47 protein-coding genes (2 of these 47 cut by a window edge) are annotated in these 57,671 nt (G+C 49.6%); 22 read left to right on the top strand and 25 right to left on the bottom strand.

The genetic code is table 11. From position 1 onward, the window contains the following. Positions 1 to 642 carry the 3' portion of a nuclease-related domain-containing protein gene (locus CRO03_RS17640; RefSeq protein WP_170949049.1) on the top strand. It extends 558 nt beyond the left edge of the window, so only the last 642 of its 1,200 coding nucleotides appear in the window; the start codon falls outside the window, past its left edge; its stop codon occupies positions 640 to 642. Here the strand turns inward: CRO03_RS17640 and CRO03_RS17635 are convergent. Both CRO03_RS17635 and CRO03_RS17630 read right to left on the bottom strand, forming a co-directional pair. Further along, positions 639 to 1,142 carry a M48 metallopeptidase family protein gene (locus tag CRO03_RS17635; protein WP_097112990.1) on the bottom strand — a complete coding sequence of 168 codons (504 nt, stop codon included), beginning with the start codon at positions 1,140 to 1,142 and terminating at the stop codon, positions 639 to 641. The genes CRO03_RS17640 and CRO03_RS17635 overlap by 4 nt on opposite strands. Before the next feature lie 87 nt (positions 1,143 to 1,229). After that, complete coding sequence (locus tag CRO03_RS17630) at positions 1,230 to 2,123, bottom strand: hypothetical protein (protein WP_097112989.1); 894 nt, start codon at positions 2,121 to 2,123, stop codon at positions 1,230 to 1,232. Between the two features lie 228 nt (positions 2,124 to 2,351). Here CRO03_RS17630 and glsB point away from each other — a divergent pair, with 228 nt between their 5' ends. Next, positions 2,352 to 3,290: a glutaminase B gene (gene glsB, locus CRO03_RS17625; RefSeq protein WP_097112988.1), complete on the top strand. Its 939-nt coding sequence runs from the start codon at positions 2,352 to 2,354 to the stop codon at positions 3,288 to 3,290. Positions 3,291 to 3,305: 15 nt separating this feature from the next. Here the strand turns inward: glsB and CRO03_RS17620 are convergent, their stop codons facing one another. From CRO03_RS17620 to CRO03_RS17610, 3 genes are read right to left on the bottom strand one after another with little or no spacing between them, the layout of a single operon-like run. Further along, positions 3,306 to 3,560, bottom strand: a complete 255-nt coding sequence (locus tag CRO03_RS17620) for a TIGR03643 family protein (protein WP_097112987.1) — start codon at positions 3,558 to 3,560, stop codon at positions 3,306 to 3,308. Next, on the bottom strand, positions 3,557 to 4,264 hold the full coding sequence (locus CRO03_RS17615; RefSeq protein WP_097112986.1) for a cupin domain-containing protein: 708 nt from the start codon (positions 4,262 to 4,264) through the stop codon (positions 3,557 to 3,559). Before CRO03_RS17615 ends, CRO03_RS17620 begins: the two co-directional genes overlap by 4 nt. A 13-nt stretch (positions 4,265 to 4,277) precedes the next feature. Further along, complete coding sequence (locus tag CRO03_RS17610) at positions 4,278 to 4,649, bottom strand: VOC family protein (protein ID WP_097112985.1); 372 nt, start codon at positions 4,647 to 4,649, stop codon at positions 4,278 to 4,280. A gap of 292 nt (positions 4,650 to 4,941) precedes the next feature. Between CRO03_RS17610 and CRO03_RS17605 the strand changes: the two genes are divergently transcribed. Then, positions 4,942 to 7,377, top strand: coding sequence for a sensor domain-containing protein (locus tag CRO03_RS17605; RefSeq protein WP_097112984.1), 2,436 nt, complete (start codon positions 4,942 to 4,944; stop codon positions 7,375 to 7,377). Here the strand turns inward: CRO03_RS17605 and CRO03_RS17600 are convergent. Beyond that, positions 7,374 to 8,252 (bottom strand): universal stress protein, encoded by an 879-nt coding sequence (locus tag CRO03_RS17600; protein WP_097112983.1) that lies wholly within the window; start codon positions 8,250 to 8,252, stop codon positions 7,374 to 7,376. The genes CRO03_RS17605 and CRO03_RS17600 overlap by 4 nt on opposite strands. Positions 8,253 to 8,408: 156 nt before the next feature. After that, a complete protein-coding gene (locus CRO03_RS17595) occupies positions 8,409 to 8,966 on the bottom strand; it encodes an ECF-type sigma factor (protein WP_097112982.1) in 558 nt (185 codons plus the stop codon). 83 nt (positions 8,967 to 9,049) lie between these two features. Between CRO03_RS17595 and CRO03_RS17590 the strand changes: the two genes are divergently transcribed. Further along, entirely contained in the window at positions 9,050 to 11,527 is a 2,478-nt protein-coding gene (locus CRO03_RS17590; protein WP_097112981.1) for a serine/threonine-protein kinase, read from the top strand. 24 nt (positions 11,528 to 11,551) lie between these two features. Here the strand turns inward: CRO03_RS17590 and CRO03_RS17585 are convergent, their stop codons facing one another. The 8 genes from CRO03_RS17585 to CRO03_RS17550 form a co-directional block, all read right to left on the bottom strand. Then, complete coding sequence (locus CRO03_RS17585; RefSeq protein ID WP_097112980.1) at positions 11,552 to 12,106, bottom strand: cytochrome b; 555 nt, start codon at positions 12,104 to 12,106, stop codon at positions 11,552 to 11,554. A gap of 60 nt (positions 12,107 to 12,166) precedes the next feature. Further along, on the bottom strand, positions 12,167 to 13,564 hold the full coding sequence (locus CRO03_RS17580) for a sensor histidine kinase (RefSeq protein ID WP_097112979.1): 1,398 nt from the start codon (positions 13,562 to 13,564) through the stop codon (positions 12,167 to 12,169). Continuing rightward, the gene (locus CRO03_RS17575; protein ID WP_097112978.1) at positions 13,554 to 14,222 is read right to left on the bottom strand and encodes a winged helix-turn-helix domain-containing protein; all 669 of its coding nucleotides are present in this window, start codon (positions 14,220 to 14,222) and stop codon (positions 13,554 to 13,556) included. Before CRO03_RS17575 ends, CRO03_RS17580 begins: the two co-directional genes overlap by 11 nt. A 25-nt stretch (positions 14,223 to 14,247) precedes the next feature. Continuing rightward, complete coding sequence (locus CRO03_RS17570) at positions 14,248 to 14,604, bottom strand: diacylglycerol kinase (RefSeq protein WP_097112977.1); 357 nt, start codon at positions 14,602 to 14,604, stop codon at positions 14,248 to 14,250. A gap of 78 nt (positions 14,605 to 14,682) precedes the next feature. Next, positions 14,683 to 14,997, bottom strand: coding sequence for a DUF3240 family protein (locus tag CRO03_RS17565; RefSeq protein ID WP_097112976.1), 315 nt, complete (start codon positions 14,995 to 14,997; stop codon positions 14,683 to 14,685). Next, positions 14,984 to 18,049 (bottom strand): efflux RND transporter permease subunit, encoded by a 3,066-nt coding sequence (locus CRO03_RS17560; protein ID WP_097112975.1) that lies wholly within the window; start codon positions 18,047 to 18,049, stop codon positions 14,984 to 14,986. The genes CRO03_RS17565 and CRO03_RS17560 overlap by 14 nt, the downstream gene beginning before the upstream one ends. Positions 18,050 to 18,051: 2 nt before the next feature. Then, positions 18,052 to 19,089 (bottom strand): hypothetical protein, encoded by a 1,038-nt coding sequence (locus tag CRO03_RS17555; RefSeq protein ID WP_097112974.1) that lies wholly within the window; start codon positions 19,087 to 19,089, stop codon positions 18,052 to 18,054. After that, on the bottom strand, positions 19,086 to 20,297 hold the full coding sequence (locus tag CRO03_RS17550) for a TolC family protein (RefSeq protein WP_141397768.1): 1,212 nt from the start codon (positions 20,295 to 20,297) through the stop codon (positions 19,086 to 19,088). Before CRO03_RS17550 ends, CRO03_RS17555 begins: the two co-directional genes overlap by 4 nt. A 143-nt stretch (positions 20,298 to 20,440) precedes the next feature. Here CRO03_RS17550 and CRO03_RS17545 point away from each other — a divergent pair, with 143 nt between their 5' ends. From CRO03_RS17545 to CRO03_RS17520, 6 genes are all read left to right on the top strand, one after another. Next, positions 20,441 to 21,130 carry a VIT1/CCC1 transporter family protein gene (locus tag CRO03_RS17545; protein WP_097112972.1) on the top strand — a complete coding sequence of 230 codons (690 nt, stop codon included), beginning with the start codon at positions 20,441 to 20,443 and terminating at the stop codon, positions 21,128 to 21,130. 92 nt (positions 21,131 to 21,222) lie between these two features. Then, complete coding sequence (locus CRO03_RS17540; protein ID WP_245861729.1) at positions 21,223 to 23,184, top strand: LTA synthase family protein; 1,962 nt, start codon at positions 21,223 to 21,225, stop codon at positions 23,182 to 23,184. A gap of 62 nt (positions 23,185 to 23,246) precedes the next feature. After that, on the top strand, positions 23,247 to 23,729 hold the full coding sequence (locus tag CRO03_RS17535) for a TlpA family protein disulfide reductase (protein ID WP_097112970.1): 483 nt from the start codon (positions 23,247 to 23,249) through the stop codon (positions 23,727 to 23,729). Between the two features lie 5 nt (positions 23,730 to 23,734). Next, positions 23,735 to 23,965 carry a DUF4266 domain-containing protein gene (locus tag CRO03_RS17530; protein WP_097112969.1) on the top strand — a complete coding sequence of 77 codons (231 nt, stop codon included), beginning with the start codon at positions 23,735 to 23,737 and terminating at the stop codon, positions 23,963 to 23,965. Beyond that, positions 23,956 to 25,245: a DUF3570 domain-containing protein gene (locus CRO03_RS17525; protein ID WP_097112968.1), complete on the top strand. Its 1,290-nt coding sequence runs from the start codon at positions 23,956 to 23,958 to the stop codon at positions 25,243 to 25,245. The genes CRO03_RS17530 and CRO03_RS17525 overlap by 10 nt, the downstream gene beginning before the upstream one ends. A 44-nt stretch (positions 25,246 to 25,289) precedes the next feature. After that, the gene (locus tag CRO03_RS17520) at positions 25,290 to 26,204 is read left to right on the top strand and encodes an FAD:protein FMN transferase (protein WP_245861728.1); all 915 of its coding nucleotides are present in this window, start codon (positions 25,290 to 25,292) and stop codon (positions 26,202 to 26,204) included. 20 nt (positions 26,205 to 26,224) lie between these two features. Here CRO03_RS17520 and CRO03_RS17515 read toward each other — a convergent pair whose 3' ends face one another. The 3 genes from CRO03_RS17515 to CRO03_RS17505 are packed head-to-tail and all read right to left on the bottom strand — an operon-like array spanning position 26,225 to position 29,159. After that, positions 26,225 to 27,178 carry a metallophosphoesterase family protein gene (locus CRO03_RS17515; RefSeq protein WP_097112967.1) on the bottom strand — a complete coding sequence of 318 codons (954 nt, stop codon included), beginning with the start codon at positions 27,176 to 27,178 and terminating at the stop codon, positions 26,225 to 26,227. A gap of 23 nt (positions 27,179 to 27,201) precedes the next feature. Continuing rightward, positions 27,202 to 28,263, bottom strand: a complete 1,062-nt coding sequence (locus CRO03_RS17510; protein WP_097112966.1) for a helix-turn-helix transcriptional regulator — start codon at positions 28,261 to 28,263, stop codon at positions 27,202 to 27,204. Next, positions 28,263 to 29,159, bottom strand: a complete 897-nt coding sequence (locus CRO03_RS17505; RefSeq protein WP_097112965.1) for a GGDEF domain-containing protein — start codon at positions 29,157 to 29,159, stop codon at positions 28,263 to 28,265. The genes CRO03_RS17510 and CRO03_RS17505 overlap by 1 nt, the downstream gene beginning before the upstream one ends. A 201-nt stretch (positions 29,160 to 29,360) precedes the next feature. Here CRO03_RS17505 and CRO03_RS17500 point away from each other — a divergent pair, with 201 nt between their 5' ends. The 5 genes from CRO03_RS17500 to CRO03_RS17480 all read left to right on the top strand — a co-directional run bounded on the left by CRO03_RS17500 (position 29,361) and on the right by CRO03_RS17480 (position 36,292). Then, positions 29,361 to 31,880 carry a TonB-dependent receptor gene (locus CRO03_RS17500; RefSeq protein WP_097112964.1) on the top strand — a complete coding sequence of 840 codons (2,520 nt, stop codon included), beginning with the start codon at positions 29,361 to 29,363 and terminating at the stop codon, positions 31,878 to 31,880. A 13-nt stretch (positions 31,881 to 31,893) separates the two neighbouring features. Continuing rightward, positions 31,894 to 33,849 carry a phytase gene (locus CRO03_RS17495; protein ID WP_097112963.1) on the top strand — a complete coding sequence of 652 codons (1,956 nt, stop codon included), beginning with the start codon at positions 31,894 to 31,896 and terminating at the stop codon, positions 33,847 to 33,849. A 192-nt stretch (positions 33,850 to 34,041) separates the two neighbouring features. Beyond that, on the top strand, positions 34,042 to 34,407 hold the full coding sequence (locus tag CRO03_RS17490; protein WP_097112962.1) for a response regulator: 366 nt from the start codon (positions 34,042 to 34,044) through the stop codon (positions 34,405 to 34,407). Continuing rightward, positions 34,404 to 34,979 (top strand): chemotaxis protein CheC, encoded by a 576-nt coding sequence (locus CRO03_RS17485; protein ID WP_097112961.1) that lies wholly within the window; start codon positions 34,404 to 34,406, stop codon positions 34,977 to 34,979. The genes CRO03_RS17490 and CRO03_RS17485 overlap by 4 nt, the downstream gene beginning before the upstream one ends. Positions 34,980 to 34,981: 2 nt before the next feature. Continuing rightward, positions 34,982 to 36,292: a sensor histidine kinase gene (locus CRO03_RS17480; RefSeq protein WP_097112960.1), complete on the top strand. Its 1,311-nt coding sequence runs from the start codon at positions 34,982 to 34,984 to the stop codon at positions 36,290 to 36,292. A gap of 3 nt (positions 36,293 to 36,295) precedes the next feature. Here the strand turns inward: CRO03_RS17480 and CRO03_RS17475 are convergent, their stop codons facing one another. From CRO03_RS17475 to nosR, 4 genes are read right to left on the bottom strand one after another with little or no spacing between them, the layout of a single operon-like run. Beyond that, entirely contained in the window at positions 36,296 to 39,382 is a 3,087-nt protein-coding gene (locus CRO03_RS17475) for an ATP-binding protein (RefSeq protein ID WP_097112959.1), read from the bottom strand. Next, positions 39,327 to 40,712 carry a sensor histidine kinase gene (locus tag CRO03_RS17470; protein ID WP_097112958.1) on the bottom strand — a complete coding sequence of 462 codons (1,386 nt, stop codon included), beginning with the start codon at positions 40,710 to 40,712 and terminating at the stop codon, positions 39,327 to 39,329. Before CRO03_RS17470 ends, CRO03_RS17475 begins: the two co-directional genes overlap by 56 nt. After that, the gene (locus CRO03_RS17465; RefSeq protein ID WP_097112957.1) at positions 40,699 to 41,889 is read right to left on the bottom strand and encodes an FIST signal transduction protein; all 1,191 of its coding nucleotides are present in this window, start codon (positions 41,887 to 41,889) and stop codon (positions 40,699 to 40,701) included. Before CRO03_RS17465 ends, CRO03_RS17470 begins: the two co-directional genes overlap by 14 nt. Before the next feature lie 3 nt (positions 41,890 to 41,892). Beyond that, positions 41,893 to 43,227, bottom strand: coding sequence for a response regulator c-di-GMP phosphodiesterase, NosR family (nosR, locus tag CRO03_RS17460; RefSeq protein WP_097112956.1), 1,335 nt, complete (start codon positions 43,225 to 43,227; stop codon positions 41,893 to 41,895). Between the two features lie 92 nt (positions 43,228 to 43,319). On the opposite strand from nosR, the gene CRO03_RS17455 reads away from it, so the two are divergent. The 3 genes from CRO03_RS17455 to CRO03_RS17445 are packed head-to-tail and all read left to right on the top strand — an operon-like array spanning position 43,320 to position 47,009. Beyond that, positions 43,320 to 43,898: a response regulator gene (locus CRO03_RS17455; protein WP_097112955.1), complete on the top strand. Its 579-nt coding sequence runs from the start codon at positions 43,320 to 43,322 to the stop codon at positions 43,896 to 43,898. A gap of 8 nt (positions 43,899 to 43,906) precedes the next feature. Continuing rightward, entirely contained in the window at positions 43,907 to 45,904 is a 1,998-nt protein-coding gene (locus tag CRO03_RS17450) for an EAL domain-containing response regulator (protein ID WP_097112954.1), read from the top strand. After that, positions 45,897 to 47,009 (top strand): HDOD domain-containing protein, encoded by a 1,113-nt coding sequence (locus CRO03_RS17445; RefSeq protein WP_097112953.1) that lies wholly within the window; start codon positions 45,897 to 45,899, stop codon positions 47,007 to 47,009. Before CRO03_RS17450 ends, CRO03_RS17445 begins: the two co-directional genes overlap by 8 nt. A gap of 15 nt (positions 47,010 to 47,024) precedes the next feature. Here the strand turns inward: CRO03_RS17445 and CRO03_RS17440 are convergent, their stop codons facing one another. Together CRO03_RS17440 and CRO03_RS17435 are read right to left on the bottom strand one after the other, a co-directional pair. Next, positions 47,025 to 50,081, bottom strand: coding sequence for an efflux RND transporter permease subunit (locus CRO03_RS17440; protein WP_097112952.1), 3,057 nt, complete (start codon positions 50,079 to 50,081; stop codon positions 47,025 to 47,027). Beyond that, positions 50,078 to 51,154 carry an efflux RND transporter periplasmic adaptor subunit gene (locus tag CRO03_RS17435; RefSeq protein WP_097112951.1) on the bottom strand — a complete coding sequence of 359 codons (1,077 nt, stop codon included), beginning with the start codon at positions 51,152 to 51,154 and terminating at the stop codon, positions 50,078 to 50,080. The genes CRO03_RS17440 and CRO03_RS17435 overlap by 4 nt, the downstream gene beginning before the upstream one ends. A gap of 240 nt (positions 51,155 to 51,394) precedes the next feature. Between CRO03_RS17435 and CRO03_RS17430 the strand changes: the two genes are divergently transcribed. Beyond that, a complete protein-coding gene (locus CRO03_RS17430) occupies positions 51,395 to 52,450 on the top strand; it encodes an alkene reductase (RefSeq protein WP_097112950.1) in 1,056 nt (351 codons plus the stop codon). An 88-nt stretch (positions 52,451 to 52,538) separates the two neighbouring features. Here CRO03_RS17430 and CRO03_RS17425 read toward each other — a convergent pair whose 3' ends face one another. Next, a complete protein-coding gene (locus CRO03_RS17425) occupies positions 52,539 to 53,051 on the bottom strand; it encodes an aldolase/citrate lyase/malate synthase family protein (protein ID WP_141397767.1) in 513 nt (170 codons plus the stop codon). Between the two features lie 265 nt (positions 53,052 to 53,316). Here CRO03_RS17425 and CRO03_RS17420 point away from each other — a divergent pair, with 265 nt between their 5' ends. The 3 genes from CRO03_RS17420 to acnB form a co-directional block, all read left to right on the top strand. After that, entirely contained in the window at positions 53,317 to 54,822 is a 1,506-nt protein-coding gene (locus CRO03_RS17420; protein ID WP_097112949.1) for a DUF3612 domain-containing protein, read from the top strand. Positions 54,823 to 55,002: 180 nt separating this feature from the next. Beyond that, positions 55,003 to 57,072 carry a M13 family metallopeptidase gene (locus tag CRO03_RS17415; protein ID WP_097112948.1) on the top strand — a complete coding sequence of 690 codons (2,070 nt, stop codon included), beginning with the start codon at positions 55,003 to 55,005 and terminating at the stop codon, positions 57,070 to 57,072. A 455-nt stretch (positions 57,073 to 57,527) separates the two neighbouring features. Further along, positions 57,528 to 57,671, top strand: partial view of a bifunctional aconitate hydratase 2/2-methylisocitrate dehydratase gene (acnB, locus tag CRO03_RS17410; RefSeq protein ID WP_097112947.1) — the 5' portion only. 2,454 nt of this gene lie beyond the right edge of the window; the window shows 144 of its 2,598 coding nt (coding positions 1–144); the start codon lies at positions 57,528 to 57,530; its stop codon lies off the right edge, out of view.

Raw genomic sequence — 57,671 nt, 5'->3', positions numbered from 1 at the left:
GTTGGCGACTGGTGGCAGTGGGATAACCTGCTAAATTCCATTTTGACTAACCTGCCGTTGATTATTGCTAATATATTTGCGTTTTTACTGGCGGTATTTTTGCTGACCAACTGGCTTGGTCTTAACCTGCCGGGCTTTAAAGGTGTGTTTGCAGAATACAAATTAAATCGGCTGTTGCGCTGGCGTTTAGCCCGTGGTTATCGTCATTTCCGTAAACTGAAATTACTGACCGCAAAAGAAGAGTTGGTGGTGGTTGATCACCTGGTGCTAAGCCCCTTTGGTATTTTTGTCATTATGGTGAAAGGCTATCGCGGCAATATTTACGGCAATGTGGCAGAGGCTAACTGGATGCGCCAGTACTTTGGCAGCAAAAAACAGTTTATGAACCCGCTACATCAGAATTTTAAACATGTTGAGGCGATAAAGCATCATTTACAGCTGCAGGGGACGGATTTGGCGCAGCATGTGCATTCAGTGGTAGCGTTCAGCCGGGTGGCCCAGTTTAAAACTGACATGCCGGCAAATGTAACCTATGTTGATACCGCGCCGGCTTATCTGAAAAAGTTCGACGAACCCTGCTTTGATGATGAGCAGTTAAACCGTTTTGCGGCTTTGTTACGTCAGGCCAGCACCGCCAACTAAGCAGTAGTGGTGTGTTCCTGCAAGGTAAGATACAGGCGTAAATCCAGCTCTAACTGGTGATAGGCTGGCTCCATATGCAGGCAGAGTTTATAAAAAGCTTTGTTGTGATCTTTTTCTTTTAAGTGCGCCAGTTCATGCACCACTACCATTTGTAATAGCGGCAGCGGCAGTTGCTTTAATAAAGCGGCCACTCTTATCTCGTTTTTGCTTTTCAGCTTGCCGCCCTGCACCCTGCTTATTTGGCTATGCGTACCTAACGCATTATTGATAACATGAATTTTCGGGTCAAACACCACCTTACTTAGCGGGTCGCTGCTTTTCAGCCATTGCCGTTTTAACGCCATAGTTAACTCGTACAAAGCCTTATCGGTTTGCACCGGATGGCTCTGCTCTGGGTAGCGTTGTTGTAAAACGCCAGCCAGCTTATCATCAACCAGCAACTGGCGTACCTGCTGTTGCAGATTATCAGAGTAATGACGAAGGTAGATAAGATCCTGCATGGTTGCGCTCAGCTTTAGCGACACTATGGCAAAGAATCATACCTGATTTTTCCGATCAGGCTGATTCTTTGTGGTGCAGCCAGACGATTATTCAGGCAACCGCTGAAAGGTTGCCTGGGTATTAGACGCCATAAAGTAACTTTGCCATTGCTCCAGTGGTAGCTCGTATTGCACAGTCTGGTCTTTATAACCTATGGTAGTGGTGCCATCTGGTTGCCAGGCTAAATGAATTAATACCGACTCACCGGGTGCAATGTCACTGGCCAGCGCTTTACGAAAGGGTTTATAGCCCGGCATGATGTATTCAATCAGCAGCAACGCCGTATCAGCCTGGTTCGGCTGCAGTAATGATACCCGCAGATAGTCATTATCCGGATCGCCAATTTGCACATGAGCATAAGCGGTTACATTCTTATCCTCTACAGCCAACGGCGTAAGCGACATATTAAAACTGACACTGGCCGGGGCCATTTCCAGCGGTAGCGGGTAAAGGCCGAATTTACCGGGCGGTACATTCAATGCCAGCAAACCCGGTTTCACTTTAGCGGTGTTATCTGCCAGGTGGCTTGGGGCCGGTGTCATGCTGTGGTCGGGTTTGTTACTTATCCGGTAGAAGTGTTTAACCCCGCCATCTTCGGTTTGCACCGTTACCCGGGTATCGTTTTGCTCCAGTACTTTATTACAGATATTCTGATCGTCAGGGGTATAAGGCAACTCGGTAATAATATCAAAAGTTTTATAGGTCAGATTCTGGCAGAACTGGTCGCCATGCCGGCGCCAGTGGCCGGTAGCGATGTAAAACGAATTGTTATCAACGCCATAGCCGTACACTTCGCCATTTTCAAAATAGGAGACATAGCTATTACAGGTTGCACCAGAATCTGCAGACTCACACCACTTGCCGGACTGGGCATTGGTGAACGGGGAAAACAGCACAGCTGTTATTGATAACAACAGGGTACAGTAGAGGGTATACTTCATTATTACCTCATCTATTTTACGTCTACTACGCACCCACAATAAGCAGCTACTGGTTAAAAATCAACCTAAAGCTGGCTTTAATTTGAGCTGTTTTCAACCGCGCTATTAAGTTGTTGTTGCAGCAGCTATTGTTATTTTCTGCCTGAAGTGTTGACTGAAAACCTGCGAAGGTTGGCAAAGTGTTACTTAGCTGAGACAATCTGCCTTTGCTTAGCCAATGAGAGCATTATGGAAGGTACCCCTAAACAACCCTCTAATTTATCTTTGCTATTGCAAAGTTTGCTGGAAGAGGCGCGACAGTTACCGGAGCAGGGCAAGGTGGCGGATTATATTCCGGCACTGGCTGCGGTAGCGCCTGAGCAAATTGGCCTGGCGGTCGCTACCATTGATGGCCAGGTGCACAGTGCTGGTGATGCCGACACCGCCTTTTCTATTCAAAGTGTGTCAAAAATATTTGGCCTGGTGCAAGCGATGAACCGTAAGGGCGATGCGCTGTGGCAACGGGTGCATATGGAACCCTCCGGCCAGCCTTTTAACTCTATTGTCCAGCTGGAGTGGGAGCACGGTATTCCGCGCAATCCCTTTATTAATGCCGGCGCCCTGGTTGTTGCCGATATGCTGGTCAGCCATTATTCGGCCAGTAAAGCGGCTGCCCTTAATTTTATTCGCAGCCTGGCAATGACCGAAGAAATATGGGTTGATAACGCCGTTTACCATTCAGAAAAAGAACATGGTAACCGCAACGCCGCGCTGGCTTACCTGATGAAAAGTTTTGGTAATATTGAAGCCGAAGTCCCGGCTGTGCTGGATCACTACTTTTATCAGTGCTCTGTTGAAATGAGCTGTAAACAACTGGCACTCAGTTTACTGTTTTTAGCCAACCGCGGTGTGCACCCGGTAAATGAGCAAAGTATTTGCAGCCGGCGCGATGCCCACCGAGTCAATGCCATTTTATCAACCAGCGGTATGTATGATCAGTCGGGTGAATTTGCCTTTACCGTGGGGTTACCGGCGAAAAGTGGTGTCGGTGGCGGTATAGCTGCAATAGTGCCAAATTATGGCGTTATTGCCGCCTGGAGCCCGAAACTGAATAATTTTGGCAACTCCTGCCGGGGGATGCATATGATTACCCAGCTGGCAGGACAGCTGGGGTTATCGGTTTACTGAGTCAGCTGAGTTGGCTTAGCGTTTATATTGGGTTGGGCAGTAGGCACGGCTGATAGCTGGGTTGCGTAGCTTCAGGTGCTTGGTATTGCGGCCGCTGACCCGGGCCCGCCAGAGCCGGAACGAGCCGGCTTTAAGTTCGCGGCGCATTAGTTTAATCAGCGCCGGTTCGCTTAAACCATATAACTGCTCAATCGCTTCAAATGGCGTGCGATCTTCCCAGGCCATCTCAATAATGCGGGATAAATCAGCCGCGCTGAAGTGGTGGCTCATAGTGTTGTATCCTGTTTACCTTGGATAAATTTATCGCCCAGTAAGCCTGCGCCTAAATGGCCAACTTTAACGTAAATCAGGGCTCCTTCAGCTTGAGTAAAAGGGGTGTGCTGGCTGTAGCGGGGGCTGCGTATCCAGCTACCTGCAGGGTATTGGCCATATTCGTCGCAGAACAGCCCTTCAAGCACCAGAATTTCCTCGCCGCCGACATGAATATGCTGGTTAAATTGGGTCTCCGGTGCCCAGCGTACCAGTGCCGTACTGACCCCATCGTGTTCATGTAATGGCAGTACCGACAAGCCTGGCACCAGACCGGGCCGCCAGTGTTGCTGATGAGTATTGATTGCCAGCTGTTCAGTGTCAGTTGCCGCAAATTGCCATAGTTTAACCAGTAGAGTACAGCCGTTTTCAGAAAAGGGCTGATGTGAGCTGCCGGGAGGGTTACGCAAATAAGTACCGGCCGGATAATCACCATGTTCATCACTGAACACACCTTCCAGCACCAGAATTTCCTCACCGCCGTCATGGGTATGGCTACTATAGCCACTGCCCGCCTCGTAGCGGACAATACTGGTAGCACGGGCCACTTCATTCCCTGCCCGGTCCAGCATCATCCGGCTGACACCGGCCAGCGGCGAAGCAATAAATTTATAGTCAGCGGGCAGGATTACTGCCCGCTGACTGAAATTACTGTTGAGTTGCATCACTGACTAACCTTTAACCAAAGTGGCAGAAACACAGTTTATTACCATCAGTATCTTTTATATAAGCACCATAAAAAGTGTTAGCAATGCGTTGGCCCGGGGCACCATCACAACTCGCACCCAACGCTATGGCTTTGTGGTACAGCGCATCGACTTTCTCCTTAGAACCCGGTTGAAACGACACCATGTTGCCATTGCCCGGCGTTGCAGGCTGTTGGTTGAACGGTTCGCATATGGCCAGCATCGGCTGGGCCATACTTTTACCAAAGAAGGCGATACGGCCCATATCAAGTAGTGATTTGCCACCTAATTCTGCCAGTAATTCACCGTAAAATGCCTTAGCAGCAGTTAAATTATTCACACCCAGGGTTACGTAGCTGATCATCTGAAATTCTCCGGTTAGTTAAAATGTATTAGTTTATTTATGCTGGCAGCAGTATACGCAAGTCGCCAGCAAACAGAGCAGTGGCAAAGCAGGTTATTTATGTCCTGTGCTAAGTAGCAGTCAAAGATTATTTAACTATTTCTCCCCAACTGACATCCTTTCAGACCTGTTTTGGGTTTAATTGTTGGCAATAAATAAGCATAGCTTCTACAGTTGTCCTAATTGTCAATAAACCACTAATTTTGTATTTAAATTTGTTATGTGGCTTACCAGCTAAAGAGTAATACTAAGTATGGAGACGTTTCAGTTAAGCCAGCTGCAGGATGCGATTGTCCACTCGGCCGTTGATGCCATTATTGTGATTGATCAACAAGGACTAATCTGTTTCTTCTCACCTTCCGCAGAAAAACTATTTGGTTACAGTGCTGCAGAATGTGTCGGACAGAATGTACGCTTGCTTATGCCTGAACCCTTTCACGGCGAGCACGACAGCTATCTGAAGAACTATATCAAGGATAAAAAGCCGGCAAAAATTATTGGCATTGGTCGTGATGTGCAAGGTAAACGCAAGGATGGGTCAATATTTCCGATGCATTTGTCTGTTGGCGAGTCAAAAACCAATGGTAAACGCTATTTTGTTGGTATTTGCCATGACCTGACCGCCTATCAGGCCAGTGTCAAAGCGCATTTAAAGGTATTGTCGGTGCAGGATGCGCTGCTGGAGGCTGCCGTTGATGGCATTATTTCAATTGATGAGTTTGGCATAGTGCAAAGCTTTAACCGCGGCGCAGAACAGCTGTTTGGTTATAAAAAACAGGAAGTGATTGGCCAGAATGTCAGCATGCTGATGACCCAGCAACACGCAGGCCAGCACGATAGTTTTATTGATAATTACAAAGTCAGTGGTAAAGCAAAAATTATCGGTATTGGCCGTGATGTCCAGGCGCAGCATAAAGATGGCTCGGTTTTTCCAATGCATTTATCAGTGGGCGAGTCGATTACCGAACAAGGCCGGATTTTTGTTGGCGTATGCCATGACTTGTCAGAATTTAAAGCAGTATTGCAGCGACTTATTTCTGCCGAACAACGTTACCGCGATATTGTGCAGAACCAGAAAGAATTTATTTGCCGGCTAAGTAAAAACTCCCGGCTGACATTTGTTAATAATGCCTTTAGCCGGCAACTGAACCAGCAGTTATATCAGATGCTGGGTATATCTATTTTTGAATTTATTCATGCCGATGAGCGGCACAGCGTCGAGGCGTTGCTGACCCAATTACGACAAGGCGGCGAGGCGCAGACTATCTCATTGTCGGTGCGGATGCTGGGGGCCGACAATGCCATACATTGGGTTGACTGGACCTTCAGCAGCCTGGCGGGTAAAGCCGACTCAACGGATGAAATACAAGGCGTGGGTATTGATATTACTGAGCAGGTTAAAGCCAAAAATCACGCAAAGTTTCTTACCAGCTTTGACAGTTTAACCGGTTTGCTAAATAAAGAGGGGTTGATGGAGCAGTTTGGCCGGCGCTCTGATGCTGACGCCGTTTACGCTGTGCTGTTTATTGACTGTCATCGCTTCCGGTTGATTAATGAAAAGTACGGCTACGAGTTTGGTGATTTAATGCTGATTGAAGCGGCGCACCGGCTGCAAAGTTTATTGCCGGGTGGCGCGCTGGTTTGCCGGCCCGGTGCTGATGATTTTATTGTCTTGCTACCGTTGGCTGAGCGCAGTGAATTACTGCCCTTTGTTTATCAGTTAATTGAGCAATGCACCGAGCCTTACTGGCTGGCCCAGGAGAAAATAGCCCCGTCTATCTGTATCGGTATCAGCATGTTCCCGGATGACTCGAGCCAGTTTACCGAACTTATTCAGCAGGCAGAGTCAGCCATGTTCGACGCCAAACATCAGGGCCTGCCGTTACGACTGTACCATGAAGATATTCACAGCGCCCTGACCCGAAGGTTGGAGCTTGAGCAGGGCTTGCGGCGTGCGCTGGAGCACAATTTACTGACTGTAGTACTGCAGCCGAAGTACCGGTTATTAACTGAACAACTTATTGGCTATGAAGCGCTGGTGCGCTGGCATGATGCAGCGCTGGGTACGGTGGCACCGGATGTCTTTGTCGCGGTTGCTGAGGCTGTAAATCTGGGCAAGAAACTGGATTGCTGGGTAATAAATGCGGTACTGCAACAACTCAGCGAGTGGCAGCAGGCAGGTTTAACCCCCCAGGCTGTGGCAGTAAATATTACCAGTAAGCATTTTTCTGACCCGGCGCTGTATCAGTTTATTATGGACAAACTGCAGCAATTGCAGCTGGCTCCGGACTGCCTGCAACTGGAAATTACCGAGGGGGTGGCCATGGATAAATCGCCGACGACGTTGGCGAACCTGAATGCCTTTCGTCGTGCCGGTATTAAAATTGCTATTGATGATTTTGGCACCGGCTATTCGTCGTTATCCTACCTGACCTCGTTACCTATCGACTTTATTAAAATTGACAAAACCTTTGTACAGGCACTCGACAATGGTCATAACCTCAGTTTGGTAAAAGCCATGCTGGCAATGGCCAGCGCTATTGAAGTTGAGGTAATTGCCGAGGGCATTGAAACCCCGTCCCAGCAACAACTGCTGGCGACGCTGGGCTGTCAGTTTGGCCAGGGTTATTTATATGCCAAACCCACAGCACTGGCCGATATTGAGCAGCAGCTTATCGCAGCCGGCTAAGCCAACTGTTTAACAATTAGCACATCACAGGGAGTATGCCGGCTTAAATAGTGGGCGGTGTCGCCGAACAGCACTGAACTGAAGTTATGCGGATGGCTGTTGCCAATAATCGCCAGCTGGCAGTGATAATTCTGCACGGCTTTAGGAATTTCATCATCGGGCAGCCCCTCACTCAGGTGCACCGTTTCTGCCGTTAGCTGATGCTCTGCAATATAGGGTGTGAGTTTATCATTATGTTGCTGCTGAACATCCGGCAGTGGCGCAAAGCCATGGTTGCTGTCGTAGGGCAGGCTCATGCTGTAATCGTCCGTCTGGTAGCAATTCAGTATGTGTAATTGTTTACTATCTTGTTGTACTAACTGTTCGCCAATCGACAAGATTGCATCGTTTAATTGATATTGCTGTTGTGCACTGCCGTCGACATCCAGGCAGGCAAGAATGCTCAGCTCACTGCTTGCTGTGCGCTGCTTAACCAGCCAAACCGGCAAATCACAGCTGTTGATCAGATAATGTTCCACATCGGGTACCAGCCAGGACAATATACTGCGTTTAGCTTGCTGCTGTTTAATAATCAGGCTGATGTCGTGTTGTTGCAACAGCTGGTCTATGGCTCGTTGCGCCGGTTGTTGCCAGTCAATGCTGATATCGGCAATTGCTACAGGTATTCCCGCCTGGCTGATTTGCTGTAACAGCTGCTGCCGGTAGTGTTCCGCCTGCTCATTAATGTCGGCTAGCTGGCGCTTTTTATACCATGAGCAAAACAATGTCAGTTTGCTGTGGTGTTGTCTGGCCAGATTTATGGCTCTGGCTAATACTTGCTCGTCATCGGCCTGGTTCTGCAGCACAATCAGTAAATGTTTGAATACCTGTTTCATAGCGTTACCCGGTTTATCTGTACGTTTTTGTCACAATGACAACTCGTCAGCCATACCGCTTAACTGGGCTGTTATAGTAGTAAGCGGATTTAGCCGGATAAAAAGACAACAAAATGAAAAAAAACTTAAAATGACGGGAAATCAGGGTAATAAAGGCTACATGGCCTGGCTAAGCCAGGCTCTTGCCAGCTTGGAACTGCGCTCTATGGTTTTGCCGGAAACGCCATATAAGTCACCAATCTGTGCCGGGCTTAAACCGGCAAAGAACTGTAAATCGAGGATCTCGGCTTTTTGCTGGTCAAACTCAGCCAACGCTGTCATGGCATTGTGCAAGCCAATAATACTGCTGCTATCATCGCCCTGCAGTACATCATCGGTCAGAGTAACCTGTAATAAACCATCTCCCCGTTTGGCGGCATTTCGCGCCCTGGCATGGTCTACCAGAATACGGCGCATAATACTGCCGGCCAGCCTGAAAAAATGTAACCTGTCCTGGTAATCTACTTCTGCCTGCATCAGACCAATAAAGGCTTCATTGACCAGCGCGGTGGCCTGCAGAGTATGGTTTGGCCGCTCCTGGCGCATATATTTTGCCGCCAGCTGATGCAACTTATCCTGCACCAGGATGCTTAATTGCTGCTCTGCCTGCAGGTCGCCATCACGCCATTTGCCCAGCAGGGCAGTAACATCATTGTGTTCCTTAACAATAGACATAAAGCTATTTTCAACTAGGCTGTTATGGGACTAACAGTATAGACACATTTTAGCTAATTTAGGAAAGGCGGGGCAACGCATTAATGGATAAGCAGATGTGGCTTAGAATAGAGCAAATTTATTATCAGGCAACAGAGTTGCCCGCTGCTGAGCGCAATAGCTTTATTAAACAGCAAAGTAGTGGCGATACTGAACTTTATCGGGCGTTGCAGCAGCTGCTTGCCAGTGACGGCCAGACCATACAGCTACAGGATATGCTTTCTGCAGAAGCGACCAGCCTGCTGAGAAGCCAGCAGGATTTAACCGGAATGACCCTGGGCCAGTATAAGTTAGTGCACCAGCTTGGCCGTGGCGGTATGGGTACTGTTTATCTGGCAGAGCGGGCAGATAAGCAATTTGAAAAGCAGGTCGCAGTTAAGGTTATTGGTACCACTTTGTTTAATCCGGTATTACTGCATGCGTTTAAAACTGAGCGGCAAATTTTAGCGGATCTGGAGCATGCGGCTATTTCCAGGTTACTTGATGGCGGCACTACCCGTGACGGTATGCCTTATCTGGTTATGGAGTATGTTAAAGGTGAGCCGATTGACAAGTACTGTGCTGCGCGCTTGCTGTCGCTGACGGCGCGGTTACAATTGTTTGTCAAAGTGATGGCCGCGGTAGCGTTTGCCCATCAGAAAATGGTGGTGCATTGTGATCTTAAACCGTCCAATATTTTAATTGACCAGCATGGCGAGCCAAAATTACTGGATTTTGGTATTGCCCGCTTGCTGAACCGTGCCACCAGCACCGACGCAACCACAGCTACTGAGCAACTTGGTTTAACCTTAAACTTTGCCAGTCCGGAGCAAAAGCAGGGCAAAGCACTTTCTGCCCTGAGCGATGTGTACGCTTTAGGATTGGTATTGCAGTTACTGGTGGCAAAAAGTGCCAGCAGCGACGTGCATTGGATTATCCGGCGTGCCTTGCAGCAAGAGCCCGCCAACCGTTATCAATCGGTCACGGCGTTTGCTGATGATATAAAGCGCTTTCTGGGTAAGCACCCTATCCAGGCCCGGCCCGGCAGCTGGTGGTACCGCTGCCAGACATTTGTCCGGCGTAATACTGCCAGCAGCACTTTGGCAGCGGTTATTCTGTGTGGTATTACAGCGTTTAGTGCGGCATTCTGGCAACAGGCGCAGCAGGTAAAGCAAGAGCGGGATATTGCCCGGCTGCAGCGGGACAAAGCGCTGGCAATAACTGAATTTGTTACCAATATGCTGGGCAGGGCCGACCCGGTTGAGGCGCAGGGCGCCGAACCTAAGGTGCGGGATGTGCTGGATGAGGCCAGTAATCAATTGGCAGAACAAAGCGACCATGCCCTGAGCCAGCAACCTGAAGTGGCGGCAGCAGTGCACCGGATTATTGGCCGTACTTATCATTCGCTTGGTTTGTTAACTGCCGCCCGGCAACATCTGGAACAAGCCAGGCAACTGGCGCTGCAGTATAACTTTACCGAAACGGAGGTGTATTGGCAGATCCTGACCAACTTATCTTATATCTATCAGGACCAGTTTAAGAATGACCAGGTATTGGAGCTGCGTTATCAGGCATTAAAGCTGGCTGAACAGTTGTACGGCAATGATCACAAATTAACCCTGGGCTCCATTGGTAACCTGGCTGCGGCTTATATGGAAGCAGGAGAGTTGGAGAAATCTGAGCAAATGTGGCTCAGGTTATATCAGGATAGGATCCGGGTGCTGGGTGAAGACCACCGGGATAACATTAACTCATTGGCAAATCTTGGTGTGATCAATCACTGGCTGGGTCGGTACCAGCAGGCAGAGCACTACTACAAACGCTGTTTTGATATGGCTGAGCGCCAGTTGGGCAGACGTCATCCCACCACGCTAACCTGTATGAGTACTCTGGGTTCAATTTATGAAAGCTCTGGCCAGTACCAAAAGGCTGAACCAGTAATTACCGGACATATTGAACTGGCGACGGAAGTGTTGGGTGAATTGCACCCTGCTACCCTGCGTTCAAAGCATAACCTGGCGGATAGCTACCGCGGCCTGGGCCGGTATGCAGAAGCAGATGTGCTGTTTCGCCAGGTACTGGCACAGCGCGCTGAGGTGCTTGGCAGCGACAATATTGAAACCCTGCAAAGCCAGATGAAACTGGCGCGATTACTGCGCCTGCAGCAGCAGTTTAGCGAAGCCGAGCAGCTGGTACTTGATGCCTATAATAAACAACAAAAACAATTAGGTGAGGGCCATCCCAGTACTTTGATAACGGCTCAGGTACTGGCCGATACCTATCTGGCGCAGCAGAAAACCGACGCCGCGCTGCAATTGTATCAGCAGATCGTTATGTTGCACGGTGAAAAAAACGCCGACCATCCTGACATTGTCGATACCTGGGCAGGCATTGCCAGAGCTTATTTGTTGCAGGGCAACCCGCAGCAGGCAAGCGCAGCGCTGGAGCGCGCCGATAGGATCATCGCCTTGCATCCGCAGAAAAAAAGCAGCAATGTTCAGCAAGCCAGGCTTGCGTTGCAACAACAAGATACGGCGAACTAGCTGCCAGCTTTATTTGGAGGCTTGTCAACGCTGTCGCTTGCCGGCAAACAGCATTTTTCGCATCGTGTTATCTTTGAGGAGGTAGTGATGAAACAACGCGGCCGCGCTATGCAAGCCTATCAGCAGATAACCGGCGCTGGCGACGATTTCGTGTAGTTCTTCCAACCAGTCGGCGATGCCTGCATCCGGGCTTAGCAGTTGCGGCAGGGTAATACCAAAAATAATGGTGCTGCTATGTTCGGCGTTAACCAGCAACCAGCCCAATAGTGGCTGAACTAACATCAGCAGGTACAGGGCACTATGAGTTGTAATCATCAGATAGCGTTGCCATTCGGGCTGCACATTACTGTGTGGCGGTGCAGGCCATAGTTTTCTGGCCAGAATTCTGAACCAGAAAACAATAAAAATGCTTAAACCAAACGCATAGTGGGCGGTTTTTATTAAATTTCTGGCATCAGTTCCTTTCTCAAATACATCTCTGAACTCCATACTGCAGTAAACCAGCACAAATAACAGCGCGGTAAGCCAGTGCAGAACGATCATAATGCCTGGATAACGGCCCGGATTGGTAGCTTGCATAACTGCACTCCTGTGGTTGAGAGTGCCAGTCTGGATGAAGCGGCTTAAGTGAACCTTAAATTAGCCCTTGGCCGCTGCTTCAGGAAACTGAATAAGAACATCCAGGCCATGCTGGTGATTGGCGGTAAAGGATATGCTGCCATGGTGCAGCTCAACAATATGTTTAACGATAGATAAGCCCAGGCCGACACCTTCTGTTTGCTGGTGCTGCTGATGCCGGTAGAATCTGTCGCCAAGCCGGTTGATATCGGCATTCGTACTGCCGCCGTTGCTGATCCGGACCATGATGTTATGGTTGCTGTCCCGCTGGGTCTGGATACTAACCGTGCCATCCGCCGGAGAATATTTGGCGGCATTGTCTAAGACGTTTCGCAGCACACTTTGCAGCAGGGTGCTGTCACCGTATACCTGACAACTGTCATCCAGTTCCAGCTGCCAGTGTACTTTATCCAGCAATTTGATTGGTAACTGCGACAGGCTCTGATGCAGCAGCGGCGTTAATGGCAGCGCTTCACAATCAATCTGCTGCAGATGTTCGAGTCTTGCTACAGATAACAGCTGATTGACCAGATGTGACATGCGTTTGCTGCTTTCAGTAATCGCATCCACTGCTTCAGCCACCTCCAGCGGATCAGTGGCGCTGCTGAGGTTTTGCGCATGCAGTTGTAAGATACTCAGCGGCGTGCGTAATTCATGCGAGGCGTCAGCAATAAAGCGTTTTTCCTGCTGTAAGTAGCGCCGGATCCGTTGCAGCATACTGTTTATTGCGCTTTGAACTGGCTGCAGCTCTAACGGCAGCACCAGTTTGATTTCGTGCAATTGTTCCGGGGTTTTGTTGGCAACCTGCTGCTGTAATAACTGCAGCGGTCGCAATACCAGTTTAATCACCAGATAAATTAACAGGCTAAGTGGTAGCATCATAAACAAAATAGGCCTGACCTGCGCCTGAGCAATATGTGCACCCAACTCTTTGCGAATATCTTCGCGCTGTGCGGTAAAGATCCACAAATCCTGCTCTGGCACAAAGTAGCTAAAGGTTATCCACAAGGTGCCGTGCTCGGTGATCTCGTGGTAGCCGGCCTGTCGTTTCGGGGTTGGAAATTGCAGGGCATTTTCCGACAACATCACCAGCTTGCCGCCCTGCTGGGCCTGAAAGGCTATTTTGCCCTCATACTTATGGCCATCGAGCAACCGCTCCTGCTGGGCGCTTAGTGTTTCACCCATTTCAGTAATGTGCGGCACTGCGATTACCAGTGGTTCGGCATTGATTTGTCTTAACGGGTTGCTGCTGAGCAACAAACTGATTAACTTAGCGCTGCGAGCCAGTTCGGCATCGTAAATTTCATCCAGTTCGTGCAATGCATCGTGGTAGGCAACCCAGGCATTTAAGCTTAAGGTGCCAAGCATCAGCAGGTTAATACCCAACAGCAAATAAAACTTAATGCTATTAAATGCCATACTGGGTTACCAGCATATAGCCCACGCCACGCACCGTTTTAATCAAATTGGCTGAGAGCTTTTTGCGCAAATTATGAATATGCACCTCTATAGCGTTACTTTCATTGTCACCATCCCAACCGTAGCTTAGCTCTTCCAGTTGCTGACGCGATAAAATCCGATCTGGTTTAAGCATAAATTCTTTCAGCAGCATAAATTCGCGGCGGGTCAGGCTGACATCCTGCTGCTGAAACTGACAATGGTGGTTTTGCAGATTCAGGCTGATGCCTGCCAGATGCAGGTTGTCATCTGTTCGTTGTTGCTGGCGGCGGCACAATACTCTGATCCGCGCCTCCAACTCCAGGACATCTATCGGCTTAACCAGATAATCATCAGCGCCGCTGTTCAGGGCAGTAAGCTTGGTATCCAGTTGGCTTTGGGCGGTAAGCACCAGAATGGGCATGATAACGCCACTGTGGCGCAGCTGGCGGATAATATCCAGCGCAAAGCCATCCGGCAGCCCCAAATCCAGGATCATCAAGCCAAAACCGCTGTCCTCTGCTGCCAGCAGCGCTTGCTTACCCGTTGTGCACAGTTCCGGCTGGTAGCCCATCCGCTTTAAACGGGTAATCATGCCCTTGGCCAACAACTCATCATCTTCTACCAGTAAAATCCGCATGCAAATTGTCCATTGGTACTTTCGTTTACCACAGAATAATCAGCCAGCTGGCCGCAGCACCACACAGTGCTATCAGCACTGCTGCTGAACTCAAGTCTTTGGCTTTACCACTAAGTTCATGATAATCATGACCGATACGGTCAACTGCTGTTTCAACTGCGGTATTAAGCAGTTCTACGATCAACACCAATAATGTACTCAGCAGCAAAATGGCGCGCTCTGCCGGGCTGACATCAAGCCAGCAAATAACCGGCAATATAATGAGCAGCGCTATAATTTCCTGGCGCAAGGCAGGTTCTGTTTTAAAACCTGCTACCAGGCCCCGCCAGGAGTACTTACTGGCAAACCACAGCCGGCTCAGACCCTTTGCTTCAGATTTCATGACTTGCTCCAACTGATTGTTTGCGGGCTAAGTTTAGCTTAAACAGCTTAAGCATTTATTAAGGTGAAATCTAACTGTTTAGAGGTGACCACTGTCCAGTATCGGGGTGACATAGTAACGAATGCCTTTGTCGCCGGGTTTGCAGGAACGGCATTGCCGTAGCTGTGTAATAACCTGCTGGCGCAGGCAGGCATCGACAATCACTTCTAAACGGAACATATGCCGGTATCCGACTACCTGTTCTAATTTATCAAACTGGCTATTCTCGCGACTATGGCCGTCTATCGGAACAATCGAAAAACCGCTTAAGTTATCCAGTTTCAGTAAAGTATCGACCACTGCATCGCGTAGCTCGAGTGGAAAAAAAGCGTGCAGAACTTCAAGATTTTTCATTTCGACCTCGTAAACGCGCGTACATTAATGGCAGCAGGAATAAAGTAGTTAGGGTTGATGTTACCAGACCACCAATCACCACTATCGCTAACGGTCGTTGAATTTCTGCACCCGGACCACTAGCCAGAGCCAGCGGTATAAGCCCTAACATGGCTGTGGTAGCGGTCATCAGGATAGCACGTAGCCGGTCACTCGCCCCCGTTATCACCAGTTCGTCAATGCTGCTGTAACGGTTGTCGATACTTTGGAAATGGGACAGCATCACGACGCCATTTAACACGGCGACACCTAATAAAGCGATAAAACCAACGGAAGCCGGTACCGACAGGTATTCACCGCTGATAAAAAGTGCAATTACTCCGCCCATCAGTGCAAACGGAATATTGGCATATACTAAGCCTGCTATTGCCAGTGAGCGAAAAGTAGTAAACAGGATCAATACGATAATAAGTAACACCACAGGCACAATCATCAGTAAATTACTGGTTGCCCGTGCCTGATTCTCAAATTCACCGCCATATTCTATGGTGTAGCCACTGGGGAGCGGTATGCTGGCGTTAATTTGTTGCTCCAGCTCCTCAACGAAGCCGACGATGTCCCGTTGCTGCACGTTACTGGTAACAACGGCAAAACGGCTGCCATTTTCCCGCTCAATTAAACTTGGACCAAACTGGGTTTCAATGGTGGCAACGCTGGCTAATGGTGCAACTGAGCCATCTGACAGGCTGATCGGCATTTGCGCCAGTTGCTGAATATAGGTAACCCTGGAAAGGCTTTGGCTGCTGCTGAACATTAACGGTGTTTTAATTTTGCCAGCAGTTATCTCACCGACCTGAAGTCCGTCGACAAAGATCCTTAACCGCCGGGACAGCTCGGCTGTGGTAAGTTGATAGCGGGCAGCAACTTCCGGACGCAAGCGAATATTAATAAATTCACCGCCATCGATAAGGGTTGTCTGCACATCAACACTGCCAGTAATTCGGCCGGTAGTGTCAGCAATCTGCTGCGCCAGATCACTGAGTGTCGCAATGTCATCACCAAATACTTTAACTGCAACGTCACCTGAGGTGCCGGTCAGCATTTCTGATACGCGCATCTGAATGGGTTGGGTGAAATTGAAGTTGATGCCCGGATACTGGTGCAAAATTTGCCGGATATTTTCAATCAACTGCTCTTTGTCTGTGACCTGCCAGCTTACTACCGGCTGCAACTGGATAAACATATCGGTTTCATTCAGGCCCATTGCGTCCATGCCAAGTTCATCTGAGCCGATGCGGGCGACGATTTGCTTAATTTCCGGTACGTCGCGCAGTAAACGTTTGCTAATCTGGCCATCCACTGCAAGCGACTCGGCTAAACCGACGCCCGGATGCTTTTCTAACTGGACGATAAGATCGCCCTCGTCCATAACCGGCATAAAGGTTTTACCGACAAAAGTCCCGGTAATACCAGTAGCAATAAGCAGAACAAGTGCCATGACAAGCCATGGCGCTGGCCGCCGGATCAGTTGTTTTAATGCGTTTTGATAGTGTTGCAGCAACCATTGCAAAAATCGGGGCGCCGGTTTAGCTGAGAACTTAATAATGCTGACCGCAAGTACCGGAATAACACATAAAGCAATAAGCAATGATGACAACATCGCAAAAACGATGGTCATGGCGACCGGTGAGAATAATTTGCCTTCGAGGCCGGTAAGAAAAAGCAGTGGTGCGAACACGATAATGACTATTAGGGTGCCGGAGATCACCGGTTTTGCCACTGCCAGAGTGGCGCGATATATCCGGTGCGCGCGCGGCGCGTGGCGTTGTTGCTGGCTTTGGCTCAGAATGTTTTCCACCACTACCACGGCAGCGTCAACCAGCATACCAATAGCGATAACAATACCACCCAGTGACATCAGGTTTGCTGTGAGTCCTGCCAGGTCCATGGCAAGAAAAGTCAGGGCTACCGCCAGCGGGATCGAGATAGCCACAACCAGCGCCGCCCTTACATCCGCCAAAAATACAAACAGCACTAGCAATACTAACAATACGGCGGCAAAGAGTGCCTCTAGAATGGTGTTGACCGCGGTTTCAATAAGGCTGGCCCGGTCATAAAACACATTCAGTTCACTACCTTCTGGTAAGGTCATCTCAATTTGGGCAATTTTTGCTTTGACTGCCTGCACGACATCGCTGGTGTTCGAACCTTTCAGGGCAATAATCATGGCCTGGGCGGTCTCGTCACCATTATGGGTTACGCCACCAAAGCGTGCCAGATGACCGATGTTGACTTCGCCAAGTTGCTCCAGCCGCAACGGTTCGTTGTTCGCGGATTGGATTGTCAGCTGGCCCAGGTCGTATGCATCGTTAAGCTTGCCTTCTGTCCGGATAACCAGGGTACTGGTGCCGCTGTTGATCCGCCCGACACTGCCATTCAGATGATGTTGTTGCAACCAGTCAATAAGTTGTTCCAGGCTGATCCCTGCCTGCTGTAAGCGTTGCAGATCAGGTGCAAATTCGTAGGTTTGAACATAGCCCCCCATAGTTGTTACTTCCGCCACGCCGGGCACCGTGCGCAACAGTGGCCGGATTTGCCAGTCTAAAATGTGGCGGCGCTCAGTCAGCGTTAAATTAGGGTTGTTATAGCTAAACATGAATATCTCACTGAGCGGGGTACTCATAGGTGCAATGCCGCCTTCGACATTGGCAGGCAGACTGCCCCATACCCCGGCAAGACGCTCACTGACTTGCTGGCGGGCCCAGTAGATATCAGTACCCTCTGCGAAGTCGATAGTAATAGAGGTTATCGCGTATTTAGTGGTAGAGCGCAATATGCTTTGATCGGGTATCCCAAGCAATTCGGTTTCTATTGGCTGGGTGATTTGAGCTTCAACTTCGGCAGTCGTCATCCCGGGGGCGCGAATGATCAGTTTTACCTGAGTTGGTGAAATATCCGGAAACGCATCTACAGGCAAGCGTTGCCAGGCTTGCACAGCAAGGGCAACAATCAGGGTGGTCATGGCGAGCACAAAAAGCTTTTGGGTGAGAATAAAGCGTAACAATGCGGCCATGCTTATTCGCCTCCCAGACCCAGATAGTGGCCATAAACCGCGCTGACAGATTGGCTAAGGATTTCAGAAGCGCTGCTAAGGGCGACACTTTGCACCCAAAATGAATCAGCGTCTTTGGCTACGATAGTCACTGGGACCAAGCGTAGGCTTGCTGAAGATTTCAGCCATACATGCTGCTGACTGTTATGCCGGACAATGCTATTTCCGGGCACCCGGAACACTGCCTGAGCATAAAGCGGTACCACACTGAGGTGTTGCTGCCAGTTGGCCTGGCATGCTGGATGTGTCGTCAACGGAGCACTCCACCAGATCCGACTAAAACCCTGACTCACTGCTTCCAACCGGGCGATATCAAGTTGGCAGCTGCCAAAACCAATAGCCGTCAGTTCTGCCTGTTGGTCGGTCAGAGTCCCTTGCAGACGAATTTGTTCTGCTGCAATGACCCGGAATAATGCCGTATCTGCAGAGTCTGCCGCCATTAGCACACCTGCAATGGGCGCGCTCAGGGTAATTTGTAAGTGATCATCACGGATGCTGCTGATACGTTCATAAAAATGATCTAAGTGCTCAAAATCAAGCAAGGCAATTTGATATGCCTGGCTGACCTCTTGCCATGAGCCGGAACTTATTGCCTGGCGGGCAAAAAGCGCGCGATTATCATCGTAGCGTTTTTTAACCAATTGGAAGTGGGCTTTGCGGGTTTGGTACTCGGTCAGAAAATGATGAACTTCAGAGCCCTCCAGTTGCAAAACTGCTTGCCCTTCTGTAACGAGAGTGCCGGGTTGTTCCAGCCATAAAGTCGCCGCATTTTCCACCACCCGGCTAACCGGAACTGCACTGTTTGGATAAGCACTGACCCGGGCACTCAGTTCAGGCCCGCCAAAATGAGTTGCTGCAGTGACTTCTGAGTAGCGAAGCGCCAGGGCGCTTAACTCGTTGATAGCCACTTCGGCTGACTGGGCGGCCGCATTAAGCGGCAGGCTTAGCACCAGCATGATACTTATCGTGCTGGCAAAGCGTAGCACTGAGCAAGGCTTCATAAAATAACTCCGGCAGTCTGATTTAACGTAGCGATGGCCTGTTGCACTTGCACTTCAAGTAACGCGAGCTGGAGCTCAGCCTGCAATAGTTGTTGCAAACGCTGTTGCGCGATATCCGGGCTGATCTCCTGGCGTTCGAGCAGCATAAGCAACGCTGCTTTTGCCTGCTGGCGTAAAGGTTCATTGCCTTTTAATAACGCTAGTCGCGTTTTAACGGTGTTTAGCTCAGTTTGCGCTGTTTGATATTGGTGCTGGATGTCCAATTGGGTGTCGCTGAAGCTGTTTAGCCACTGCTGATAGTCCAATTGGAAATTATTGGAGTCGAGCTGATTTATTTGTCTGCCAAATGTCAGTGGCACATCAAGCTGCGCGCCAATTTGGTTATCATCAAAGCCAGGGGTGCTAACCCGCTTGACCCGGGTGGTTAGTTGCCAGGCTGAATTAGCTGTTGTGCTGGCCTGCAGCTGTAGTTTGAGTTGTTGCTCTTGCATCATCAACAGGTGCAGACGAGGATGTTGTTGTAAATCTGGCTGGCTAAACTCAGCTTCATTCACGTCCGTAGGAGTGCTCCGCTGTCCAGTTAAATATTGCAACTGCTGCCGGGCATTTGTCAGCTGCTTTTCACTTTGCAGACGCTCAAGTTTAAGCTCTGTCGCAGCTTGCTGATACAAATATTGGTGAAAGACATCGGTCCCCCGGCCACTGCTAAGAGCCTTAAGCCTGGTAAGAAAGCGTTGATAAACCGTTAATTGCTCTGCCAGAATAGCGTGTCTGGTTTGCTCGGTTTGAATTGTCCAAACGATATCGCGGACCAGGCCGCTGGCGTGCCAGCGTCGATAACTAAGCAGGCTTGCTCGCAATCGTTGTTCGTTGTTAATTAGCTCATCATCAAGCCGGGCCCGGCCGGGGCTTTTCAACGGCAGGGTTAAAGCAAGTTCAACTTCGTCACTACCGCCATTCGTCTGGCTTTGCAGAAATGCCGCCGACAAGGTCGGTGCATCAGCTAACCAGCTCGATATCCAGGGTGCCGCTTCTATTGTGGCCTGGCGTTGAATGGTTGCCTCAGCCGCATCGGTAAGTTGCAACATATTTTCGGCAATTGTTGGCGCTGGGTCGGCAGAGGCAACGCTACTATGGCCAGACAACACGCACATCAAGAATACAACTACACCGGATTGCGGTTTGACTAAGCCCGCGAACGAGAGCATAAATAAGTCCCCTGGTTAATCATTAATCATGATGTACAGGATGTTATTGTAAAAAGCTTAAGCTTTTCTTAAGGTAACAGTAAAGTTTAGCTGCCAGAGTTAATTCTCGAAGCAATATCAGGCAAACAAAGGGCATGAAGTGTATGAGCCACATTGAAGATCACCGCTCGCATCGGGTTGGCTGGTTGCGTGCGGCAGTGCTGGGCGCTAACGACGGTATCGTCTCTACCGCCAGCTTAATTATTGGCGTGGCCGCTGCCAGTACAACGCATGCCAGCATAATGTTAGCAGGGGTTGCAGGTCTGGTCGCCGGCGCTATGTCTATGGCGGCGGGGGAGTATGTGTCGGTCAGTTCGCAGGCGGATACTGAATATGCTGATCTTGAACTTGAAAGAATTTCACTGTTAGAAAACCCACAATTTGAAAAAAATGAGCTGGCGGAAATTTATGAAAAGAGAGGTGTTGAGCCTGCTCTGGCGCGCACAGTTGCCGAACAGCTGATGGCCCACGATGCACTGGGTGCTCATGCCAGAGACGAGATAGGTATTTCAGCAAATGGCACTGCCCGGCCTGTTCAGGCAGCACTGTCATCTGCGTCCACCTTTACCATTGGTGCTGCTTTGCCACTACTGGTTGCCTGGGCAGTGCCCGGGCAATATCTGATTCACGCTGTTTCTCTGCTATCGCTATGCTTTCTCGCACTACTAGGCGCCCTGGCAGCGCGGGCAGGTGGGGCACCCGTAATAAAGGGCGCTGTAAGGGTCACTTTTTGGGGCGCGCTGGCAATGGCGCTAACTGCAGCGGTAGGCAGTATTTTTGGCGTAGTTGCTTAGGAAGGCGGGCGGCAGAGGCCGTTTTTGTACTTAAGTATTGCTTAAGCTTTAACCACTAGCATCCAATTCAAATAGCTGTTGGATGTTATTGCATGCCATTAAACCGTCGTTTGCTTAGATTTTTCGGGCCCTATCTGCACTATGTGGTGATGCTGCTGGTGATGCTGCTGTTATTGTCAGCCAGTCGGGCAGGGTTATTTATCTGGCAATACGACAGAGTCGTTGCTGCCGGCGATATCGCTACCATGCTGCTGCAGGGAATAAGAGCTGATCTGATCCTGGCCGGCTTATGGTTAAGTCTGCCGTTGTTGCTGGCGCCACTGTTGGCCCATCAAGCCAGTTTTACTCTGTGGCGTTACTTCAGCCATGGCTGGGTATTGCTTGGTCTTTGTCTGGTTATTTTTATTGAAGTATCGACCCCGCAGTTTATTCTGCAATATGACATCCGGCCGAACCGGCTGTACATTGAATATTTAAAGTACCCTAAAGAGGTTTTCAGTACGCTGTGGCAGGGCTATCGGGCGATGTTGCTCGGTGGCATCGCCATCACCTTATTGTTGCTGTGGCTGTTGCACCGTTTATTCAGCAAGGTTACGGCTGTCGTCCAGCCTTATGCAACCAGAACATTCTGGTGCAGCTGGCCTGTTATTTTATTGCTGGTATTTGCCGCTATCCGATCTTCCACCGAACATCGGCCGGCCAATCCGGCGTTGTTTGCGATAACCAGCGATGCATTAGTAAACTCACTGATTATAAGCTCGCCATACTCCGTGTTGTACGCATTATATAGCCTGCGACATGAAGCGCGCTCCAGTGAAATATACGGTACGCTGCCTGATGACGAGATGCTGGCCCTGGCCCTGGATTGGCCCTGGCTGAAACAACTGAGTTTCTTAAATAAAACGCTACCGACCTTAAACTATCGCCAGGCCAGTGTAACCCGCAGTAAACCGCTGAACCTGGTGATTATTTTGCAGGAAAGTCTGGGTGCAACTTTTGTTGAATCGCTGGGCGGGGTGGCGGTAACGCCGGAACTGGAACAGCTAAAAAGCAGTGGCTGGTGGTTTGAGCAAATGTATGCCACCGGCACCCGCTCAGTGCGCGGTATTGAAGCGGTGGTCTCGGGCTTTATGCCAACACCGGCACAAAGCGTGGTTAAGTTGTCTTTAGCGCAGCAGAATTTTTACACCCTGGGCAGCACGCTGGCGCAGCGCGGCTATCACACCAGCTTTATTTATGGCGGTGAAGCGCACTTTGACAATATGCGCAGTTTTTTTACCGGCAATGGCATCAAGCAGGTGATTGATCTGGCACAAATGCCTGCCCCGGTATTTGTTGGCAGCTGGGGTGCCAGTGATGAAGACTTATTTACTGCTACAGCCCGTCATCTGGCTGATATGCACCAGCAGCAGCTGCCCTTTTTCAGTCTGGTATTTACTTCGTCAAACCATACGCCTTTTGAGTTTCCGGATGGCCGTATCAGCCTGCATGAACAGCCGAAACAAACAGTAAATAACGCCGTTAAATACGCCGATTATGCGCTGGGTCAGTTTATCGCCCATGCCAGGCAACAACCTTACTGGCAGGATACCCTGTTTCTGATTGTGGCCGATCACGACAACCGGGTGTATGGCAGCAATCTGGTGCCGGTAGAGAAGTTTCATATCCCCGCACTGATCTTAGGTGCTGATCTGATGCCCAGGCACATTAAGCCGGTCGCCAGCCAGATTGACCTGGCGCCAACCTTGTTATCGTTGATGGGGATCAGTGGCCAGACTCCATTAACCGGACGCGATTTCAGCAAAGATGATAGCAGCCCGGGCCGCGCCTTAATGCAATTTGATCAGTACTTTGCCCTGATGGAGCAGCAACAGCTGACGATTTTGCGACCCGGTCAGCCGGCGGTCAGCGCACGTTATAACCTGCTGCAGAAACAGCTGGTGCTGTCGGAGCAGGCGCCAACCGCTCAGCAGGTCAAACGGACATTGGCCCAGGTACTGTTGCCCTCTTATCTGTACCGCCAGCAACAATATCATTTAGCAGACCAACCCTAAGGGCGCTTAAGGTTTACTTAAGCAATCCCGGTTAGCTTGAACACCACTATATCGGAGGTTTTATGCAGTGTCGGATTATTAGGGTGTTACTGGTCGGGTGTTTGCTGAGTAGTTTGCTGGCTGGCAGGGTTGCTGCAACCGAGCTCAGTGATTTAGAAGGCAGCCCGGTTAGCAGCATGCAGCAGCTCAGAGGTAAAGTGGTACTGGTCGATTTCTGGGCGTCCTGGTGCGTACCCTGTCGCAAGTCTTTTCCCTGGTTAAACACTATGCAGCAACAACACGCCGCTGCTGGCTTGCTGGTGCTGGCGGTAAACGAAGACAGCGAGCGCAATGAAGCAAACCGCTTTTTACAGCAGGTGCCGGCTCAGTTTGCTGTGCTGTATGACCGCGCTGGCGCGATGGCAGAGCAATACCAGTTAAAGGGTATGCCCAGCAGTTTTCTGATCGACAAAAAAGGCCAGATCCGTTATCGCCATATTGGTTTTAAACAAGCCGATATCGCCGACTATGAAGCAAAAATTCGCCAGTTACTGGCTGAGGAGTAAGCAGAATGAAACTGAAAAAAATACTGAGTGCCGGCGTTATCAGCGTGCTGCTTAGCCAGCTGAGCGCCTGCAGCAGCCTGGGGGTTAAGCCATGGGAGCGCGACGTGCTGGCAAAAGACGAGATGGCGCTGAACAGTGCCCCACTGGATAACCGGTTGGACGACCATATTTACTTCAGTAAAGAAGGTAGTAGCGGTGGTCGCAGCTTTGCCGGTGGAGGTTGCGGATGCAATTAAAACAGCTGGCAAACATCAGCGCAGCGCTGGCTGCAGCCAGCTGCGCCTTGCTGGGACAACAGGCTCAGGCCGGTACCGTGTTGGATGACTGGCAGTTTAACAGTGCCATTTTACTGTACAACGAAACTGACCGGGTTAGCGCCGGCGAAGCTATTCTGACGGCACGCGGTGACTTTGGTGATGACAAGTTTCTGAATCTGGGGCTGGTAGTGGATGCACTGACCGGTGCATCGGCCACCGGTGCTGTGGCACAGCCTTACGTGCAAAGTTTTACCCGGCCATCGGGCCGCGGTAGCTATGACGTCGCACCGGGCGTCATACCCCTTGATGACACCTTTCATGATACCCGGGTGCAACTGGATGCGAGCTGGGAGCAATCGCTGGCACCGAACTGGCGGGTTAGCGGCGGTGGCCATTTGTCAAAAGAGTATGACTACTTATCGATGGGACTGAATGGTTCTCTGGCGCGGGATTTTAACCAGAAAAACACCACAGTATCGTTAGGCCTGGGCTACAGTCACGATACCATTTCGCCTGAAGGTGGTATTGCCGCGCCATTTGCACCTATGTTGCTGCGCCCCGATTTTGCTGATGACAACAGCTATCAGGCGGCTTTTGACACGACACGGGATCGGGCCGATGACACCAAAGATACGCTTGATGTTTTGTTTGGGCTGACCCAGGTAATTAACCGTGACTGGTTAATGCAGTTTAACTACTCACTCAGTATGGCCGATGGCTATATGACCGACCCCTTTAAGTTGGTCAGTGTGGTAAATGCCAATGGTGAAGTACAACAAAACCTTTACGAAAACCGGCCGGACCAACGCACTAAGCACAGCTTATACTGGCAGAATAAACTGCATGTGCGTGGCAGCTACCTGGATGCGTCATACCGCTATATGTGGGATGACTGGGAACTGACATCGCATACTGCTGATGTGAAATGGCGCTTGCCAATGGGCGACAGCTGGTATGTCGAGCCACAGTTCCGCTACTATCAGCAAAGTGCGGCAGAGTTTTATCAGCCATTTATGTTGCAGGCAGAGCCATTGCCGCAGTATGTCAGTGCCGATTACCGGATTGGTAAAATGAATACCTATACCGTGGGGGCTAAATTTGGCACTAAGTTGGCGCAAGGCAACGAGCTGTCATTTCGGATAGCACTGTATCAGCAGACGCCGGAAAATGACGGGATAACGGCCCCGGGTGTACTGGCCGAGGTTGAGCTGTATGAAAAAGTGACCGCAGTAATGGCACAACTGAGTTATTCTTTCTGATCAGCACTGGTAATGTGCAGGCGTCATGTTAAGAGGGAGTCGTAATGGACAGAGGCGTAATGCCTGACATCACTGTCAATGCAGGGCGCCATTGTGTTGTCGGCCAGTTTCGGGCGATGGCCAGCCCGTGCGAAATTCTGCTTGAACAGCAGGATTTGCAGCTGGCCCGGCAGTTAACCTTGCTTGCGGCAACTGAAGCGGAACGCATTGAGCAAAAGTACAGTCGCTATCGCAGTGACAGTGTATTAAGCCGGTTAAACCGCAAGGCCGGCAGCTGGCAGACGCTGGATGCAGAAACCATGCAGCTGTTAGCCTTTGCTGACAGCTGTTATCAGTTAAGTGATGGCTTATTTGATATCAGCAGTGGCATTTTACGCCGCGCCTGGCAGTTTGATGGCTCGGCTAATATTGCCAGCCAGCAACAGCTTGATACTCTGCTGCCCTTAATTGGCTGGCACAAAGTAAAACGAGAAGCTAACCGGCTGTGGTTGCCGGCCGGGATGGAGCTGGACCTCGGCGGCATTGCCAAGGAATATGCGGTAGATAAAGTAATGCAATTACTCAGCCAGCAGTTTTCTGACACTGCAATACCCAGCGTGGTGGTTAATTTTGGCGGCGATATGTGTTGCAGCCGGCCCCGCGAGGATGGCAGCTTATGGCGGATTGGTATTGAAAATCCGGCGCTGGCAGATCAGGCAATATCGGCAGTCGGATTAAGTAACGGTGCGCTGGCTACCAGTGGTGACAGCCGGCGCTTTTTATTCAAAGATGGCGTGCGTTACAGCCATATTGTTAACCCGAAAACCGGCTGGCCTGTTACTGACGCGCCACGCTCAGTGACGGTGGCAGCACCAAACTGTCTGCTGGCCGGTATGCTGGCCACCACTGCCTTATTACAAGGCAGGGATGCTGAAGCGTTTTTACAGACACAGCAACTGCAATATTGGCTGGTGCCGTAACAATTTCAAGGCTGAAATAGCTATTGATTACCACTTAAGCTGAACTGATAGGCATGCCGCGCCAGTGGTTTGCTAACACCTGTTTGATAAGTATCAACCTGCACCAGGCCGTTGCTGTCGATGTTGAACACCCGGAACATCGCAGTGTGCTGGGTTTCATCCGGAATTTTAGTCCGTTCCAGCGCCGGTATATGCAGATAATGCACTTTGCCCAGTTGCTTTGAGTGCTCGACCCGGTCCATATCCATATGTAAGTCTCCGGAAATTACTGCGGCCAGGTTGGGCTGAGCAATTACCTCGCTAAAGCCGGGGTGATGAATACCTTTTTCGGCGTTTTCAGGATAGACACCTGCCTGGGCGCCATGCACCACCAGTAATACCGGCTTGGGATACAGCTGGCTGATTTGCTGCTGCATCCAGTTGATACCGCTGTCGTTAAAATCGCGGCCATGATCCGGCGAAGCCAATACCAGTGCAACACTATCAAACTCCAGCACATAGCTCGGATCGTTAATGCTGATTTTGCCCTGATTCCACTTATTAGCATACTCCAGAAAACGCGCTACCGTGCTGCCGTGCTCTTCATTGCCCATGATAGGGTAAAACGGCAGCGTCAGCTGTTGCAGCACCGGCGTAACATTATCGTACTGCACTAAGGTACCTTTATGCGCAATATCACCGACCCCCACCACAAAATCGAGCTGTAAAGGCCCGCTTAACTGATTAACGTCAGCCACTGCCGAGGCGACATTGGGAAATTGCGGCTCGGGTTTGGGCTCGGCGTCACCCAGTACGGCGAAGCTTAGTACTTTTTTGCTGGGCGCGTTGCTGGTTGTACTGCTGGTTGTGTTGCTGCTTGGGCTGGCCTCTGCTGCAGGTTCTGCCACCGAGCAAGCGCCGAGTGTAGCGGCCAAAATTGTGCTTAGCAGTAGCAGATGCAGTTGTTTCCAGCTGCAGGTTTTAACAGGTTTCATAAAGATCCTTTAAAAAATGACGGTTAATTGAAATTAAATAAGCCTTTAAAATCAGTAGGGATTAAGCCAGTCCAGCGTTTAAAAGCCCGGCGAAAATTATGTTCATCGGAATAACCGAGTTGTTGTGCCAGCTGGCGATTGGAATAGTGACCCTGTTGCAACAGGCGGCGGGCCTGGTCGCGCCGGACCTGATCCAGCAGCCGGACAAAGTTGGTGTGATGCTGACTTAGCTGGCGTTTCAGGCTGCTAGCGGAAAGCCCCAGCACGTCTGCTACTTGTTCATGACTTAACAGTTCCGGCAAAGCCCGTTGTTGCAAACGACAGACCTGTTCCAGCAAACCGCGTTGGCGGGGCAGCACCCGGTTCAGCTGCAGACAACTGCGGCGGGCGGCTCTGAAATGCTCTGGATCAGCGTCGCTGAAAGGTTGTTGCCACAATGACAGCGGAATACTGATGCTATCGCAGGGTTGGTTGAAGTTAACTGCACAATCCCAATGCAGCTGAGCCTGCAACTGTTTAGCGCTGCACCCTGATTGCAATTGCACATTAATACCTTCGGTGGTGCCGAGCTGTTGCTTGAGTAGATTCAGTAGTAATGAACACAGCACCGTCATAACAAACGGTTGCTGGTTAGCCAGACCCACAGCGGGCTGCAACTCGATGGTAATAGCTTGCTGTTGTGGCAGCAGATACACAGTGGCATAAACCGCAGGAAACAACTGATGTCGGAAATACCATAGCTGAGCCAGCGCCTGGCGCAGGTTTGCAGATGCCTGCAGACATTGACACAGTGAAATATAACGGCTGTTTAACAGGGCGCTGCCGAGCAAAAAGGCCAGCTCCGGGCTGTTCAGCTGCTGCTGACAGTTGTGCAGTAATTTAAGCCAGTCGGCATGGTGTAGCCTGCCATGCGGTTTATGTAGGTCCTGCTCGAATATGCTGGTGCCGGTAAGCAGTTTGCTTAACGTCGCCCCGCGGCGCTGCGCCAGTGCCAGCAACTCACTGCTACCGTGCTGCAATAGCAGTATTTTATCCTGGTAGCCGAAGCCGGGCGTATCCTGATAACCGAAGCGGCGCGCGTTCATCAGGCAGGTTTGTAACTGAAGTTAGCGGCCTGTTTGGCCAGTGCCAGCGCCTGCTCTGCCGCCTTAAACGCCGCTTTAGTGCTGCCCTGTCTAACGGCCAGCGCAACGACGGTGGTAGCCGGGTCGTTATTACTGTCTGACAGCTGTGGCAATTGCTGACGCAGGTGCTGCGCCATAATCTGTGCCTGCGGCTCAGCCGTATCGGGCAGCAGGGCAATAAAGCGGTCACCGGCATAGCGGCACACCAGATCACTGTGCCGGAGCTGGCTGCTGAGCAATTCACTTAACTGGCTAAGATACGCATCGCCTGCCGCCATGCCATGCTGACGATTAAACTGACTGAAATTATCGATATCAACCACCAGCAAACTCAGTGTTTTGTGCTGGCTTTGGTGCAGTTCAATCTCACGTTGCAGCACGGCCTGCAAATACGCTGCGCCATAGAGTTGCGTTAACGGATCGATCAGCTGATGCTGGCGTAAAAACAACTCGCGGCCCTGCAGCTGGCGGTTAATGGCCCGTTGTTCGCGGTGCCAGCCGACCAGACCGTAGGTGAGAATTAACATACCGACCGGTGCCGGCAGTGACTCAAGCCAGCTCATCAGCCGGATAGCGTCCGGATAGCGGATAAACTCGTCCAGTAAGTCGAGAAAGTACGAATACACCAGCAGCAGACTGCCGTAATACAGCCATTCGGTAACCCGCCCCGCTGGCCGGCTGCTGATAATAAGCCCCAGCCAGCCGCAGGCTACCAGCAAGGTAGTACCCTCGCCCAGAATATCTAACCAGTCGAACTCGGTGGCTTGCTTGGCGCTGCCACTATGGATAGCCAGCAACAGGCCGCTGAGTAACAACAGCAGGCTGGAAAGCAGTTTATAACGATGTTGTTGCCACATAAGTACAGTTGTCCGGCAAATAATGACCAGTTTGCGGCGCTGGCATGACACTGATATGACAAATTGCAGCCGTTAGCAGGCTCTGCTGCTCCATAAAGACCCGGGTCAGTAGCGTGCAGCAAAGCCTGTTAACAACCGCTGTTTTGTCACAGAGCAACGGCAGACTGGTTGGCACTTCCTACTGCAACCTGAGAGCTCGTTATGAAACCGAACTATCGTCGTACCTTGCTGGCATCTGCCATAGCCCTGGCCTGTAGCGCCTTATCTGCCCCGTTACTGGCAGACACCGAGACTGATGAGATTGAACATATTGAAGTACGGGGCCAGTTTGGTGCCTTAAGTAAAGCGCTGAACCGCCAGCGCGATGCGGCCGGTATTGTTACGGTGGCCAGCACGGATGAAATGGGTCAGTTCCCCGACAGCAATGTCAGTGAAGCACTGCAACGATTAGCAGGCTTATCGGTGGAGCGGGATCAGGGAGAAGGCCGCTTTATCCGGGTGCGGGGTCTGGCACCGGACTACAACTCAGTAACTTATAACGGTACATCGCTGGCCGCGCCTGAAGCGGGCAGGCGGGCGGTGGCGCTGGATGTGATCCCGTCGGACTTGCTGGAGTCGGTAGAAGTCAATAAAACCCTGACCCCGGATATGGCTGCCGGCTCGCTGGGCGGCACAGTCGAAATAAAAAGCTTGTCAGCATTTGACCGCAGTAACGACTTTTACTCTGTTACCGCCGAGGCCGGCTACAACGAGCAACAGTCGAAAACCAGCCCTAAAGTGTCAGGGGTATTCAGTAAAATCCTGGATTTAGGTGGCGAAACAGACAGCCTGGGGATGGCCATTGCCGCCAGTTTTGCCGAGCGTAAATTTGGCTCAGAAAACGTTGAAACGGGCGGTAGCTGGGATTTTGAAGAAGGTTTAGAAGAGTTCGAGTTACGCGACTACACCATCAGTCGTGAACGGTTGGGACTGGCACTGAACCTGGATTACCGCCCTGGTAGTAATAACGAATATTACCTGCGCAGCCTGTATAGCCGTTTTAGTGACAATGAACAGCGCCAGGGGCTGGTGGTTGAATTTGCTGATCCGCAATGGGCCGGCGCCAGCGGCGAAGCGGAATTGCTGCGCTCGTTAAAACAGCGCGAAGAAACCCAGAGTATTACGGCCCTGGTGCTGGGTACCCGTCAAACAGCTGGCAACTGGGAGTGGCAACTGGAAGGTGGTGCCAGCAAAGCCGACGAAGACACCCCGTTTAATATTGGTGCAGCTGACTTTGAACAGGCGTTTGACGACGGTGTGGGCTTCAGCGGCAGCAATATATTGCGGCTAACTGCCCCGGCTGATGCTTTTCTGGCCCAAAGCTATACGTTAAAAGAAGTGGAAATGGGTGATACCTATACCAAAGAGACCGAGCGCAATATTAAGTTTGATCTTAGCCACGAAAGGATCAAGGGCAGCGCCAGTATGCAGCTGAAAGCCGGTGTTAAATTCAGCCAGCGGGAAAAAACCGCCGCTGAAGATGTCTGGTTGTTTGAGGATTTTGCCGATCAGGGTATTACTGCTCTCAGTATGAACGATTATGCCAGTGGTGTGGTGGACTATAGTCTGAGTAACCTCGGGCCAGCGGTCAGCAGTGCTGCTATTTATCAGTTGGTGGCTGGGCTTAACCGAGCTGATTTTGTTGACGAGGTGGAGTCACAAATTAACGATTATCAGGTAGATGAAGATATCAGTGCTGGCTATGTCATGGCGCAGTGGCAACGCGAGCACTGGCAGCTGGTGGGTGGTGTGCGCTATGAACATGAAAAACGTGACGCAGTCGGTACCCGTTATGATGACAGTACAGAGCTGTTTAGTGCCAACCGGCAAAGTAGCAGCGAGGGGTATTGGTTACCGGCACTGGTCGGGCGCTACAACCTGGCAGAGAACAGTATCGTGCGGGCGGCGTTCAGTACCGGCCTGGTGCGGCCGAACTTTGAGCAGCTGGCGCCAGCCTTTATTCTGGAACGTGACGATGATGAACTGGAAGCCGCGTTCGGTAACCCGGATTTAAAGGCGCTGACCTCGAATAATTTTGATTTGGGTATTGAGCATTATGCTGACAAGCTGGGTGTGCTGTCGGCCATGCTGTTCTATAAGCAGATTGATAACTTTATTTATGAAGCCGATTTAGCTGGCCGGGGCGAGTATGCTGACTTTGCCAAAGCTGAAACCTATGTCAATGGCGGCAGCGCCGATTTATACGGACTGGAATTAAATGCCGTGCATCAGCTGGCGGGTTTTGATAGCTGGCTGGATCACCTGCTGCTATCGGCCAACCTGACCCTGACCGACTCTGCGGCAGATATCGAATGGTTTGATGATGGCAGTTTACTGCGCCGGGAAGTGGCACTGCCCAGCCAGTCAGATAAAACGGCTAACCTGAGTATCGGTTATGAAACCGACAGCCTGAGCCTGCGCCTGGCGGCTAACTATAAATCGGAGTATCTGGCGGAAGTCGGCGATGTCAGTGATGCCGGCTACGACGTGTATGCCGATGACCATCTGCAACTGGATTTCAGCAGTAAATGGACATTCAGCCGCGGTATGCAGCTGTATTTTAATGTGATTAATTTAAATGATGAGCCTTACTACGCCTATACCGGTCGCAAGCCCTATAACTTCCAATATGAACAGTATGGTCGCACCGTGGTGCTGGGCGTGCAGATCACTAACTGGTAACAGGAGTCAGGCAATGCAATTAACTAAAAAAATGGTTACCCGCACTGGAGTGGGGCTGGCGTTAGCAGCACTGGTTGGCGGCTGTCAGCTTGAGCAAACAAAACTGACAGGACAAAGTACGCTGGCACAACAGCTGGCTGATATTAGCGCCAGCCATTATCACACAGTGCAATTGGCTGGCATGGAGTATCAGATTTTCAGCGATCAGGCTGGCTTACATGTGCGGCAAAGCCCTGAGACAAAAGATGCTGAGACAAAAAGCCCTGAGATAATTGGTCATTACCCTGGCGCATTTATCCGGCTCACTGTGCAGCAACTTGCCGACGACAGCCTGTTACTGGCCGCGATGGACGACAATAATAACAGCCTGCATTTGTGGCAGCTGAAACCGCAAGCGAACGAGCCGTTGCAGTTACTCCGGCGCCAATTAATTAGCAGCCGGGTGGTCGATGACCTGTGTTTTTATCAGAGCAGCGAGAACCAGCAGTTAAGCCTGTTTTTACTGGGTGGGCGCGGTGGTGCTGACCAGTTACTGCTGCAGCAACAGCAGCAGTGGCTGGATGAGCCAGTGGTGATCCGCGAGTTAAATGTACCTTACGACAGCACGGCTTGTGTAGCCGACCCCTATAGTGGCGCCTTGTATATTGCTGAAGCTGACCGGGCCATCTGGCGCTATCAGGCAGAACCGGAAGCCGATGAAGGTCGCAGTCTGGTGCAGGTAAATGCGCCTTTTGGCCAGCTCCAGGGTGAAGTAAAGGCGTTGCAGTTATTAGCGGATGGTAGTTTACTGGCATTGGAAGAACAGCCGGCCCGGATACTGCAGCTTAGCCGTAGCGGAGACCTGTTAACGACCCTGCTGGTGCCGGCCCTGCCTGAAGCAAGTGGTCTTTCCGTCAATCTGCAAGCTAATAAGGCCGCGTTATTTGTCAGCAGTGAACAGGCTGGTCCGGTGCAGCAACTCTCTTTATCGCTCTCTGTTGCTGCCGCCCGCAGCAGCAGAGCACCTGTTGTACAGCTAATGCCAACCTTACAGACCGAGGCCGCCAGGCAGCGTGGTGATGTTATGGACGACCCGGCAGTTTGGCATCACCCGGCTAAGCCTGAGTTAAGCCTTATTCTGGGGACTGATAAAAGGGCCGGGCTGGATGTGTACAATTTGCAGGGTGAGCGGGTACAGCAACTGCCGGTTGGCCGCTTAAATAATGTTGATGTTCGGTATAACTTGTCCTGGCAGGGCCGGGCGCATGATCTTGCTGTGGCCAGCTTACGCGACGACAACAGCCTGCAATTGTTTGCGATTGATAATAATGGCGTGCTGCACAATGCCGGCAAGATTGCGACTGCCATGACCGAGATTTACGGTTTATGCCTGTATCAAAGTGCTGATAGTGGCAACCATTATGTGTTTGTCAATGATAAGTCCGGCCTGATTGAGCAATATCAGCTGAGCAGTGATGGCAGCAACTGGCAGGGTCGCTTAGTACGCTCGCTGCAGGTACCCAGCCAACCGGAGGGCTGTGTGGCGGATGACAAACGCGGTATTTTATTTGTGGGCGAAGAAGATCAGGCTATCTGGCGCTTTGCAGCTGCAGCGGATGCAGCCACGACCGGCGAGGCAATCCTGCGGGTTGATGGTGAGCGTCTGGTTGATGATATTGAAGGTATCGCGCTGGCGGAGCATAACGGTAACAGTTATCTGGTGGTCTCCAGTCAGGGCAATGACAGTTATCTGATTTATGATGCCGCACCGCCCTATGCTGAGCGGTTACATTTCAGAATTGGTACCAACCCGGAACTGGGAATTGACGGCGCTTCAGAAACGGATGGTCTGGACGTTACCACCCGATCCTTGGGCCCCGGTTTTGAACAGGGTGCATTGGTGGTGCAGGATGGCCGTAATCGTATGCCAGAACAAGGCCAGAACCTGAAGCTGGTGCCCTGGTATGCCATCTTGCAACAACTGCAGTAAATAGCCATTTTGTTCCGGATCATTAAAACCAGCTTAGTGCTGGTTTTTTCGCTGGTGAAAGCGTTGTTTGGTTGTGCAGAGAAGGAATGCCAGCTTCAGTATACTCGTATGCTGTTGCGAGTCGTTTATTGACGTTTTAAAATTTTCGGCTAGTATAAGACAAATGAGACATTTGTTTATTTGGAGCCATGTATGCCAATTCCCGTAACGATTGCTGACGATTCACTGATGTCACGAAAAGCAGTAAGGCGAGCGCTGCCGCCTGAATGGGATGTTGATATCACTGAAGCCTGCAATGGAAAGGAGGCGTTACTTGCTGTTGAGTCCGGCAAAGCAGAGGTACTGTTTCTGGATTTAACCATGCCAGAGCTCGATGGCTTTGGCGTGTTGCAGTATTTACATGAACATCACGCAAAAACGGTTGTAATTGTAATCAGTGCAGATATTCAACCTGAAGCAAAACGGCTGGTTGATGCGTTGGGGGCGTTCAGATTTTTACATAAACCACTTCAGGCACAGCAACTGCGGGAGACGTTGTTTGAAGTGGGCTTGATATGAAAACCTTATTGTCGGAACAGCAGCGTGATGCATTGCAAGAGCTGATGAATATATCGATGGGGCGAGCTGCGAATGCGCTAGCCCGTTTAATCGGTGCAAAAGTGACCTTGTCGATCCCAAGAATTGTCGCTGTTACCCCTCAGCATTTTGCCCAAATGCTAAAGGACAAAGATGTCTGGTATACCCGGCAATCATTTCTGGGGCATATCGGTGGTGAAGTACTAACGGTGTTGTCAAAAACGGGCTGCGATTCTATCGGCGAATTGATGGATTACGAAGTGCCGCTAGATAACGAAACGCTTAGTGAGTTATTGCTTGAGCTGGCTAATATTCTGGCCGGCGCCTGTTTGTCTGGTTTTGCTGAGCAACTTGGGTTAAACGCTAAGCTGAGTATGCCGACGCTGTTTTTTCCTCAAAATCAGCAGGTGGTGCAGGTGCATTGGGCTAGTACGCTGATGATGGAAGTAGAGTTTAAAGTGGAAGCAAGTCAGTTCGACTCCAGAGTAGTGATATGTCTGGATGAGATAGCTGTCGGTATCTTGTTGCAGGCGCTAAACCGGTTGTTGGAGTAGTTATGCAAAACACAGCCTTGCTGAGTAAACTGGTATCGCGTTTGTCGCTGGGGATCTGTATTGTTGACCAGAACTACAACATATTATTTTGCAATGATTTTTTTACTGACCGTTTGGGTATTTTGCATCAAGACGCTGCATTGCCCAATTTACTTGAGTTGTTCCCGCACGAAGCCCGCTTCCTGAAAAAGAAGATTAACAGTGTATTTGTACTAAACAATGCAAGCTTTTCGTATTGGGAGCACCGCCCCCACCTTTTTCAGTTTCGCAGTAGCCGCCCTATAACAGGCGAAGAAACACTGATGTTTCAGAATGTTGAGTTCTTCCCGCTGGATGTTGATGCGCAGCAGGTCAATACCGTCTGTATGGTGGTACAGGATGTTACCGAGCTGGCAAGCTACTATCAGGCAGAAAAAGCCCTGTCACAGCAGCTTGAGCAAGAACATGTCGGGTTAATGGAATTAAACAAAAAGCTTGAAGCGGCACAGAATCAGTTGCTGCAATCAGAGAAAATGGCAGCAATAGGTCAGCTGGCGGCAGGCGTTGCCCACGAAATAAATAACCCGGTTGGTTTTGTCAGTTCTAATTTGCAAAGCCTGCAGGACTACAATACCAAGTTATTTAAGCTGGTACAGTTTTACCAAAAATTGTTTGCCAAAGTTAACCAGCCTGGTTATCAGGCGTTAGAGCGGGATATGCTTAAACGTCAGCAGTTTGCCTTTATCAGCACCGATTTACCGGAACTACTGCAAGAATCAATTGATGGGCTTGAACGAGTCGCGGCTATCGTAAAAAACCTTAAAGCTTTTTCACATGTTGATAGCAGTGAATGGCAGTACGCTAATATTATCGATGGACTGGAAAATACCTTAAAAATTGCCGCAAACCAGATAAAATACAAAGCTGAAGTACATCGGCTTTACCAGCCAAATCTGCCTGAACTTTACTGCCAACCTATGCAGCTAAATCAGGTATTTTTAAATTTGCTGGTTAATGCGGCTCAGGCCATTGAAGATAAAGGTGATATTTATATTGAAGTAGCGGCAACGGAGTCTGCTATTACCATCGCCATCAAAGATACCGGCGTTGGCATCGAGAAGAAACACCTGCAGAAAATATTTGAACCCTTTTTCACGACTAAGCCGGTAGGAACCGGCACTGGCCTGGGGCTCTCGTTGTCGTATAGTATTTTACAGAAACACAAAGCCAACTTGTCGGTGGAAAGTGAACCAGGTGAAGGCAGCTGTTTTACCATTACACTACCTAAACTGGATCCAGAGCAGCTGTCAGAACTATTAGCATCAAATTGGTAATCTCTACGGCATTATGCTGCCTTCAATAGCTAACATTAATTTAGCTAGAAGCTGATTATCTATTTTATTAGTGCTGATTTTTTGTTCTGCCTCTGCTGCGGCTTCGGCGATAGCATACAAATTAAAACAGGCACTTGTTCCTTTAATCTTGTGCAATTCGTGTGATAACGTTTCATATTTTTCAAGACTCCATAGCTGCAGCAGGCTATCTTTCTGAGCAACAAGGCTTCGCTGATATTCAGCTGCCAGCTCGTCATCCTCCTGATGGATGTTTGGTGCTGGCATGGTATTCAGCAGCTGTCCTATGGTTTGGAATAATGATGTTTTATCAATAGGTTTTGTTAAAACGCTGTCGAACGGTGCCAAAGAGGTTTGATCAGTAAATACGTCGGCACTCAGCTGAATTATTGGTGTTTTAAGGCTAAGTTGCCTGATTTCTAACGCCGCTGTGCGGCCATCCATACGTGGCATTTGCTGGTCCATTATAATCAAATCAAAGACGTGATTTTTTGCCATCTCCAGCGCTTCTGCACCGTCTGCCGCAAAGCTAAGCACCAAGCCGGTTTCTTTCAACAACGAGGCAATCAGATCACGTATGTCTTTTACATCGTCAACCACCAACACACGTTTACCCTGAGTTATTTCACCTGAATTTGTTTTACTCTGTGCTTCAGCAGCGGCTAGGGGCTGCGTTTCGAGCGACACTAATGTAGCTGGTATTCGCAGCCTAAAGGTAGAGCCTTTATGCAGGGTACTGTCAACTGTCAGTGTCATACCCATAGCATCAGCCAGTTCTTTACTGATATAGAGACCCAGGCCGGTGCCGCCATAATCCCGGCTGATGCTGGAGTCGGCCTGAGTAAAGGCCTGAAACAGAGTAGGTATTTTATCAGCTGCTATGCCTACACCTTGGTCTGCAAAGCTGATAACAACATCACTTTCTATGTAGTGGGCTGACAAGCTGATCGTGCCGTTGTGGGTAAATTTGACCGCATTGCTCAACAGATTAAGCAATATTTGTTTTAGTCTGAACGGATCGGCCCAGATACAAAGCTCTGCCGGTAGGCTGATTGCAACGTTTGCAGTAAGTGCTTTACTGTCGCATAGTTGGCTCAGACTGGCTGTAATGTCGTCTAATATACTCAGCGCATTTACCGATTTTGCTGCATAGCTCATTTTGCCTGCATCCATTTTTGCTACATCGAGAATATCATTGACGACATTGTGCAAATGCTCTGTATTGTGCTGTACACGTCTTAACACAGGCAGGGTGTCGGCATTGGCCTGTGATATCAACGTTTCGGTAAAGCCCTTAATAATGGTAATCGGCGTGCGTAATTCATGGCTCATGTTGGCTAAAAAGCGGGTTTTTACTGCTGCCAGATGATTAGCTTTGTCACGCTCCTGCTCCAGCTCGCTGGTCCGTTGCTCTACTCGTTGCTCTAATTCGCTGTTCAGTTGGCGAACCTCCTGCATGGTAGCGACTATGGCATGATGTGCGCCGGAAACGCGGCGCTGCATGTTAATAAAGCTGTCCGTTAAGGCATCCATTTCTAACGCTGACTGACTGAACTGAGGTTTAACCTGACTGGCGCTTTTACCGTCCCAGTGTTTGGTAAAGTCTACTAACTGTTCCAGTGCCATGGTGTAGCGGCTGACAAAGCGTTTTGACAGCGTTACCGATGCTTCAAGAATTAAGGTAATAAGGCCAAGTGCTATAGCGAAGTAAAAATAAAACAGCAGGATTGTAGATTCGGTATCAATAAAATAGTTTAGAGACCAGCCGGTAGTGCCAATCTGCTTCTGCAACATAAAATGATGCGCATCTTCACTAATAATTATTGGTGGTAAAGGATTGAAAACGCTGTTTTGTAAAAAGGCTTTCGGCATTGCGCTGGCGTTTTCTGGCCGTTGCCATGTCTCACCAACTTTGCCACTTGTTTTGTTACCCCAGATTTTTTTACCTGCATTATCAAGCAGGATTTGATGTGATACATCGTCATCGTCATCGTCTATCGTAAACACATGCAGTAAGGCTGCAAGCTCGACAGACAATTGTAAAACACCGAGAAAACGGCCTTTTTCAGCTATTGGTGCGCTTACCGCAAATAATTGATCCTGGCCAAGCATCCGACCGGTAAAGGTATCACTGATATAGGGCGATTGCTGGGTTTTGACGGTCCTGAAATAAGCACGGTCTGCAACACTTGTGCCCAGCAGATCGTTATTCTGTACATCAGCTTTGTAAAACTGGGTGACGTAACCCAGTTGATCTGTGGTTAACGCCGAGATAAATTCTGGCCGTTGCGTTACAAGATGTTGCAAGGTGGTTTTATCAAGCATATTTTCAGGCAACGTCGCCATTGCCTGTAACATGGCTAAATACTCATTCAGCTTAAGCTCGACATCAGATTTCAGATTATCTAACTGAAAGTGATAAGCTGCCATTTTTTTAACCAGATTAACACTGGTAGCACCGTTTAACCCCAGCGTAATTAGTAAGGTAGCCGGAATGGCTGCATAAAGCCCAAAGCGGTATGACAGCTGATTTTGTAACGACTGCTGCCTCAATTGTTTTGCCTGAACAGACATTGCCAACAGTAAGGTTGCTGCTTTTAAACACCAGGCAAAAACCGCAGCACAAAGCAACACAAACAGACTAAGCAACAATGGCTGATGACTTATACTGACCGGCAGCATCAGATAACAAATTACGGCAGCAACAGGCATATATATCAGGCTGAACAGCCAGATAGTGCGTTTAGGCTGGTTAAAATAGATTATAAATAGTACGGTCTGAGCCACAGTGAGTATTATCGCCGGCGACTGGCCAAATGACAGTGTTACTATCACGAAACTTACTATGCCCCAGACCAGGCCTAGCCTTGCCATAATAACAAAGATGGCGACATTGCCGACAGTAAGAGGCACCGTAATAGGCAGCGCAACCGCCGAGAGGTTAGCCAGATAACCCAGTAACACACAATAGCTAAAAAACAATATCCTATTTATTTTTAGCGGTTTGCTCTGCCAGTTAATCATCTTTGCTGGCATCCGCAACAGGTAAGCTGACAACAAAAACACTGCCATCGGCGCTGGTGTGTTCCAACGCCAGACAGCCGTTATGCTGCTCTACAATAGCGCGCGAGATAGATAGGCCGAGCCCAGTACCCTGACCCACATCTTTGGTGGTAAAAAAAGGCTCAAATATGTGAGAAACTGCACTGTTGCTAATGCCACAGCCATTGTCTGTAATTTTTATTGTTAGCCAGTGTCCGAGTTGAGTTATTAAGACCGTTATCAAACCTTGTTTATGGTCAATGGCATGATAAGCATTATTGATCAAATTCAGCAGTACCTGACTAAGCTGCGTGGCGTTGCCATTTACATAAGCGCTAGCGATATCTTTGGTAAGTATTAATTTGGCGTTGCGTTTAATTTGCGTATTAGCTATCCGAATGGTGCTTTCGAGTATTGCCATCAGGTCGATTTTTGACACGGAGATGTCATCCGGATGTGAGAAGGTTCTCAAGTTATTAATGATATCGCGCGACCGACGAGCGCCGGTAAGGCTTTCCTCAATTAAATCAAAGCTATCTTCTAATAGAAAACTCAGGTTCGCTGCTTTAGCTACATCTTTTAGCGCTGGTGTAGTCGCATAGGCATTGTGTACAAAACTCTGCACGGTTTGCATATACACTTTTAATGTATTGAGATTACTGTAAATAAATCCCAAGGGGTTATTCAGCTCATGGGCAACACCTGCCGCCAGCTGACCAATAGCAGCTAACTTATCTTGTTGCACCATGCTTTGTTCTATCCGCTTTTGCTGGGCGAACAGCTGGTCGCGTTCGGCCGCCAGGCGCTGGTTCTCAAATAATGAAAGAAAGCTGGCAATAAAACTGCTGTAGCTTGCTACCACTGTTTTAGCTTCAATGTTAAATGTTTTTGTTTTATCTGAAAGTAATACAATAGCGTAGTGGTGCTGGCCAATTCTGATAGGTTGGATCAATGCCGACCTGGCCTGTGGCAGCGTGGTGGTAAGCACTGCGGGCCATTTGGGGCTTAGGGCGAGGTCGAAAAAAGCGGATGATTGACTGAATACGTGCTGTTCTGAATCGATATCATTTTTTTTATGGAGTAACTGGGCAGGTAGATTTTTTAGTTGGGGGCTGGTGGCGTCCAGAATACTAAAAGATGTCTCATCATCATTGATCGCAACAATGAATTGTTGATCCGCTTGAAGTTCCTGACCAAGCAAGTCAAATAAAGATGTAAATGGTGACTGGTTACGGCCCTTTACAGCGAAAGTGTCCAGCGTATCACGCATCAGACTGTTTAATTTTTTGAACTTGAGTAGTTGCTGATTTTCTATCTTCAACTGCAGTAAAAGTTCTTGCTGCTTCTCAGACTGACTCATTATCACTCCCGAAAATAATGGCAGAGATCATTAAGTTACCATGCCTGTTTATACCATCAGCAAAGCGTCCTTGCTCACCAAAGGTATAGCCGCCGATAAACGGAATATTTTCCAGTGCCTGTCTTATGCCATGATGCACCCTTTTTATATCATCAGGGATCGCTAACATACAACCGGCACAAAAAATAACAATGGCTGCCTGCGGCTTACTGTCGTACAAATTACTTAGTTGTTGCCGGGCAATACCCGATACTGTTGCTGCACGCTCAACCAACAGTTCCGTATCACCTTGCATAAATGTTATGCGCTCACCAGTATTTACCTGCGAAAAGAGATCGATAGAGCCATCTGCTCTGATCGATGCCGGGTGTGAGAGCAATGCCATGCTAACTTCATACTGTTGCACAATTCGGCCAAGTGGCGAGAAGGTACTGGCAGCCAGAACTGGCCCTGCCGGTAAAGGTGTTTGACTGTTGTGTCCACGCCAGGCGTTATAGACATCTGCTGCCGGCTGATTATTCAGACTGATAAGTTGTCGCTCATTTGCAGCGGTAACAATTGCCGAGTACGGCGTTTCCTCATAGCCGCAACTAAAGTAATAACTTATTGGTACTGACGGGAACAAAACTGCAATAATAAAACCGGTCTGAATTAACTGCTGACCATCGAACATACACCAGTTACCGCTAACATCGTTATCTGCACTGCTGCCACCAAACACGGGGACATCGTTGCCGATGAGTTCACGAATACCTGTCAGTAAACCTTCTTCCAGCCCGGGAGAGGGGCTGCACCAAATAAATGCTGGCAGCTCGCCCGGCTTATTAGCGGCCAGCAAGGCTTGTTGTAAGGCAGCTTTGCTGTCTTCGACAATGGTTTTACTATCGCTGTGTCTGCTGGCTACACCGTAAGCACCGATAGGGTCAATAAATTGTAAGATGGCTAAGTGGTGGCTTCCTTCTGTAGCTTGATCAGAAAAAGCGTCCTGACACGAGCTTGTCGCTACCCAGTTTGCAGATAACGTAGTGGCATAATGACAGGACGATAAGGCACTAATGGCGTGAACACTGCCAAAAGCAATAGACAAACATGCCGTTTCCGGTTGTTCCAAAGCAACCAGTTGATCACAGAGGCAAGTGTGGTCAGCCGCATCAAGGCAGTGTCGGAGCACTCTCATTATCTATTCCTCTTCTGAGTCGGCTAAACTGATGATATCTACTGCTACGAGCAGTATTTCTTTGTGTTTCATCTGGTACGTCAGCAGCTTATCCAGTGATGATTGGGTAATTATGTGGTCTTTGGGCAACAATAAAATGTGCTTTTTGTTATAGAGATTATTTTTAAGCTTCATGCCCGCTCTCAATTGAGTGACTTCCAGACCGCTGCGTATTTTCTCTGTGGTATCAAGCTCGTTTTTCTGCAGCAATACTGATAGTGCCATCACGACATCAGGGTCGTAATTGCTGCCCTGATGCAGTTTTATGCTCTCAAACGCCTGACGCAGCCCAACTTTCTTGCCATCCTGAAAACCATCTGTGATCAGCCACAAGTCTCTTGCTACGGCAAGGATCCTGGCGCCTAGTGGGATATCGGTACCCACCTTTTGGGCCGGTTCACCAGCGCCATTAAATCGTTCCAGCTGGTTGGCGATAATGAGCGAAACATCAGCTAAATGTGTAGCGGGTAACAAGATCTCCTCCGCGTGCTGCGGATGTTCGCAAAAATGACGGCGATCAGTACCGTCAAGTTTTGCATAGACACTAGACGCGATGTTAGGTGGCAAGGCAATTTTACCAATCTCACAAAATAAACCTGCTTTGCGTACAGTAACCAGTTGCTCTTTCGGTAACTGCATGACTTTAGCAATGTTTTCGCAGGTGCTGCTAATTTTTCTGGCCAGTTCACCACTTAACGGCGGATAGCTACTAATGATGTTGTACAGTACCTCCAGGGTTGCTGCTTCTTCTTTCTCACGTTGTGCGGCCAGCGCTTGATATTTGGCTAAGGTATTTTTTAGTTGCGCAGTGCGTTGATGCACCATTTCTTCAAGCGAATGATTCATCTCTTTTAGTTGTTTATTTTGGGCTGCTACTTTTGCCGTCAGGAGTTTGTTCTGGCGTACTAACCTGTACAGGGCCAAGCCTTCATCTAACGCTGCCAATAGTTCCTTGTTTTCCCAGGGTTTCTGAATATAGCGATGAATTTTTCCAAGGTTAATGGCTGAAATAGTAGAGGCTAAATCAGCATGGCCGGTCATCAAGATGCGATAAGCGTCGGGCTGAATTTTAGCAGCCTGAGCCAGAAACTCTGCGCCAGTCATGTTAGGCATGCGCATATCGGTAATGATGACATTGACCCGCTGTGTGCGCATCAGCTCCAATGCTTTAAAGCCGTTGTCAGTTAGCAGCAAATCGACTTCTGAATTGATAAAGAGACGTTGCAACGACTTCAGGATGCTCTGCTCGTCATCTACACACAATACAACAGGCCTCTTATCATCTGACAGGGTTATCATTTTAACACCTTTCGCATTTGTCTTATTTGTCCTTGTCTATTAAATTATGCTATAACTTAGCAGGAATCAAGTTTAGCAGTGGAAGTTATTAGGTGAAGACGCTTAAACCCAGTGAAATTGCACAGTACTGCGATGTACATCAGCGCACCGTGAGCCGTTGGATAGCTAATGGGCAACTTAAGGGACATAAACTGCCCGGCAGAGGTAATTATCGGGTGCTGGTAGAAGACTTCATCAGCTTTTTGCATCAGCAGCAAATGCCAATGCCTGAGATTTTGTTGCAAGAGGACACAAAGCAAACGCCGGCACAGAAAAAGCGCGTTCTCATCATCGATGATGAGATGGCTATGCGCAATGCTGTGCGTCGGGTGCTGCAATCGACCCCTTATGACATTATATCTGCTCAGGATGGCTTTCAGGCGGGTGTGAAAATTATTGCGGAAAAGCCTGATTTAATCATCTTAGACTTGTCTATGCCCGGGCTGGATGGTTTTGACGTCATTCAGTTTATTCGTCAGCGCCCTGATCTTACAGATCTTAAAATTCTTGTACTGTCCGGTTTAGCGCCAGCTGATTTAGCCGAATCGGTGCGGATTGGTGCGAATGATGCGATTGCTAAGCCATTTGATAATACAGATTTGCTAAGCAGGGTAAATAACTTGCTGAGTTAGGAGGCAAGATGGAAAAGTCGGTTCTGGTTGTTGATGATGAAATTGGCATTTTAAAGGCGCTTAGCCGTGTACTATCTCGTTCTGGTTACCATGTCAGAACTGCAAACTGCGGTGCTGATGCGCTGTCGATATTACAGACATGGCCCTGCAAAGTGGTGTTGACCGATTTTCGCATGCCTAACATGACTGGCGCTGAATTGTTGGCCACCATAAAATTGCAGTATCCGGAAATTGTTGGTTTGGTTATTAGTGGTTACTCTGACTTTCAATCGGTGAAAACCTTGCTAAATGCAGGTTCGGCATATCATTTTCTACAGAAACCCTGGGAAGACGATGAGTTGCTGCAACAAGTCAGTGCTGCGTTTGAACATTATTTACAGCGACGTTTTAACAGTCAAACTCAGAAAATGTTGCTGGCAGCCTCCGAACCACTGTTGGAATTATCTAAAGACGGCTTGGTGTTACAAGCGAATGCAGCTGCACTTGCATTGCTGGGTGATGAAGTAAACAAAGATGGTTGCTCACTTGCCAGTCTGGTGGTGCCTGCGGATCAAGACAAAATTACTCCAGCACTGTTTGATGTTGGAAGCAGCGCATTTGTAACACTGAACGGTCGGACAGAAATTGAACTTAGCTGTCGCTTAGTTGGCCCGAAGAGCGGAATTATAGAATTGTCTTATGTAACGGTTCCTGTGCTAGTTAATAACGTATTCGACTTACCGGCAATGTTAAACTACCAACAGTTGTTACAGCTGATACAGAATTGCGTACAACATACGCGATCTTTAGCTTTGGTTGCAGTGAAGATCCGCAGTTTTGAAGTATGGAGTCGTGCTATTGGTTACACCGAAGCGGAGCGGGCGCTTGAGTCTATTGCTGAACAACTGCTAGCTTCTTCGGCCCCTGTTGGGGAGCTGGCATTTCTGGCCAATGAACAGTTTGTGATTGCGTTACCCTTGCCAGGCAGTGAGATGCAGGTATTACAGAATATCACTGAAATACTCTCATCAATCACAGGCCACCTACAACTGACTAAGGGACCAATAGATTTTGCTGTAAGTTATTGCCTGCTGCCTGAGGATGGCAATGATCCACGCACTATATTGAACAATTTGCTGTTAGGTAACATGTTGGTTGCCGAGAGCGGACTGCGCATGTTTATGCGTTATGACCGTCAGGCGGTAGAGCGCAAAAAACACCAATTGTCATTAAGTCAGGCCCTGCATAGCGCAATTGAACAAGACCAGCTGTTTTTGAACTTTCAGGCTAAGTACGACATTCATAAACAGGCGTTATCAGGTTGTGAGGTACTTGTCCGATGGCAGCATCCGGACTACGGTATCGTCCCACCATCATTGTTTATTCCATTGGCAGAGCAGCAGGGACAAATTATTGAAATTGGCTACTGGGTATTGAAACAAGCATTTCAAGCCTTGGTTAATTGGAATAATAAGGGGATTCACATCGGCAAAATGGCGGTAAATATTTCTGGTCGTCAGTTGATGGAACCAGATTTTATAGATTGGATAAAACGTCATCTAACTCAGTACGGTGTAAACGCCGCCCTACTCGAGTTCGAACTTACCGAAACCTTTTTGCTGGAAAACTTTGATGATTGTGTTAACAAGCTAAATGTGTTGTCTGATCTCGGCATTAGCATTGCTATTGACGATTTTGGTACCGGTTATTCCTCTTTAGCCTACCTAAATAAATTACCATTAAATGTGTTGAAGATAGATCGTTCGTTGATTGCTGATATTGAAAGTAATTTGCAGACTCAAAGCCTGGTGGCAAACATTGTCCGCCTGGCGCATGACTTAAATTTGCGTGTTGTGGTTGAAGGTGTTGAGACAGTAGATCAGCTACAACTTGTACAGCAAATGGGTTGTGATGTTATTCAGGGATATTTTATTGCCCGGCCACAATCAGAGCAAGGCTATATTGCTCTGTTATCGTCAGCGAACTCTCAAAGCGCCAGATCGCTGAGCGGAGATAAAGATGTTTAACGTACTTTTTATTGATGACGACGATTTTATGCTGCGCGCTCTGTTGCGACTTGCCAAGCGGCTGCGGCCGGATTGGCAGTTTTTCACAGCCGCCGATGCCAACGCCTGGCACAATGCCTTGAACCCCACCACAAAGCTGGATCTGGTGATCTGCGACTATCTTATGCCGCAGGTAAATGGAGATAAAGTACTTGCTGAAATAGCGCAGTCGTATCCCGGCGCAGTGCGGGCATTGTTAACCGGTGATACTACGGAGGATGTCGTCTGCAATGCCAGTAAAATTGCTCACTTTGTATTAAGCAAACCATTTAACGAACGCGATATTTTACAACTGTTTCAAAGTGTGGAATTAACACACCGCTTACCCGTTTCAGCCGATGTCCGCGAGATGCTGGGTAACAGTGCTCTGCTTATGCCATTACCCTCAGTGGTTAAAAAAGTGCAGGATGTATTGCTGAATGATCACTCTGAAGCTGCTGATATTGTAGATATCATTCAGCATGAGCCGTTAATTACCGCCAGAATACTGCAGCTGGCAAACTCAGCTTTTATGGGGTTTAGTCGTTCAACAGCCTCGTTGGAGGAGTCAATTCGGCGTCTGGGTATGAAGTTAACCAGCGCAGTGATAACGTCTATCGCGTTAGAGCAAGCAATAACACCAATGTTAGAGTACGACAAACATCGCAAGATAAATGATGCCGCCTTTGATACAGCCATGCACTCACGATTAATTTGCCGTGGATTGGGATATAAACAGGAAGTTCAGGAAGAACTGTTTGTTGCAGCCTTACTGTCAGCTATAGGTGCATTAATTACGGCAACGGACCAGTGGCGTCGACAATATAGCGAAGTCTATGCGGATTGGCCTGCAGTAAAACTTGAGGTCCTCGTGTCTGTCTTTATGCTGACGTTATGGGGATACACTGAGTCATTGTGTCAAACAGTGTTGTGGAGTGCAGAGCCTGACTTCAGCTCTGCAAAGGGTAACAATGCGCTACTGCTTTTTTTATCGCGCCAACGCAAAGAGCATACTGGGGCAATACCTGGCGAGATACTGAACATGTTACCTGACACATCATTCCGGCAAAAATTAGCTCAGATTTGATTAATCGGTATTCTGCTAAACTTTGCGCGGCCGCAGTTTTTCACCCAGCACCAGCATACAAGGCGTTAAGAACAGGGTCAGTAAGGTCGCAAAAGTCAGGCCGCCGGCAATGGCACTGGACAGCTGGGTCCACCATTGGGTCGAGGGGGCACCAAAGCCGAGGCTGGGTTCCAGCAGGTTAACGTTTACGGCCAATACCATCGGCATCAGACCGAGCACGGTGGTTACCGATGTTAGCAATACCGGCCGCAAGCGCAGGCAACCTGTTTCCAGCGCCGCTTCGATTGCCGACATACCGCTTTGCCGCAGCTGATTAAAGGTATCAATTAATACGATATTATTGTTCACCACAATGCCGGCCAGGCCGATAATACCCATTCCGACCATCACGATACCAAAGCTCTGACCGTTGACCAGTAAGCCCAGTAATACCCCTGCAGTGGAAAAGACAATGGCTGACAGTACCAGCAAACTCTGATACCAGCTGTTAAATTGCACCAGCAGGATCATCAGCATTAAGAATACAGCGGTAGCGAAAGCCCCGATTAAGAACGTCATGGCTTCCTGCTGATCGGCGCTTTCTCCGGCAGTTTTCACCTTCACGTTTTCAGGCAGTGCTAAATCGCTGGCCAGCAGTGCCTGTAAGCGCTCGCTAACCTGAGCACCTGGCGCTAAATCGCTTTTAATCGTGACGGCACGGTTGCCGTCTATCCGCTTAATAACACTGGTTTTAGGCGCCGGCACCAGTTCAACAAAATTACTCAGTGCTACCTGGCCCCGCGGCGTTTGAATGGTCAGCCGGCCCAGCTGATCGAGCGAGCGCCAGAATTGCGGGAAGCGCACCCGGATATCCACTTCGTCACTGGCATATTCCGGCCGGAACTTGGCCAGCAGTAAGCCATTACTGACCATTTGCACGGCATTGCCAACGGTAAGGACGTCGGCCCCAAAGCGGGCGGCGGCGGCACGGTCAACTTCAATCCGCCATTCAATGCCGGGCAGGCTGCGGTCATCTTCAATATCGACAAAGCCTTCCATTTGCTCCATCTGGCGGATAATTTGTTCTACCGCCTGTTCGGTGGCAGCTGCTTCACTGCTGCTTACCTGAAGTTCTATCGGTTTGCCGGCGGCCGGACCTTCCTGTTGCTGGCGAAACTCCAGAATAATTCCGGGAATATCGTCAGTAAGCTGGCGCATGTCATCCAGAATGGCGGCTGCTTTGCGCCGCTCATACCAGTCGATAAACTGAAACTGCAGGGTGCCGACCACATCGGGTGCCAGCTCGCCGTCCGCGCTGGCCAGCGAGCGGGCATACAGCGCTTTAACCTCGGCTAAACCCAGCAGACGCTGCTCAACCTGTTTGAGCAGGGCATCTTTTTCATAAATAGACATATCACCGCGGGCCCGCACCCACACTTGTGCAGATTCCGGCTCTACTTCAGGGAAAAACTCCAGGCCATGGTTGTATTTGCCGTAGCCGACAAAGATCAGTGCCATGGCGCCGAGTAACCCAGCCAGGGTCAGGCCGGGATGGCGTAACAGCCGGCTAAGCAGACGGCGGTAAGCCAAACCTGCCCGACTGGCTTCGACGTTATGAGGTGCTGGTCGGGCGCGGGTGAGCCCGCCCATTACCGGCAGGAAAATCAGCGCCATAAATAACGATGCCAGCAAACACAGGATCACCGTCGCCGGCAGGTATTTCATAAACTGGCCCACCACACCCGGCCAGAACAACAGCGGCATAAACACCACCACTGTGGTGGCGGTAGAGGCAATAATCGGCCAGGCCATCCGGCCGGCAGCGTTGGCCCAGGCTTCTTTTGGTTTCTGGCCTTCACCCAGGTTACGGTCGGCCAGCTCACTGACCACCACCGCACCATCCACCAGCATACCGGCCACCAGAATAAGCGCAAACAGCACAATAATATTCATGGTGTAGCCAAGGGCAAAAATCATCAGAATACCGGCAAAGAAGGCGCCGGGTATGGTGATACCAACCAGCAGCGCTGAGCGCACGCCCATAGTGGCGATAATTAATATCAGTACCAGTACGACCGCAGTTAACACGTTGTTCAGCAAGTCTGACAGCATGTTTTTTACTTCTTTTGACTGGTCCATAATGTAGTTAATCTGCATGCCATCCGGAAACTGAGTACTGGCCTGGTCGATCAACGCTTTGGTTTGTTCAATGGTAGAGATAATATTGGCGCCGGCACGTTTCTTCACTTCCAGCACTACTGCCGGCTGGCCATTAATCCGGGCAAAGCCCAGCGGGTCTTTGAAGCTGCGACTAATAGTTGCGACATCGCCAAAGGTGATAACAGTATCGCCATCGACCTTAATTGGCATCGACAGGACATCTTCAAGGTTTTCAATCACGCCCGGTACTTTCATCGCGAAGCGACCGGCACCGGTATCCAGGCTGCCTGCAGCAACCAGCCGGTTATTGTTTGATACCAGACTGAACAGTTGCTGGTAATCCAGGCCATAGCCCTCAAGGACTTGTGGGTCTACCACGATTTCCAGCATATCTTCGCGATCGCCACCAATGTCTACTTCCAGCACTTCAGGGATAGCTTCGATGTTTTCCTGAAGCTGCCGGGCGATATACACCAGCTGGCTTTCAGAAACGGGGCCGGATAACCCGACCGATAATACCGGGAACAGGGCGACGTTAATTTCATTGACTGTTGGCTCATCGGCTTCGCTGGGCAGCTTGGCCCGGGCGGCGTCTACTTTTACCCTGACATCGGCCAGCGCCTGGTCGGCGTCAAAGCCGGCATCAAATTCCAGCATGACTGAGGCGTGGCCTTCGCTGGAGGTTGAGGTCATTTTTTTTATGCCTTCCAGGGAGCGTAGCTCGTGCTCCATCGGCCGCACTAATAAACGCTCACCATCTTCCGGGCTGATGCCATCCAATGACATCGATACATACATCATCGGAATAGCGACGTCGGGGTTGGCTTCTTTTGGAATAGTCTGATAAGCGGTAATACCGGCAATAAATAAAAACAGCAGCAGCATTAAGCTGGCGCGGCTGCGCCCAATCGCCGCCTGAATAATGGCATTCATCGCTTGGCTCCTGCCACCTGCACTTTATCACCTGGCTTAACAAAGCCCGCACCCTGAGTAATGATCTGCGCCCGCTCAGGTAAGCCGGTTACCCGCGCCCCTTCGTTGTCTGCGCTAACTATTTGTACCGGATAAAATTCAACCTGCTGTTGCTGATTAACTGTGGAAACACCCAGCTGGCCGTCACTGTTCAGGCTAAGGAGTGCCGGCGATATCAAATGAGCCTGAACCGGCTCCAGCTGCACTTCAACCGTGGCGCTGCCGCCGGCAATCCGCAACAGTTCCGGGTTAGCAACCGTCACCTCAATGTAGAAACTGCGGGTGGCCATATCGGCAGCATAACTGATAAAACTGAGCTCGCCACTGAGCTGACGGCCATCAAGTAAGCGCAGATTAACCTGCTGGCCGGCTTGTAAAGCCGCGATATGCTGCTGGGGAATTTGCGCGGTAACCTTAAGTTTATCAATTTGTACCAGTTGCATTAGCTCTGTGCCCACTTGCACCACATCTCCTACTTCAACATGGCGCCGATCTATCACCCCGTTAAACGGCGCAACCGGTTCAATCTGGGCCAGTGCCAGCCTGGCATTTTCAAACTCTGCTTCGGCTCTGGCCAGTTCACTTTCCAGCCGGGTAAGCTCGGTTTCAGACAGAAACTGCGATTTCCCCAAGGTGCGGGCACTGGCAAGTTCCTGCTTTTTTAAAGTTAAGTTGGCCTGAGCCTGGGTTAATAACTCGCTACGACCTTCATCAGATAACCGTAGTAATCTTGCCCCCTGTTGCACGCTGTCGCCCTGGCGGGTCAGCAGCTCCACTATAGTACCGGCTTGTTGTGATTTAATACTGATACTACGCCAGGGTAATACCTGCCCCTGAGCTACCCGGGTTAACTGGTAGGGCTCGCCATCTGACCAGCGGGCTTCAACCAATGATAGCTCCTGTTCCGCTGTCTGCTGCTCTGCAGGCGCGTTATCTTTTGCACCATACTTATCGCCACTGAGTAACCAGAGTAACAGTGCCAGCGCTAATATAATGGCGATAATGACAGGAGAGGCGGCGAGCTTTTTAAACATGAGCGATCCTTGGCGGTAACGGTAAACAGCATTACGGCGTGTATCAGCTGAAATATACCTACGTGAATGAATGTAAGCAAGTTGATAACTGTAACCAAATGTGGTGAGTTTAACATGCCACGGCAGTAATGTTGCCTGGTGGGGCCTTGTTTTTTGCTGGATGCAGACCAATTAATTCACCAGCTTATCGGTAGTTTTGTTGCCGTTAATTCTTGTAATAGCTAACTAACGGGACATGTTATGGCCAATTTATTCGACCCAATTCAAGTGGGTGAGTTACAGCTACCAAACCGGATCATCATGGCGCCACTTACCCGCTGCCGGGCGGGTGCTGGCAGGGTACCAAATGAGCTGATGGTTGAATACTATCGGCAACGCGCCACAGCAGGGTTGATAATTACCGAAGCGACATCAGTTTCACCAATGGGCGTAGGTTATCCGGATACCGCTGGGATTTGGTCAGACGAACAGGTTGCCGGCTGGCAAAAAGTGGCCGCTGCCGTGCATGAAGCGGGTGGCCGGATAATGCTGCAATTATGGCATGTTGGCCGGATTTCAGACCCACACTATTTAAATGGCGAACTGCCGGTAGCACCCAGTGCTATTGCTGCCAACGGCCATGTCAGCTTGCTGCGTCCCAAAAAAGCGTATGTTACACCACGTGCGCTAGCGACAGAAGAAATTGCCGGCATTGTCGAGGCGTACCGGCAGGGAGCTGAAAATGCCAAAAAAGCCGGTTTTGATGGTGTAGAGATACATGGCGCCAATGGCTACCTATTGGATCAGTTTCTGCAGGATGGCAGTAACCAGCGTACTGATCAGTATGGTGGCAGCATCGAAAACCGGGCCCGCTTAATGCTGGAAGTAACCGATGCCGTTATATCGGTGTGGGGCGCAGGCCGGGTCGGCATGCATCTGGCGCCCAGAGCAGACGCCCATAGTATGGGTGACTCACAGCGTAGCGATACTTTTGGTTATCTGGTGCAACGACTGGCTAAGCGCAATATTGCCTTTATCTGTGCCCGGGAAGCGCAGGCCGATGACAGCTTAGGGCCTAAACTGAAGCAGTTGTTTGGTGGCGTATATATTGCCAACGAAAAATTTGATAAAGCCAGTGCCAATAAGCTGATTGCCAGCGGCGATGCTGATGCCGTGGCTTTTGGAGTACCCTATATTGCCAACCCCGATTTAGTGGCCCGTTTTGCCACTGACGCTGAATTAAATACCGCAAAACCAGAGTTGTTCTATAGCGGCGGTGCCGAGGGCTATACCGATTATCCGGTCTTGGCTGAGTAGTTAGTTAAAACGCTTTAGTTGTCAGCTAGCTTTTGTTGGCAATGTCCAGCGTCCCCGCTCAGGACGCTGGTACAGCCAGGAAAACTACTCATGCCTGATAAGAACCGCCATCTTTGGCGGTAAAGCGTTTTTCGCTCTGGCAACCTTTACTAACCTGCTTACCGGTCAGCATACTGAACCAAGGTTCTGAGGGCTGTTTAGCCTGCAGCTGAATGTCATCAATCCCGGCGCAGTCTTTTTCACCGTTGCAGCCATGGCGGTTTAACACCAGCTCTACATGGCGGCCCTCATTTACTAATACCAGTGACTCCGGTGCTTCACGGTGGCCGCTTAGCGCCACAAACTGCGCCGGGTTTTGCAGGCCGCTCTTGCTGCCGTCGGCGAAAAACGCCAGCAGGTGCTGGAAATACACCATATAACACACTACATCTTTGTGTGAGCCTTCGGCTAACGGAAACGTTTTATCCAGGAAGCCTTTCGAGTAATCCATGATCTGCTTTACATGGCGCTCATTCAGCTGATTAATCACGTTTAGCTCGGTCGCCATCCAGGCATTATGATTTGGCGTGTTTTGGCTGTGGGTTGGGGCCAGTGTAGTCATGTTGTTATCCTCGTCTTTTGTCGGGTATTGGTAAATCTCATAAAGCAGGCTTGGAATCCTGTTGGCGCAGCCACAGAGTGTCTGAGCGGATGCGCCAGCAGGAGCGAGTTGCTGTGGCGAGCACGGCAGGAATTGCAAGCCGTGCTCTGTGCAACTTCATTATTTCCCTGCTTCTAATGAGCTTGTTGCTATCGGTTAAAAACTAGTCTAGGCTAAAAATCAGCATAATTTCACAATAAAAATTTTACAGTGTGAATTTTACAAAATGAAAGCAAACAAAAGCCTGCTCAGAAAGTCGCATTTTTTAGGTACTAAAATCAGAAACCTGAGAAAGCGCAATAACTTAACCATGGAAGACTTGTCTACCCGTTGTATCCGGGTAAACCCGGAACAGGCGCCGTCGGTGTCTTATTTGTCAATGATTGAGCGCGGCAAACGTACGCCCGGCATAGAAATGCTGGAGGTTATCGCCGAAGTATTTCAAAAAGACCTCGATTGGTTTTTAGATGGCGAAGATGAAGGCCAGGATTTAACGCCGCAAAAAGGCAGCCGCGGCGGTATTAGCGGCATGGCGCTGGAGCCGGGCTTTTTATTCTCGAATGACATTCTGCAAATCGCCATTCCGGAAATGTTGTCGCAAACCGGTACCAGCGGTAAACAATTTGCTCAGTTGCTGATCCGGGCCCATCAGGAGCATCACCAGAACCACTTTCCTGAGCTGGAACGCGCCGCTGAAGAAGTCGGCCAGAAGCGAATGCCACTCAGTGTCGACGAGCTGCTGGCGATTGTAAAACAACTTGGGTTGAAGGTAAGCTGGTTCACAGCACCACCGCAAGATATTCTGGATGAGTTAGGCGTGCTATCGAAAAACGTGTCCACCTCGTTTTTTACCCCGCCGGCTACCCTGCATTTAAACCGTTTGCTACAGCAATTTCCTACCCGCCTGAAGTACGAGCTGGCAGTGCACATCGGCCATGCCGTGCTGCACAATAAAGATGGCGTAAAAAGCAGCATGACGGTCGGTGGCACCCATGACGATGATATGTCGCAGTCGACTGCAGTGCAGCCACAAGACATTCTGCACGCCTGGCGGGATTTTGAATCGAGCTTTTTTGCCGGCGCGTTGCTCTGTCCCAAGTTACCGTTTCGTCAGCTGCTGGACAGGCAGGGTTATGAAATCAGCAGCCATCAGCAGGCGGGTGTGTCGGCATCAGTAGCGATGCGGCGGATGACTGCGGTGTCTCCGTATACTCACTGGCACTATTTTGATGCCTATACCCCGGGCAAACTGAAAGCGGTGTATCGCGGCAATGGTATACCATTGCCATGGGGCAATATGCGTAAGGTGGAAGATCCCTGTCAGAACTGGGCGGTATTCAGGATGTTTGACGTGGAGGGCGTCGCCAGTAGCGCCCAGTTGTCTTTGCTGGATGTAAACGGTCAGCCACGGATTTACTGCTGTGAGTCGACCAAAGTCAGCGATTTAGCCGGTAACAGTCATGTGCTGTGCGCCGGCATTGATCTTAATCCGGCATTGCTGGCTCAGGGTGTCGATGCCGATGCGATGGCCAGCGAGCTGAAACAGTTATGTATAAACAGCGCAGGTGGTGCCAGAGTGCCGAAAACCATTCAAACCTCCTTAACCAGCGTCGCTAATATTTTAAATATTAACTGGGTAGCCCGCAGCCTGCAAAAACCAGCGCAGTTGATTTGTGCCCGGGGCAATAGTTGTCCGCGCAGTCCGGGCTGCTACAACTGCCCCAGCAACTAATTTATACCCAAACCAGTTGAAGATGCCGCCAACACCGCTGCAACTTCAAGTGGGACGGGTATATATATTCTGTTACAACTTGTCGGCTGCAGATATTTGGCTTTGGCTGACGGCAGCGTTAAGATAGCAGTGACACTATAACTATAACCCTATTTCATCCCCGTATTTCAGGAACCGATAATGAAGAGAATCAGTATTATTGCTGCCAGCGTTGCCCTGGCGTTAGGTCTGGCCGCGTGCAGCGAACCAGCAGATAACAAAACCAGTGAGCCGGTAGTTGCTCAGCAGCAGGCGCCTCGGGTGTCTGGGGTAGATAGCCAGTATTTTGACCCGGCGGTAAAATTCAGCGAAGACTTCTTTCTGGCGATCAACGGCAAGTGGCTGGCAGAAACCGACATCCCAGCGGACAAAGCGTCTTATGGCTCCTTCCATATCTTAAACGACAACTCACAACAGGCAGTTAAAGCCATTATTGATGAAGTGTCGGCCCGCACTGATTTAAAAGAGGGCTCTGACGAGCAGAAATTAGGCCATTTCTTTAATAGCTTTATGGACGAAGCAACGATAGAAAAGCTGGGTTTAAGCCCGCTGCAACCGCAATTAGATGCAATCAGCTCGTTGGAAAACAAACAGCAGTTACCAACACTGTTTGCCCAGTTACAACGTGATGGCATCGCTATTCCGTTTGGCTGGTTTATTAATAACGATGCAAAAAACTCCACCGAATATGCGGTATATCTGAACCAGGGCGGCTTAGGCCTGCCAGATCGCGACTATTATTTTAATGATGACGAAAAATCATTAAAACTGATTGCCGATTACAAAGCCTATTTAACTGATATGTTCAACATGGCAGGTAATGCCGATGCTGCCGCAGCCGCTGAGCGGGTATTTGCCCTGGAAAAAGCGTTGGCCGAGCACCACTGGACCCGGTTAGATAACCGTAATGCTGATAAAACCTACAATAAAGTCACGGTTACTGAGCTGAATAACAGCATGGGTAGCTTTAACTGGGCGGCGTTTGCCAATGGCGTAAAGCTGGCAGAAGTAAACGATATTATCGTCCGTCAACCGAGCTACTTCGAAGGGTTTGCCAAGGTCGTCGAGGCCACTGATTTACAAAGCTGGCAGGATTACCTGAGTTTAAAAACCATTCATGGCTATGCCGATAAACTGAGCAGCAACTTTGCTGATCGTCGCTTTGCCTTCTATGGCACCACTTTAAGCGGTACCGAGCAACAGCAACCACGCTGGAAGCGGGCGGTAGATGCCTCAGATCAGGTATTGGGTGAACTGACCGGTAAATTGTATGTCGAGCGCCACTTTAAACCTGAAGCCAAAGCACGGATGGAAGAGTTAGTAGCCAACCTGATTAAAGCTTATGAAATCTCGATAAAAGAACTGGAGTGGATGACCGAAGACACCAAAGTGGCGGCGCTGGATAAACTGAGCAAGTTTACCCCGAAAATTGGCTATCCGGACAAGTGGAAAGACTACTCTGCATTAGAAATTAAAGAAGACGACCTGGTAGGTAACTTTATCCGTGCCAGCCATTGGGGCTACGATGAAATGGTGGCTAAATTAGGCCAGCCAATCGACAAGAGCGAGTGGTTTATGACCCCGCAAACCGTCAATGCCTACTATAACCCGGTTAACAATGAAATTGTGTTCCCTGCGGCTATTCTGCAACCGCCGTTCTTTAATATGGACGCGGATGATGCAGTAAACTATGGCGGTATTGGTGGCGTTATCGGCCACGAAATCGGCCATGGTTTTGATGACCAGGGTGCCAAGTACGATGGTGACGGTAATCTGCGTAACTGGTGGACTGAGCAGGACAAAGGCCAGTTCCAGGCCCGTGGTGCTAAATTAATTGGCCAATACAACAAGTTTGAGCCACTGCCAGGCGTTAATGTTAACGGTGCGGTGGCCCTGGGTGAAAACATTGGCGATTTAGGTGGTATGACGGTAGCGCTGAAAGCCTACAACTTATCGCTGGACGGTAAAGAAGCGCCGGTTATGGATGGCTTTAGCGGTGAACAGCGGTTCTTTATCAGCTGGGCCCAGGTATGGCGCACTAAGTTCCGCGAAGAAGCGTTGCGTCGTCAGTTAAGTACCGGTCCGCATTCACCAGCTCATTACCGGGTTATTGGTGTGTTGCCGAATATTCCTGAGTTTTACACCGCCTTTGATATTAAAGAAGGTGATGCGATGTATATCGCGCCAGAGCAGCGCGTTAAGATCTGGTAACGGTTAATCCATAGGGTAATATTTTTCTGCTACACTGCACAGGCTGAACACTTAGGTGTTCAGCCTTTTTTGTGTATGAGTGACCTATAGTTAAGTGATATGCGGCCGGTTACAATTCCCGCCCTGGCTCGCCACAGCAACTCACAAATGCTCGCGCATTTGCTCAGACACTCTGTGGCGCCCAGTTCGGGATTCTAACCTCTGCTGCAGACAACGGGCGACACGGTATCTTTGCACCGAAGCCGACCGGAACCCTCAGCGTACTGAGGTCTGACCACTATAACAAAGAATATATAACATCCGGTTTTGCATTCACGCTATTTATACCCACTATAAGCGGCGTGGTTAACGGCCTGATGTCAATTTGGCCCGAATTTTTATATAATCACGCCCATTCATTCTAAGAATGACGCCGCAGTAGCAAGACTGCCGGCAACGACCAAGAGGATCATACTGTGCTACAACAATATCGCGAACATGTGGCCGAGCGCGCTGCGCAAGGTATCCCGCCAAAACCGCTCAATGCCGAGCAGGTAGCCGCCTTAGTTGAACTGTTAAAAAATCCGCCAAAAGGCGAAGAAGAAACCTTAGTTGATCTG

Source organism: Arsukibacterium tuosuense (assembly GCF_900215315.1).
In the GTDB taxonomy this organism is placed as follows: Bacteria; Pseudomonadota; Gammaproteobacteria; order Enterobacterales; family Alteromonadaceae; genus Alishewanella; species Alishewanella tuosuense.
The sequence above is the reverse complement of the archived record's forward strand: the minus strand, read 5'-3'. Positions and strand labels throughout refer to the sequence as shown.

Excerpts from the sequence above, each read along its gene's own strand:
- CRO03_RS17635 (WP_097112990.1), bottom strand. The coding sequence starts at position 1,142 with ATGCAGGATCTTATCTACCTTCGTCATTACTCTGATAATCTGCAACAG.
- CRO03_RS17630 (WP_097112989.1), bottom strand. The coding sequence starts at position 2,123 with ATGAAGTATACCCTCTACTGTACCCTGTTGTTATCAATAACAGCTGTG.
- glsB (WP_097112988.1), top strand. The coding sequence starts at position 2,352 with ATGGAAGGTACCCCTAAACAACCCTCTAATTTATCTTTGCTATTGCAA.
- CRO03_RS17620 (WP_097112987.1), bottom strand. The coding sequence starts at position 3,560 with ATGAGCCACCACTTCAGCGCGGCTGATTTATCCCGCATTATTGAGATG.
- CRO03_RS17615 (WP_097112986.1), bottom strand. The coding sequence starts at position 4,264 with ATGCAACTCAACAGTAATTTCAGTCAGCGGGCAGTAATCCTGCCCGCT.
- CRO03_RS17610 (WP_097112985.1), bottom strand. The coding sequence starts at position 4,649 with ATGATCAGCTACGTAACCCTGGGTGTGAATAATTTAACTGCTGCTAAG.
- CRO03_RS17605 (WP_097112984.1), top strand. The coding sequence starts at position 4,942 with ATGGAGACGTTTCAGTTAAGCCAGCTGCAGGATGCGATTGTCCACTCG.
- CRO03_RS17600 (WP_097112983.1), bottom strand. The coding sequence starts at position 8,252 with ATGAAACAGGTATTCAAACATTTACTGATTGTGCTGCAGAACCAGGCC.
- CRO03_RS17595 (WP_097112982.1), bottom strand. The coding sequence starts at position 8,966 with ATGTCTATTGTTAAGGAACACAATGATGTTACTGCCCTGCTGGGCAAA.
- CRO03_RS17590 (WP_097112981.1), top strand. The coding sequence starts at position 9,050 with ATGGATAAGCAGATGTGGCTTAGAATAGAGCAAATTTATTATCAGGCA.
- CRO03_RS17585 (WP_097112980.1), bottom strand. The coding sequence starts at position 12,106 with ATGCAAGCTACCAATCCGGGCCGTTATCCAGGCATTATGATCGTTCTG.
- CRO03_RS17580 (WP_097112979.1), bottom strand. The coding sequence starts at position 13,564 with ATGGCATTTAATAGCATTAAGTTTTATTTGCTGTTGGGTATTAACCTG.
- CRO03_RS17575 (WP_097112978.1), bottom strand. The coding sequence starts at position 14,222 with ATGCGGATTTTACTGGTAGAAGATGATGAGTTGTTGGCCAAGGGCATG.
- CRO03_RS17570 (WP_097112977.1), bottom strand. The coding sequence starts at position 14,604 with ATGAAATCTGAAGCAAAGGGTCTGAGCCGGCTGTGGTTTGCCAGTAAG.
- CRO03_RS17565 (WP_097112976.1), bottom strand. The coding sequence starts at position 14,997 with ATGAAAAATCTTGAAGTTCTGCACGCTTTTTTTCCACTCGAGCTACGC.
- CRO03_RS17560 (WP_097112975.1), bottom strand. The coding sequence starts at position 18,049 with ATGGCCGCATTGTTACGCTTTATTCTCACCCAAAAGCTTTTTGTGCTC.
- CRO03_RS17555 (WP_097112974.1), bottom strand. The coding sequence starts at position 19,089 with ATGAAGCCTTGCTCAGTGCTACGCTTTGCCAGCACGATAAGTATCATG.
- CRO03_RS17550 (WP_141397768.1), bottom strand. The coding sequence starts at position 20,297 with ATGCTCTCGTTCGCGGGCTTAGTCAAACCGCAATCCGGTGTAGTTGTA.
- CRO03_RS17545 (WP_097112972.1), top strand. The coding sequence starts at position 20,441 with ATGAGCCACATTGAAGATCACCGCTCGCATCGGGTTGGCTGGTTGCGT.
- CRO03_RS17540 (WP_245861729.1), top strand. The coding sequence starts at position 21,223 with ATGCCATTAAACCGTCGTTTGCTTAGATTTTTCGGGCCCTATCTGCAC.
- CRO03_RS17535 (WP_097112970.1), top strand. The coding sequence starts at position 23,247 with ATGCAGTGTCGGATTATTAGGGTGTTACTGGTCGGGTGTTTGCTGAGT.
- CRO03_RS17530 (WP_097112969.1), top strand. The coding sequence starts at position 23,735 with ATGAAACTGAAAAAAATACTGAGTGCCGGCGTTATCAGCGTGCTGCTT.
- CRO03_RS17525 (WP_097112968.1), top strand. The coding sequence starts at position 23,956 with ATGCAATTAAAACAGCTGGCAAACATCAGCGCAGCGCTGGCTGCAGCC.
- CRO03_RS17520 (WP_245861728.1), top strand. The coding sequence starts at position 25,290 with ATGGACAGAGGCGTAATGCCTGACATCACTGTCAATGCAGGGCGCCAT.
- CRO03_RS17515 (WP_097112967.1), bottom strand. The coding sequence starts at position 27,178 with ATGAAACCTGTTAAAACCTGCAGCTGGAAACAACTGCATCTGCTACTG.
- CRO03_RS17510 (WP_097112966.1), bottom strand. The coding sequence starts at position 28,263 with ATGAACGCGCGCCGCTTCGGTTATCAGGATACGCCCGGCTTCGGCTAC.
- CRO03_RS17505 (WP_097112965.1), bottom strand. The coding sequence starts at position 29,159 with ATGTGGCAACAACATCGTTATAAACTGCTTTCCAGCCTGCTGTTGTTA.
- CRO03_RS17500 (WP_097112964.1), top strand. The coding sequence starts at position 29,361 with ATGAAACCGAACTATCGTCGTACCTTGCTGGCATCTGCCATAGCCCTG.
- CRO03_RS17495 (WP_097112963.1), top strand. The coding sequence starts at position 31,894 with ATGCAATTAACTAAAAAAATGGTTACCCGCACTGGAGTGGGGCTGGCG.
- CRO03_RS17490 (WP_097112962.1), top strand. The coding sequence starts at position 34,042 with ATGCCAATTCCCGTAACGATTGCTGACGATTCACTGATGTCACGAAAA.
- CRO03_RS17485 (WP_097112961.1), top strand. The coding sequence starts at position 34,404 with ATGAAAACCTTATTGTCGGAACAGCAGCGTGATGCATTGCAAGAGCTG.
- CRO03_RS17480 (WP_097112960.1), top strand. The coding sequence starts at position 34,982 with ATGCAAAACACAGCCTTGCTGAGTAAACTGGTATCGCGTTTGTCGCTG.
- CRO03_RS17475 (WP_097112959.1), bottom strand. The coding sequence starts at position 39,382 with ATGGCAGTGTTTTTGTTGTCAGCTTACCTGTTGCGGATGCCAGCAAAG.
- CRO03_RS17470 (WP_097112958.1), bottom strand. The coding sequence starts at position 40,712 with ATGAGTCAGTCTGAGAAGCAGCAAGAACTTTTACTGCAGTTGAAGATA.
- CRO03_RS17465 (WP_097112957.1), bottom strand. The coding sequence starts at position 41,889 with ATGAGAGTGCTCCGACACTGCCTTGATGCGGCTGACCACACTTGCCTC.
- nosR (WP_097112956.1), bottom strand. The coding sequence starts at position 43,227 with ATGATAACCCTGTCAGATGATAAGAGGCCTGTTGTATTGTGTGTAGAT.
- CRO03_RS17450 (WP_097112954.1), top strand. The coding sequence starts at position 43,907 with ATGGAAAAGTCGGTTCTGGTTGTTGATGATGAAATTGGCATTTTAAAG.
- CRO03_RS17445 (WP_097112953.1), top strand. The coding sequence starts at position 45,897 with ATGTTTAACGTACTTTTTATTGATGACGACGATTTTATGCTGCGCGCT.
- CRO03_RS17440 (WP_097112952.1), bottom strand. The coding sequence starts at position 50,081 with ATGAATGCCATTATTCAGGCGGCGATTGGGCGCAGCCGCGCCAGCTTA.
- CRO03_RS17435 (WP_097112951.1), bottom strand. The coding sequence starts at position 51,154 with ATGTTTAAAAAGCTCGCCGCCTCTCCTGTCATTATCGCCATTATATTA.
- CRO03_RS17430 (WP_097112950.1), top strand. The coding sequence starts at position 51,395 with ATGGCCAATTTATTCGACCCAATTCAAGTGGGTGAGTTACAGCTACCA.
- CRO03_RS17425 (WP_141397767.1), bottom strand. The coding sequence starts at position 53,051 with ATGACTACACTGGCCCCAACCCACAGCCAAAACACGCCAAATCATAAT.
- CRO03_RS17420 (WP_097112949.1), top strand. The coding sequence starts at position 53,317 with ATGAAAGCAAACAAAAGCCTGCTCAGAAAGTCGCATTTTTTAGGTACT.
- CRO03_RS17415 (WP_097112948.1), top strand. The coding sequence starts at position 55,003 with ATGAAGAGAATCAGTATTATTGCTGCCAGCGTTGCCCTGGCGTTAGGT.